Annotated in this window: 49 protein-coding genes and 2 rRNA genes (2 of these 51 cut by a window edge); 21 read left to right on the top strand and 30 right to left on the bottom strand. The window is 55.9% G+C overall.

Annotation, left to right across the window (positions count from 1 at the left end):
• A protein-coding gene (gene typA, locus ACWGKN_RS18980; RefSeq protein WP_035227108.1) for a translational GTPase TypA crosses the window boundary here: on the top strand, positions 1-1284 show its 3' portion. Its footprint begins 519 nt before the window's first position; the window shows 1284 of its 1803 coding nt (coding positions 520-1803); its start codon lies beyond the left edge, outside the window; the stop codon is at positions 1282-1284.
• 189 nt (positions 1285-1473) lie between these two features.
• Here the strand turns inward: typA and ACWGKN_RS18975 are convergent, their stop codons facing one another.
• The 6 genes from ACWGKN_RS18975 to glgX all read right to left on the bottom strand — a co-directional run bounded on the left by ACWGKN_RS18975 (position 1474) and on the right by glgX (position 7295).
• Positions 1474-1905 carry an NUDIX domain-containing protein gene (locus ACWGKN_RS18975; RefSeq protein WP_035227112.1) on the bottom strand — a complete coding sequence of 144 codons (432 nt, stop codon included), beginning with the start codon at positions 1903-1905 and terminating at the stop codon, positions 1474-1476.
• A 164-nt stretch (positions 1906-2069) separates the two neighbouring features.
• Positions 2070-2642 carry a 5' nucleotidase, NT5C type gene (locus tag ACWGKN_RS18970; protein WP_035227114.1) on the bottom strand — a complete coding sequence of 191 codons (573 nt, stop codon included), beginning with the start codon at positions 2640-2642 and terminating at the stop codon, positions 2070-2072.
• A 12-nt stretch (positions 2643-2654) separates the two neighbouring features.
• On the bottom strand, positions 2655-3596 hold the full coding sequence (locus ACWGKN_RS18965; protein WP_452095792.1) for a ketopantoate reductase family protein: 942 nt from the start codon (positions 3594-3596) through the stop codon (positions 2655-2657).
• Between the two features lie 17 nt (positions 3597-3613).
• Positions 3614-4429: a DNA-binding protein gene (locus tag ACWGKN_RS18960; protein WP_424252697.1), complete on the bottom strand. Its 816-nt coding sequence runs from the start codon at positions 4427-4429 to the stop codon at positions 3614-3616.
• Positions 4430-4469: 40 nt separating this feature from the next.
• Positions 4470-5024, bottom strand: coding sequence for a GDSL-type esterase/lipase family protein (locus tag ACWGKN_RS18955; RefSeq protein ID WP_035227116.1), 555 nt, complete (start codon positions 5022-5024; stop codon positions 4470-4472).
• Between the two features lie 153 nt (positions 5025-5177).
• Complete coding sequence (gene glgX, locus ACWGKN_RS18950) at positions 5178-7295, bottom strand: glycogen debranching protein GlgX (protein WP_035227119.1); 2118 nt, start codon at positions 7293-7295, stop codon at positions 5178-5180.
• Between the two features lie 149 nt (positions 7296-7444).
• Between glgX and ACWGKN_RS18945 the strand changes: the two genes are divergently transcribed.
• The 3 genes from ACWGKN_RS18945 to ACWGKN_RS18935 all read left to right on the top strand — a co-directional run bounded on the left by ACWGKN_RS18945 (position 7445) and on the right by ACWGKN_RS18935 (position 10065).
• On the top strand, positions 7445-8386 hold the full coding sequence (locus tag ACWGKN_RS18945; RefSeq protein WP_035227123.1) for an Lcl C-terminal domain-containing protein: 942 nt from the start codon (positions 7445-7447) through the stop codon (positions 8384-8386).
• A gap of 270 nt (positions 8387-8656) precedes the next feature.
• On the top strand, positions 8657-9052 hold the full coding sequence (locus ACWGKN_RS18940; RefSeq protein ID WP_035227125.1) for a response regulator: 396 nt from the start codon (positions 8657-8659) through the stop codon (positions 9050-9052).
• Positions 9053-9099: 47 nt separating this feature from the next.
• A complete protein-coding gene (locus ACWGKN_RS18935; RefSeq protein ID WP_035227129.1) occupies positions 9100-10065 on the top strand; it encodes a YbgA family protein in 966 nt (321 codons plus the stop codon).
• A gap of 304 nt (positions 10066-10369) precedes the next feature.
• Here the strand turns inward: ACWGKN_RS18935 and ACWGKN_RS18930 are convergent, their stop codons facing one another.
• Complete coding sequence (locus ACWGKN_RS18930) at positions 10370-11437, bottom strand: D-alanyl-D-alanine carboxypeptidase family protein (RefSeq protein WP_052159704.1); 1068 nt, start codon at positions 11435-11437, stop codon at positions 10370-10372.
• A 253-nt stretch (positions 11438-11690) separates the two neighbouring features.
• On the opposite strand from ACWGKN_RS18930, the gene ACWGKN_RS18925 reads away from it, so the two are divergent.
• Positions 11691-13388: an AMP-binding protein gene (locus ACWGKN_RS18925; RefSeq protein WP_052159705.1), complete on the top strand. Its 1698-nt coding sequence runs from the start codon at positions 11691-11693 to the stop codon at positions 13386-13388.
• An 8-nt stretch (positions 13389-13396) separates the two neighbouring features.
• Here the strand turns inward: ACWGKN_RS18925 and ACWGKN_RS18920 are convergent, their stop codons facing one another.
• From ACWGKN_RS18920 to ACWGKN_RS18900, 5 genes are all read right to left on the bottom strand, one after another.
• Positions 13397-14029: a site-2 protease family protein gene (locus tag ACWGKN_RS18920; protein ID WP_035227133.1), complete on the bottom strand. Its 633-nt coding sequence runs from the start codon at positions 14027-14029 to the stop codon at positions 13397-13399.
• Between the two features lie 63 nt (positions 14030-14092).
• Entirely contained in the window at positions 14093-16798 is a 2706-nt protein-coding gene (locus tag ACWGKN_RS18915; RefSeq protein ID WP_035227134.1) for a CBS domain-containing protein, read from the bottom strand.
• A gap of 91 nt (positions 16799-16889) precedes the next feature.
• Positions 16890-17741, bottom strand: a complete 852-nt coding sequence (gene xerD / locus ACWGKN_RS18910) for a site-specific tyrosine recombinase XerD (RefSeq protein WP_452095813.1) — start codon at positions 17739-17741, stop codon at positions 16890-16892.
• 144 nt (positions 17742-17885) lie between these two features.
• The gene (rpsU, locus tag ACWGKN_RS18905; protein ID WP_353740480.1) at positions 17886-18077 is read right to left on the bottom strand and encodes a 30S ribosomal protein S21; all 192 of its coding nucleotides are present in this window, start codon (positions 18075-18077) and stop codon (positions 17886-17888) included.
• Positions 18078-18284: 207 nt separating this feature from the next.
• Positions 18285-19670, bottom strand: a complete 1386-nt coding sequence (locus ACWGKN_RS18900) for an FAD-binding oxidoreductase (protein WP_424254014.1) — start codon at positions 19668-19670, stop codon at positions 18285-18287.
• Between the two features lie 138 nt (positions 19671-19808).
• Between ACWGKN_RS18900 and ACWGKN_RS18895 the strand changes: the two genes are divergently transcribed.
• Positions 19809-20747, top strand: coding sequence for a D-alanine--D-alanine ligase family protein (locus ACWGKN_RS18895; protein ID WP_424254016.1), 939 nt, complete (start codon positions 19809-19811; stop codon positions 20745-20747).
• 39 nt (positions 20748-20786) lie between these two features.
• Here the strand turns inward: ACWGKN_RS18895 and fdhD are convergent, their stop codons facing one another.
• Positions 20787-21554: a formate dehydrogenase accessory sulfurtransferase FdhD gene (fdhD, locus tag ACWGKN_RS18890; RefSeq protein WP_035227204.1), complete on the bottom strand. Its 768-nt coding sequence runs from the start codon at positions 21552-21554 to the stop codon at positions 20787-20789.
• Positions 21555-21820: 266 nt separating this feature from the next.
• Here fdhD and ACWGKN_RS18885 point away from each other — a divergent pair, with 266 nt between their 5' ends.
• The 4 genes from ACWGKN_RS18885 to mobB all read left to right on the top strand — a co-directional run bounded on the left by ACWGKN_RS18885 (position 21821) and on the right by mobB (position 27171).
• On the top strand, positions 21821-23005 hold the full coding sequence (locus ACWGKN_RS18885) for an ABC transporter substrate-binding protein (protein WP_424254018.1): 1185 nt from the start codon (positions 21821-21823) through the stop codon (positions 23003-23005).
• 55 nt (positions 23006-23060) lie between these two features.
• Positions 23061-25499: a cache domain-containing protein gene (locus ACWGKN_RS18880; RefSeq protein WP_424254020.1), complete on the top strand. Its 2439-nt coding sequence runs from the start codon at positions 23061-23063 to the stop codon at positions 25497-25499.
• A 104-nt stretch (positions 25500-25603) separates the two neighbouring features.
• The gene (locus ACWGKN_RS18875) at positions 25604-26296 is read left to right on the top strand and encodes a response regulator transcription factor (RefSeq protein WP_052159708.1); all 693 of its coding nucleotides are present in this window, start codon (positions 25604-25606) and stop codon (positions 26294-26296) included.
• A gap of 215 nt (positions 26297-26511) precedes the next feature.
• Positions 26512-27171 (top strand): molybdopterin-guanine dinucleotide biosynthesis protein B, encoded by a 660-nt coding sequence (gene mobB / locus ACWGKN_RS18870; RefSeq protein WP_035227149.1) that lies wholly within the window; start codon positions 26512-26514, stop codon positions 27169-27171.
• Between the two features lie 16 nt (positions 27172-27187).
• Here mobB and serS read toward each other — a convergent pair whose 3' ends face one another.
• Positions 27188-28465, bottom strand: a complete 1278-nt coding sequence (gene serS / locus ACWGKN_RS18865) for a serine--tRNA ligase (protein ID WP_452095791.1) — start codon at positions 28463-28465, stop codon at positions 27188-27190.
• A 42-nt stretch (positions 28466-28507) separates the two neighbouring features.
• Here serS and tatC point away from each other — a divergent pair, with 42 nt between their 5' ends.
• Both tatC and ACWGKN_RS18855 read left to right on the top strand, forming a co-directional pair.
• A complete protein-coding gene (gene tatC / locus ACWGKN_RS18860; protein WP_452095790.1) occupies positions 28508-29332 on the top strand; it encodes a twin-arginine translocase subunit TatC in 825 nt (274 codons plus the stop codon).
• A 294-nt stretch (positions 29333-29626) separates the two neighbouring features.
• Complete coding sequence (locus ACWGKN_RS18855) at positions 29627-29959, top strand: FtsB family cell division protein (protein WP_424254025.1); 333 nt, start codon at positions 29627-29629, stop codon at positions 29957-29959.
• A gap of 27 nt (positions 29960-29986) precedes the next feature.
• Here ACWGKN_RS18855 and ACWGKN_RS18850 read toward each other — a convergent pair whose 3' ends face one another.
• Together ACWGKN_RS18850 and ACWGKN_RS18845 are read right to left on the bottom strand one after the other, a co-directional pair.
• Positions 29987-30199, bottom strand: a complete 213-nt coding sequence (locus ACWGKN_RS18850; protein WP_424254027.1) for an FmdB family zinc ribbon protein — start codon at positions 30197-30199, stop codon at positions 29987-29989.
• A 174-nt stretch (positions 30200-30373) separates the two neighbouring features.
• The gene (locus tag ACWGKN_RS18845) at positions 30374-30745 is read right to left on the bottom strand and encodes a helix-turn-helix domain-containing protein (protein WP_035227155.1); all 372 of its coding nucleotides are present in this window, start codon (positions 30743-30745) and stop codon (positions 30374-30376) included.
• A gap of 300 nt (positions 30746-31045) precedes the next feature.
• On the opposite strand from ACWGKN_RS18845, the gene ACWGKN_RS18840 reads away from it, so the two are divergent.
• Entirely contained in the window at positions 31046-31852 is an 807-nt protein-coding gene (locus ACWGKN_RS18840; protein ID WP_452095789.1) for a uracil-DNA glycosylase, read from the top strand.
• A gap of 124 nt (positions 31853-31976) precedes the next feature.
• Here the strand turns inward: ACWGKN_RS18840 and ACWGKN_RS18835 are convergent, their stop codons facing one another.
• The gene (locus tag ACWGKN_RS18835; RefSeq protein WP_035227158.1) at positions 31977-32525 is read right to left on the bottom strand and encodes a hypothetical protein; all 549 of its coding nucleotides are present in this window, start codon (positions 32523-32525) and stop codon (positions 31977-31979) included.
• Between the two features lie 289 nt (positions 32526-32814).
• Between ACWGKN_RS18835 and ACWGKN_RS18830 the strand changes: the two genes are divergently transcribed.
• The 3 genes from ACWGKN_RS18830 (at position 32815) to ACWGKN_RS18820 (ending at position 37442) form a co-directional block, all read left to right on the top strand.
• The gene (locus ACWGKN_RS18830) at positions 32815-34536 is read left to right on the top strand and encodes an FG-GAP-like repeat-containing protein (protein WP_452095788.1); all 1722 of its coding nucleotides are present in this window, start codon (positions 32815-32817) and stop codon (positions 34534-34536) included.
• A 195-nt stretch (positions 34537-34731) separates the two neighbouring features.
• Complete coding sequence (locus ACWGKN_RS18825; protein WP_035227162.1) at positions 34732-35952, top strand: hypothetical protein; 1221 nt, start codon at positions 34732-34734, stop codon at positions 35950-35952.
• A gap of 86 nt (positions 35953-36038) precedes the next feature.
• Positions 36039-37442, top strand: a complete 1404-nt coding sequence (locus ACWGKN_RS18820) for an MFS transporter (RefSeq protein ID WP_452095787.1) — start codon at positions 36039-36041, stop codon at positions 37440-37442.
• Here the strand turns inward: ACWGKN_RS18820 and ACWGKN_RS18815 are convergent.
• Positions 37428-39275, bottom strand: coding sequence for a response regulator (locus ACWGKN_RS18815; protein ID WP_452095786.1), 1848 nt, complete (start codon positions 39273-39275; stop codon positions 37428-37430). The two genes, ACWGKN_RS18820 and ACWGKN_RS18815, sit on opposite strands and share 15 nt — an antisense overlap.
• 242 nt (positions 39276-39517) lie before the next feature.
• Between ACWGKN_RS18815 and ACWGKN_RS18810 the strand changes: the two genes are divergently transcribed.
• The 3 genes from ACWGKN_RS18810 to ACWGKN_RS18800 all read left to right on the top strand — a co-directional run bounded on the left by ACWGKN_RS18810 (position 39518) and on the right by ACWGKN_RS18800 (position 43655).
• Positions 39518-41485 (top strand): ATP-dependent DNA helicase, encoded by a 1968-nt coding sequence (locus ACWGKN_RS18810; protein ID WP_424254199.1) that lies wholly within the window; start codon positions 39518-39520, stop codon positions 41483-41485.
• 28 nt (positions 41486-41513) lie between these two features.
• Complete coding sequence (locus ACWGKN_RS18805) at positions 41514-42512, top strand: polyprenyl synthetase family protein (RefSeq protein ID WP_424254201.1); 999 nt, start codon at positions 41514-41516, stop codon at positions 42510-42512.
• 183 nt (positions 42513-42695) lie between these two features.
• Entirely contained in the window at positions 42696-43655 is a 960-nt protein-coding gene (locus tag ACWGKN_RS18800) for a Gfo/Idh/MocA family protein (protein ID WP_452095785.1), read from the top strand.
• On the opposite strand, the gene ACWGKN_RS18795 is transcribed toward ACWGKN_RS18800, so the two are convergent.
• The 3 genes from ACWGKN_RS18795 to ACWGKN_RS18785 all read right to left on the bottom strand — a co-directional run bounded on the left by ACWGKN_RS18795 (position 43649) and on the right by ACWGKN_RS18785 (position 45154).
• The gene (locus ACWGKN_RS18795; RefSeq protein WP_452095784.1) at positions 43649-44023 is read right to left on the bottom strand and encodes a diacylglycerol kinase; all 375 of its coding nucleotides are present in this window, start codon (positions 44021-44023) and stop codon (positions 43649-43651) included. The two genes, ACWGKN_RS18800 and ACWGKN_RS18795, sit on opposite strands and share 7 nt — an antisense overlap.
• Before the next feature lie 120 nt (positions 44024-44143).
• Positions 44144-44956, bottom strand: a complete 813-nt coding sequence (locus ACWGKN_RS18790; RefSeq protein WP_452095783.1) for a PEP-CTERM sorting domain-containing protein — start codon at positions 44954-44956, stop codon at positions 44144-44146.
• Positions 44957-44977: 21 nt separating this feature from the next.
• Positions 44978-45154, bottom strand: a complete 177-nt coding sequence (locus tag ACWGKN_RS18785) for a hypothetical protein (RefSeq protein WP_424254209.1) — start codon at positions 45152-45154, stop codon at positions 44978-44980.
• Positions 45155-46085: 931 nt separating this feature from the next.
• On the opposite strand from ACWGKN_RS18785, the gene ACWGKN_RS18780 reads away from it, so the two are divergent.
• Both ACWGKN_RS18780 and ACWGKN_RS18775 read left to right on the top strand, forming a co-directional pair.
• Positions 46086-46355: a hypothetical protein gene (locus ACWGKN_RS18780; protein WP_452095782.1), complete on the top strand. Its 270-nt coding sequence runs from the start codon at positions 46086-46088 to the stop codon at positions 46353-46355.
• Positions 46356-46407: 52 nt separating this feature from the next.
• A complete protein-coding gene (locus ACWGKN_RS18775; RefSeq protein ID WP_452095781.1) occupies positions 46408-48369 on the top strand; it encodes an asparagine synthase-related protein in 1962 nt (653 codons plus the stop codon).
• Here ACWGKN_RS18775 and ACWGKN_RS18770 read toward each other — a convergent pair.
• The 9 genes from ACWGKN_RS18770 to ACWGKN_RS18730 all read right to left on the bottom strand — a co-directional run.
• A complete protein-coding gene (locus tag ACWGKN_RS18770; protein ID WP_424254215.1) occupies positions 48358-48798 on the bottom strand; it encodes a lasso peptide biosynthesis B2 protein in 441 nt (146 codons plus the stop codon). The two genes, ACWGKN_RS18775 and ACWGKN_RS18770, sit on opposite strands and share 12 nt — an antisense overlap.
• Positions 48798-49088, bottom strand: a complete 291-nt coding sequence (locus ACWGKN_RS18765; RefSeq protein ID WP_424254217.1) for a lasso peptide biosynthesis PqqD family chaperone — start codon at positions 49086-49088, stop codon at positions 48798-48800. Before ACWGKN_RS18765 ends, ACWGKN_RS18770 begins: the two co-directional genes overlap by 1 nt.
• Positions 49089-49150: 62 nt before the next feature.
• Positions 49151-50440, bottom strand: a complete 1290-nt coding sequence (locus ACWGKN_RS18760) for an IMP cyclohydrolase (protein ID WP_452095780.1) — start codon at positions 50438-50440, stop codon at positions 49151-49153.
• A 102-nt stretch (positions 50441-50542) separates the two neighbouring features.
• Positions 50543-51586 carry a bifunctional UDP-N-acetylglucosamine diphosphorylase/glucosamine-1-phosphate N-acetyltransferase GlmU gene (locus ACWGKN_RS18755; RefSeq protein WP_452095779.1) on the bottom strand — a complete coding sequence of 348 codons (1044 nt, stop codon included), beginning with the start codon at positions 51584-51586 and terminating at the stop codon, positions 50543-50545.
• 69 nt (positions 51587-51655) lie between these two features.
• Positions 51656-53332 (bottom strand): ABC transporter ATP-binding protein, encoded by a 1677-nt coding sequence (locus ACWGKN_RS18750; protein ID WP_452095778.1) that lies wholly within the window; start codon positions 53330-53332, stop codon positions 51656-51658.
• A gap of 159 nt (positions 53333-53491) precedes the next feature.
• On the bottom strand, positions 53492-54139 hold the full coding sequence (locus ACWGKN_RS18745) for an L-fuculose-phosphate aldolase (protein WP_035233889.1): 648 nt from the start codon (positions 54137-54139) through the stop codon (positions 53492-53494).
• Between the two features lie 4 nt (positions 54140-54143).
• Entirely contained in the window at positions 54144-55295 is a 1152-nt protein-coding gene (mtnA, locus tag ACWGKN_RS18740; RefSeq protein ID WP_052160342.1) for an S-methyl-5-thioribose-1-phosphate isomerase, read from the bottom strand.
• A 212-nt stretch (positions 55296-55507) separates the two neighbouring features.
• Positions 55508-55624 (bottom strand): 5S ribosomal RNA (gene rrf / locus ACWGKN_RS18735).
• A 118-nt stretch (positions 55625-55742) separates the two neighbouring features.
• Positions 55743-57671, bottom strand: a 23S ribosomal RNA gene (locus ACWGKN_RS18730); it runs 1014 nt beyond the window's last position.

The following is a 57671-nucleotide window of genomic DNA, read 5'->3' as shown; positions in this document are numbered from 1 at the left end:
ATGCTCAGTCTCGAGGACGATATCGAGACGCATCGCAATATGGACAGTGTGTCGGAGATGATCGTCGAGCATATCCCGGCGCCGAAAGGGGCGAGCGATCAGCCCCTGCAGATGCAGGTCGGCACCATCGAATACTCGCCCTATCTCGGGCGCCTGGGTATCGGCAAGGTGGTAAACGGGACGATGTCGATCAACCAGCCGATCGTCGTCGCCCGACGCGACGGCTCGATCAAGCCGGTGCGGATCTCGAAGATCTTCCGTTTCCAGAGTTCGGAGAAGGTTGCGGTCGACACGGTCGGTGTGGGGGAGATTGTCGCCATTGCCGGCATGGAGGATGTCACCGTCGGGGTGACCTTCACCGATCCGCTCGATCCCCGGCCGCTGCCGCTGATCACGATCGATCCGCCGACCATCTCGATGAACTTCATTCCCAACGATTCGCCCTTTGCCGGCAAGGAGGGGAAGTTCGTCACCTCGCGGCATATCGAGGAGCGGCTGCTGCGGGAGACCCTGGCCGATGTCGCCCTCCGCTACGAGTCCCTGACCGATGCCGTCGGGTTCAAGGTCTCCGGCCGTGGTGAGCTGCACCTGTCGATCCTGATCGAGAAGATGCGGCGCGAGGGCTATGAATTCCAGGTCACCCGGCCGCAGGTCATCATGACGGAGGACGAGAACGGCCAGCTGTTGGAACCATACGAACGTCTGACCGTCGATGTCGATGAGCTCTATCAGGGGGCGGTGATCGAAAAGCTGGGCAAGCTCAAGGGACAGATGGAAGAGATGACCACCGCCAACGGCATGGTGCGATTGGTGTTCGTCATTCCGACCCGCGGCCTGCTCGGCTACCGGTCGCAATTCATGACCGACACCAAGGGCATGGGCATCATGAATTACGTCTTCCACGATTACGGCCCTTATGCCGGCGACATCATCAATCGCGTCAACGGGGTGCTGGTGGTCAAGGAACCGTGCACCGCCGTTGCCTATGCCCTGTTCAACCTCCAGGAGCGGGGGCGGCTGTTCATCAATCCCGGGGCTGCCCTGTATCAGGGGCAGATCATCGGTGAGCATTGCCGGTCGGTCGATCTCGTCGTCAACCCGGCCAAAGGCAAGAAGCTCACCAACATGCGGGCCTCCGGTTCGGACGAGGCGGTCATTCTCACCCCGCCGGTGCTGATGAGCCTGGAGGACTGTATCGCCTATATCAACGACGACGAACTCGTCGAGGTGACGCCGGAATCGATCCGGCTGCGCAAGAAGAGCGGGGTCAAACTCAAGGCCTGAGGTGCGCCATGGAGCTGTTGCTCATCCTCCTCATTTCGGTGGCGATCGGGATCGCCACCTTCGCCGTCATCGCCAGGAAGTACGGCAGCGACTGCATCCCCTGACTGCTGTTGTATGGATCCGTAGGCACGGGTCTGCTTGCGTTCTGGCTGCTGCAGATGATCTTTTAGGCGGTCTCTGTTTCGTTCCTCACCTTCCTGCCGCTTTTGCCGCATAGTAGTCGGCAAGGATCCGGGCATGGTCGAAGGCCAGCCGCGGCAGGTTGCTGCCGTCAAAGAGGGCAGCCTGGCCGGCATCGTCGCCGGCGGTCGGTTCACCCTCCGCCCTGCCGATGAACACGGTCGAGGCGGTGTGCTGGCGGGGATCGCGACCCGGGTCGGAGTAGGTGTGGAACTGCCTGAGATCGGTGACGGTCAGTCCAGTCTCTTCCATGGCCTCACGCCGGGCCGCCTGTTCGTAGGATTCTCCGTAATCGACAAAACCTCCGGGCAGGGCCCAGCCATACGGCGGATTGTTGCGCTCGATAAGGACGATCCTGTCGCCGATCTCGATGATGATATCGACCGTCGGGGTCGGATTGCGATGGAGGGTGATAGGTTGGTTGCAGTGGGGGCAGTGCATTGCGGCGTTCCTTCTTCGGTTCCGAATCAAGCGTTGCCTCTCATCCTTTCAGATGAGGGGGATGCGACCCGTTCGCGTGGTGCCGGCCGGCACCGCCCGAATTTGTCCAGTCTCGTCAGCGCATCCGATTGTCGCCTGCATTTACATCTGCACGGGGAATGGGTTTACAGGGTGATTAATTGACGAATTTCCTGCCAGCTGGTCACTGATCGCATGTCCTGCCGGTCCTGATTCCAGGGTTGAGAAAAAACCAGCGGGGTGATGTTTTCAACCGCCAGCTGCCGGCAGGTCTCGGCTCGGTCGTCGACGAAGTAACGGAGCTTGTGCTCATGGATATACCGTGCCTTGTCGTTATGGTCGCCCATGGCGATGAGGTTGATGGAACGACTCGCCTCTCCGGGAAAGTGTGCGTCAATCCAGTCCCTGGCCGGCTGCAGCAGCGGGCGGGCGGTAATGATCGTTACCGGAGCGGCAGCCGCGAGTTCGGTCATGACCTCGACCGCCCCTGGCATTGGCATCAACCCGGTGCCGAGTGAATCCTCGAGGATGTCGGTGAAGATCTGTTCCACCAGAGGCATCGGTATATCCAGACAATCTTCGACATGAAAGGAGGTAATGTCGGCCAGGGTGAACGAGCAGTAGTCGTGTTGCTCGCAGGCCAGACGGATGAAGGTGGCGGCGGTATCGGCGATGACGCCGTCCAGGTCGAAACCAATCTCGTGTGGAAAGATCTTCATGGCAGTTAATTTTCAATTGGCTGCGTCATAGCCCGCCTCCATATCCTTGATCTGCTGGACCAGGCGGAGGTTTTCCGGGGATTCCAGGCCTAGGGCTCTCCCCTCTCTGACGATGGCGCCGTTGATGGCGTCGATTTCCGTCCGACGTTGCCGCCGCACATCCTGCAGCATCGATGAGATGTTGGCCGCCGTTTTTCTGCAGACCTCAACAGTGGCCATGAAAGGATCGCCGGAGACGGTGATGCCCTTGGCGCGAGCGACCTGCTCGGCCTCATTCACGGCGGCCCGCATTCGTTCGGCGATGCCGGGGAGAGTCAGGAGGTCGCCGTTGGCACAGCCATGGATGGCGGTCAGGGCATTGATGCCGACATTGACGAACAGTTTGGCCCACAATCGATGAAGGATGCCGTCGGTGATGGCCGTGCTCATCCCGCCGCGGTCGAAGATCGTGGCCGTCTGGTCGAGGAGCAGGGCACTATGGGCATCCGTCCGGGAGGGAAATCCGAGAAACGTGGTCCCATGGCCGGCGTGGCGAACATGGCCGGGATTCATAAGCGTCGCCCCTTCCGTCGTCGTGCCATAGGCTATGGCCGCCTTACCGGCTGCTGCACCGCAGTCGAGGTGGGCGACCCCGTTTTGCAGAAAGAGCAGTACCGTCCCCTCAACCAAAAGAGGGAGACAGGATGCAAGGCTTGTCGGGACATCGTAGGACTTGACGCAGAGGATGATGACATCGGTCGGGCCGACGGAGAGCGGATCTGCGGTCACGGCAAGAGGAAAAGTGCGGCGTTCTCCATCCAGTTCATAGACGATTCCCTGGCTGTTGAGGAGGTCGGCGCGCCTCTGATCGTGGTCAAGCACAGACAGCCGGGATTCAGTTCCTGCCATTCCTCGGCTGATGGCTACTGCAACAAGGCAGCCAAGGGCGCCTGGTCCGACGACAAGGATATGCATGCCCGTGAAATTTCCTGTCAGGGGAGGAATTTTGCATCCTCGATGATGGCGGCATAGGCGTAGCCGGCACCGAAGTCCTTATCGGCAACCATTTTGCCTTCGGCTGTGATTGTCGCCCCCTCGGTCGGAGTTTCGGCGGTGGTGACGACCAGGTCGTGGGTGTTGGTCAGCGGATCGCCGGTACCATCCTGCAGGTGGATCCAATTACGACCCATGATGTTCATGTTGATCTTCATCACCTTGCCGCGCACACGGACGGTCTTCCCGTTCAGCTCTTTGGATTTCTTGAATATTTCATCTACCGTGTATCCATTCGGGCCACTGGCCTTGTCAACCGAGATTTCGGCGAAGGGGACGACGGCTCCCCCGCTGCCTCCGGAAGTCGACGCCGGCGGCGTTTCGGCGGATTTTTCGGCCGCGATGGCCGATGTGAATGTATCGTTGCCGCCGGATGGTGATGGCGCCGCTTTGGCTGTATTGTCACCGGATGTGTTCTTCTCGAGCCCCGGCGAGAAAATGAGAGTGGCAAAGGTTCGATCCAGGGTTTTGCTGTGGAAATCCTTCATCGTCATCCCCGGCTGGTACCGCACGGATTCGCCTGCCTTGACACTGGTTTCGGGGATTGCCACCCAGGTCCTGTCCGTGCCGGATTCGACCAGGAGATAGGTGTAGCCGCCCGAGTTCATCGTTTCGATCACCTTGCCTTCGCCGGCGGTACCGCTGCCGGTGTCGGGAGGGGGAGTCGCCGCTGTGGCAATGCTGGCGAGGGCGAGGGTTATGAGGAGGAAAAAGGTGCACACCGAATGACGTCTGCCGTGGAAAGGTTGTCTCATCGCGTTCATCGTGGAAAAAGAAAGGAAGAATAATTTTGCCTTACTCATCATCATTTTCGATGAGGAAGGCGACATGTTCGAGCAGGGTCCTGGTCCAGATTTCATACGCCTTGGGGGTCAGATGGACTCCGTCTGCCTGAAACAGGTCTGCATCCGACTGGGTGAACTTGGTGCAGACGTCGAGATAGCAGCTGCCCGTCTGCATGGTCATCGTTTTGATGCCTTCGTTGATTCTGGCAATCTCCGCCATCCCTGGAAAAGAGAGACGCATCGGCAGGAGGCTGGTGACGATGATCTCCGCGGTCGGAAATTCCCTGCTGAGCTGAATGACTATGCGACGCAGGCCGTCGACGAAATCGAACTGCCCATCGAGGGCATCGTTGGTGCCGATCATGATCAAAATGGCGGCCGGTGAATCCACCCGAATGCTCAGGTCTGGCAGGGCGGCAAGGAGATCGTCGACGGTGGCCCCGGGTACGCCATAGTTAAGCACTTTGCAATAGGGTATCCGACTTTGCCAGTTATTGTCGGCGACGAGAGAGTCACCGAGGAAGAGGAAACTGTCGATTGCGGCCTGACTGGTTCGGATGAACATGTTCGTTTGAGCAATATGTTATTTTTATTGAAAAAAATAATCATTGACGAGAAAAAATCCACTCCACCATATTACCATGCTCATCTGTTTCCTCCAAAGGTTTTCTTGCGGACATCATCGGAGGGAGGGTGGCAATACGGTCATGAAAAAAAGTTATTTCAAGGCATTGGATCGCAATACCACGATAGACTGGGGGAGTACGGCGAGACAGTCGCCGCCATCGAGCGGAGGGTGGGCACCGTTGTCGACAAAGTCATCCGGTGCGGCAGCGGCGGTATCGATGATCTGGAACCAGACACGCTTGACGGTATCTCCCGGGACGTCGGGGAGGGTGAAACGCAGGGTTTCCCCGCGACTGCCGTTGATCATGATGAAGAAATCATCATCCCGGATCATGTCCGGCCGTCGGCCATGGAGAAGGAAGGCGAGCCCATGGCAGTCCGGCGCCCAGTCCGGTTGCCCGGGTTCGAGATACTGCCAGGTAATTTCCGGGGCATGGCCGGTTTCAGGGCCTGATTCGTGGTGGCGGAAAAACTCCTCCCGTCTGAAGACCGGGTGCTTCTTGCGCAGATCGATGCAGAGCCGGAAAAACCGGAGCAGGTCCTTGTTCTTGCGGGCCAGGGTCCAGTCGATCCAACTCACCTGGTTGTCCTGACACCAGGCGTTGTTGTTCCCCTGCTGGCTGCGGCCGAACTCGTCACCGGCGGTGATCATCGGGATCCCCTGGGCGAGGAGGAGGATGGTTGCCATGCTCCGCATCCGCCGGAAACGGAGTTTTCTGACGGCACTCGGAGCCGGATCACCCTCGCAGCCGCTGTTCCAGCTGAGGTTGTGATTTTCCCCATCACGATTATTCTCGCCGTTGGCCCGATTCCGCTTTTCCTCATAGCTCACCAGATCGTACAAGGTGAAGCCGTCATGGCTGGTGATGAAGTTGATCGAACTCAGGGGGCTGCGACAGCTGGTCTGATAGAGATCGGAACTGCCGGCGATGCGGGTGGCAAGTCGAGTGACCGTGTCGTCAAAACCGGACATGAAGGCCCGGACGTCATCGCGGAAGCGGCCATTCCACTCGGCCCAGCGTCTGTCGGTGGAAAAGGAGCCGACCTGGTACAGACCGGCGGCGTCCCAGGCCTCGGCGATGATCTTGGTGTCTCTCAGCACTGGATCTTCGGCGATCATCTCGATGACCGGTGGGTTGGCGAGGACCTGGCCGGTGCTGTCCCGGCCGAGGATCGAAGCGAGATCGAAACGGAACCCGTCCACATGCATTTCGATGACCCAGAAGCGCAGGGCGTCACGGATCAGGCTCCGAACCACCGGATGATTGCAGTTGAGGGTGTTGCCGCAGCCGGAGAAGTTCAGATAGGCTCGGGTTTCCTGGTCGAGAAGGTAGTAGATACGGTTGTCGATGCCGCGGAAGCTGCTCGTCGGGCCATCGTATCCTCCCTCGCCGGTATGGTTGAAAACGATATCGAGGATGACCTCGATTCCGGCCTGGTGGAGGCTTTTGACCATCGCTTTGAACTCGTTGACATGATTGCGGCAATCGGCGGCGTACCCTGATTTGAGTGCGAAGAAGGAGACAGGGTTGTAGCCCCAGAAGTTTTTCAGCGGTTCGGAGCTGTCCGGATCGCGGAAGACGATATCGTTCTCGTCGAATTCCGTGACCGGCATCAGTTCGACGGCGGTGATTCCAAGGGCCTTCAGATAGGGAATCTTGTCGACGATCCCGAGATAGGTTCCGGGGTGGCGGGCGCCGGCGCTGGGGTGTCGGGTGAAACCCCGAGGGTGGAGTTCGTAGATCACCGTGTCCGGCAGGGGGGTATTCAGGGGGCGATCTTCTTCCCAGTCGAAATCCTGCTTGACCGGTGTACAGGACGGGGCCTTGCCGTACCTGCATTTCTCCCCCCATTTCCTCGGCAGGAGGCGAGGACAGTACGGATCAATGAGGATTGTGTCGGGGTCGTAGATGAGTCCGTTATGCGCCGGTGAGAAGGGACCATCCATGCGATACCCGTAGGTGAAGTGATCCAGTCCGGTTTCGAGCCGGACATGCCAGATGTCCCCGGTCCGGTTTTCATCGGGATGCAGCGGGATTTCATGGCGAACCTCTGTGCCTTCGGTCGCTGTAAAATCGATGATGAGGATGACCCCGGCGGCATGTCGGCTGAACACGGCGAAATTGTATCCTCCTTCTGGAGAAGGCGAAACACCAAGTGGCACCGGGCTGCCTCTTTTTTTGCGAAAAGGAGGAGGAATGCTGGACATAAATAATAATTATTCCTATCGTTAAAAAACAGAAGGGCCGGAGACGTGCGCGATGGAAGTGCTTCTGCAGCATACACTACAACATGCCTTGGAATAAAGTATTTCAGAAGGACGGCACGCCAGAGGAAAACTTACAGTGGAGAAAGAACATGGCAACGTTTCACCGAATCCAGTTCGGTCAGCGAACGATCAGCTCCATCGACTGGGAGATGAACCCGGACCTCAGTTTCGGTACCTACGAGTCCTGGGGTGGACGGGAGAGGGTACGCAATAACAACGAATTCGTTTATTATTTCTTCATCGACAACTGGGGAGAAGAGCCCAAGTTGTGCCTGATGGAGCGGGCCGTCAAGCATGCCAGAGTTATCGCCGAAATCAAGGCCCCGCCTGAGTTGGTGAGGCGATGCGTGGAAAGCCAGGGGCTATCGTCGCGCTTTGAGCAGAGTTATGCCATCAATGACCAGGTCAGACAGTGGCTGATCGACAATGTCCTTGAAGGCGGGGATGGTTCGCTCGTTGTCCCGGTCGAGGAAAAAATCGATATTGAAGACATGGGCCCGGCCCTGCCGTCCCGCTCAGCAGTCGACGGGCCCCGGAATATAACCCTGCTGCCCGCTGTCGCAAGGGATATCAGGGATGAAGAGGCTGCCGGCATCGTCAGGCATTGGAAATTTTATGATGCCGATCGCAATGTTCGGGGTCGGTTCGACAATCTGCTCGTCGGAGTTGATGACAGCCGGGTGGCGATCGATCTTCGGACCTCATTGATGTGGCAGAGGGGAGGGTTCGACATCTCCTCCCACCGGATGATGCAGAAGAGAGTGGACGAGACCAATGAACCGGGGCTTGCCGGTTTCAATAATTGGCGTCTGCCTACCCTCGAAGAGGCGATGTCGCTGATGGAACCGCAACTGAATGGCAAGGGGCTGCATCTCCACCCCTGTTTTTCGCGGGAGCAACCGTTCATCTTCGTCGCAGCCCGGAGACGGCCGAGCGGGCACTGGTTTGTCGATTACAAACAGGGGCGCTGTTTCTGGTCATCCGCGACCATTCCCGGCGGGTTTGGCAGGCTGGTCCGATCACTGGATTGATGGCTTGCAGATTTGGGGGTGATGGGTCACTGGGGGTGGCCGGGACATCATCGTTCCGCACTGCGAAGAGTGTGGGCAGCGCTTTTGCCCAATCGTGGCGGGGAATTGACACCGCGCTCGCGATTGTTTTCATCCCCCGGAATGAAGATGAATAACGGAGGAATGGAAAAGAATCCTCTATGGGTGTTTTTGTTTCATGATTTTTGCGAGATGCCGTATAATCTTTGGTGGCAGGTTCAGAGGTGCGGTTCTTTACTCGAATGGTAAGTCATGCAACGAATATTGATTATCGATGATGAAGAAACATCCCTTGATATCCTCCGGCAGATTCTGGAAATCGAGGGTTATGAAGTCGTCGAAGCCAGAAATGGCCAGGAAGGGATCGAGATATTTAGAAAACAATCGTTCGATCTGGTCATTACCGATCTGGTCATGCCGGTGAAGGACGGATTGAAAACCATTCTGGAACTGCGTCAGACCGATCCGGATATACCAGTGATCGCCATCTCCGGCGGTGGCGTCATCGACAAGGAGAGGTATCTCAGTGTGGCCGGATATATCGATCGTGTAACAACCCTGGCGAAACCGTTCAACCGCCTTGACCTGGTGGATTCTGTCCACAGGCTGATCAGGCCGGTTTCCCCTTCAAATACCATACCTGCCTGAATATGTCCGGGGTGCCGGACTCTGCTGGCCTGCCCGGATACCGAACCATGGAGCCGAAACAGGGAGAGAGAGGAAAACTGAGGATCGGTGTCAGCGCCTGTCTTCTCGGCCATAAGGTCCGGTATGACGGCGGACACCAACTCAATCACTTCATCCGGGATATCCTGGGACAACACATGGAGATTGTGCCGGTGTGCCCGGAGGTGGAGTGCGGCATGCCTGTTCCGAGAGAGGCGATGCGTCTCATCGGCGACACGGATAACCCCAGGCTCATTACCCGCCGGACCGGCATCGATCATACCGAACAAATGTCGATCTGGGCGGAGACCAAGGTTCGACAGTTGGAGGGAGAGGGCCTGTGCGGCTTTATCTTCAAGAAAGGGTCACCGAGCAGCGGTCTTTTCCGGGTCAAGGTCTACTCGCAGGATGGAGTGCCCCATGGAGCCGGTGTCGGCATGTTCGCCGGAGCCTTCGTGCGCCATTTCCCCCTCCTGCCGGTGGAGGAGGATGGTCGGCTCAACGATGACCGGTTGCGAGAGAACTTCATCGAGAGCGTCTTCGTTCACCGGCACTTCCGCGACCTTATCGCCGTTTCGTCCGGGAGGGGGGTACTTGTCGATTTTCATGCCCGTCATAAAATGCTCCTTCTTGCTCACAGCCAGGAACATTATCGCCGGATGGGCCGATTCGTGGCCAACCTGCCGGCGGAACTCGAAGAGGCGTATCAAGGATATGGCCTCCTCCTGGCCGAGACATTGCGGGTGCTGACCACGCCCAAAAAACATTGCAATGTCCTGCTGCATGCACTTGGCTATTTCAAATATGATCTGTCGGCAGATGAGAAGCAGGAGATGCTGGAGATCATCGATGCCTACCGCAACGGTGATGTCCCGTTGATCGTCCCGATCACCCTGCTCAATCATTTCGTCCGCAAATACAACCAGCCCTATCTGCGGCAACAGTACTATCTCCACCCCCATCCCCTTGATCTCCGCCTTCGCAGTTACATTTAGGGCCTGTTACGAAAAAAAATTACATATTCACCCATTGTGTCACGGCCCCTGATGCCGGTAACGACGCTCCGCTGATACGGGTATATGTATACAACGGCTTAGTCGTTTTATCTACCACTTCGATATGCCGGACATTCTGGAATGAACGCCGATCGGGAGATCAGGACCGGGTGTAAGAGGAAGGCCGGTCTGGGAGGGATCGGGCCCCAATGAGGCAATAAAATCTGTGCCCCGTGTTCTCCGGATCACCGGCAGATTGGGAATGAGCAACTGCTTTGAGGATGGATGAAACCGATAAAGCGAATCAGGGAGTCGACTGGGCAACAATCTCATGCACGGCAATTGTCGATGAGGGGGCGGCGGCGGTAAGACGATCCTGCAGGGAAAATCCATGCTGGACCAGTTTCTTGACATCGGCCCACATCGTTTCACAGCCCATGACGGCGATGACGATCTCCTGGTCACCACGTTTGAACTTGCCGACATAGGTCTGGCGGGCGGCGTTGGTGAAACCGGTTTTGCCGCCCTGCGTGCCTTCAACCTGCCATAATGCTTTATTGTGATTGCGGAGCAGGCTGCCGTAGCTGGTTTTCACTTTGACCTGTTTCATCCGGGAGGCGAAGGCCGGGTCCTGCATGAAATGCCGGAACATCACGGCGAGGTCACGGGCGGTGGAGGCCTGCCCCTTGGCGGTGAGGCCGCTGGCGGTCTTGCAGACCGTGTTCTTTGCCCCCCACTCCCGGGCTTTTTCAGTCATCATTCTGGCGAAGGAGGGTTCGCTGCCGGCGATTTTTTCGGCCAGGGCGACGCTGGCATCATTGGCGGAGGCCAAGAGCACGGCATTGATCAGATCGTTGGCCTGGTAATGCTTTTTCGGATTGAGATCGACTTTCGAGCGCGGCTGGTCGGCGGCCCAGCGGCTGACGGCGACCTGCTCGCTGCCGCTCAGGGACTTCAGCGCGATCATGCCGGTCAGGATTTTGATGGTGCTGGCGGGTTGACGCGGGTTGTCGGCATTTTTGGCGTAGAGGGTCCTGCCGCTCCTCCCATCGAGGATGATGGCGCTTCGTGCCGATATGAGTTTGCCGATCCTGCTGTTGTCGACAAGGGACGTGTTCGATTTTTTCCGAGGGCCGGACACTGCCTGGACCTTTGCGGGGGCAGGATATTCGGTCGATCGCAGTACCCGTTTCACCTTGCTGATATCGTTGAATTTACCCAGCACAACCACCTTCGATGTGCTGGTTGTACGTTTTTTGCTGTATTTTTTCTTGGTTGCGGCATCTGCATGACTGGCGAGACTGAACAGGGATATGACGGTGAAGAGGAAAAATGTAAGCAGGGTTGTGCCGAGAATGGTCAATCTGTTCATAATCTCTTAAGCGTTGGGGGTTTATACCTGGGAAATAATGATGCACGCCTGATAATTTGTAGCTGGACGATATGGCAAAGTCAAGTATTTTAAAGACTTCAGGGCAAAGTACATTCTCAGACAGGACGGTAGCGGGCGTTTGACCGGAATATGCGGTTTGTGTGGAATCCGGATACGGTTGTGGGATGACAGCTGCGATGTCCATTTGGATGAGATATGGAATACCATGCATACAATATATTGAGGTGAACCGATGACGGTTGCAACGGAAGTGCGGATGACGCTGAACTATGTCCTGGATTCGAGCTGCGGCAAGTATGGCGATACCTCGGCCATCGGTATGGCCCTCGAAGAGCCGATCAGCTACAACGAAGTCCATGATCGTGTTCTCGCCCTTGCCTTCCGGATGCAGCGGGAGGGGGTTGGAAAAGGTGATCGGATCGCCATTCTCGCAGAGAATTCGCATCACTGGGGAATTGCCTACTTCGCCGCGGTCCGGCTTGGTGGTGTGGTGGTCCCGGTGCTGCCGGACCTGCCGGAGAGTGACGTTCGCCATATCCTTGGCGAGATGCAGGTGAAGATTCTATTCATGACGCAGCGGCAGGTCGACAAGATCGTCGAAATGAAGGGTGGGGTGCATGGCCGGGTGATCACCCTCGACGATCATGTTCCTGATCCGGAACTGGTGCCGGTGGTGACATATACCGACTACCTTGCCGGGGCGCGGACAATCCTGGCCGAAGCGGGCGGGCCTCCGGTCTTTCCCGATGTCGACCAGGACGACCTGGCCGCGATACTCTATACCTCGGGCACCTCCGGCCACTCAAAGGCGGTAATGCTCAGTCACAAGAATCTCACCTCCAACGCGTATGCCGCATCAGGCCTGCTGCCCATCCCGCCGGGGTCGGTTTTTCTCTCCATCCTGCCGATGTCGCATACCTATGAATTCACCTGCGGTTTCATCGTGCCGCTGATCACCGGCAGCCGAATCGCCTATGCCGGCAAGAGCCCGACCCCGGCCATCCTGCAGAAATTCTGTCACCATGAGAAACCACTGGTCATTTTCGCCGTCCCTCTCGTCCTCGAGAAGATCTACAAGAAACGGGTCCTGCCCCAGATCGAGAAGAGCCGGCTGCTGACCTTGCTGTGCAAGACCACCTTCGCGCGTCGGTTTGTCTATCGTAAAATCGGGCGCAAACTCCTCGATTTCTTCGGCGGCAACCTCAAACTGATGGGGATCGGCGGCGCCGCCATCAATCCCGAGGTCGAGACGTTCCTGGCGGAGGCAAAATTTCCATATCTGGTCGGTTATGGTCTGACCGAGACCTCGCCGTTGCTGGCAGGAGGACCGGCTGGAGATGCCACCATCACGATCGGTTCAACCGGGAAACCGATTCCGGGGGTCAAGATCAGGATCGCCAACCCGGCAGCAGATACCGGTATCGGTGAAATCTGCGCCTGCGGTCCGAATATCATGATCGGGTACCACAACGACAAGGAGGCCACCGCCGAGGTTCTGTCCCCCGATGGCTGGCTGGCGACCGGCGATCTCGGCTTCATCGACGATGCCGGCAACCTCCACATCTGCGGCCGTTCGAAGAACGTGATTGTCCTGCCCAACGGAGAAAATGTCTATCCAGAGGCAATCGAGCACAAGATCAACAGTTACGGGTGGGTTGTCGAAGGGCTGGTGCTGGAAAACAACGGCAGGCTGGAGGCGTGGGTCCACCCGGATTACGAGGTGATCGACGAACAGACGGCAGGGCGGTCGAGGATCGAGCGGCGCGAGCATATTGACGGACTGCTCGAACAGATGCGGCGTGAATTGAACGAGCAGCTGCCGCTGGCGTCACGGATCACGAAAATTTTCGAACGGCGGGAACAGTTCGTCAAGACGGCGACGCACAAGATCAAGCGCTACCTCTACGACAGCCACAACTCCCACGGTTGATCCTGCGGTCAGGAGAGGAGGAGGCTATGGGCGAAGTCGATGATCGGCACGATGATCCTTGACAGTATTCCGGTGAAGGCCAGGACCAGGATAAGGATGAAGCCGAGGTGTTCGAAACGGGAATATGCCGCCGCCAGGTTGGGCGGCAGCAGGCCGCTGAGGATCCGGCTGCCGTCGAGCGGCGGAATCGGCAGGAAGTTGAAGATGCAGAGCACCAGGTTGATCCAGACGCTGGCGATCAGCATGGCCTGGAATGGGACCAGGATGGCCGCGACGATCTGAGCCGAGGGCACCACCTCCATCAGCAGCCAGAGTGCCCTGGTGGCGATGGCGCTGATGACGGCCACGATCAGATTGGTCGCCGGACCGGCCAGGGCCACCCACAGCATGTCCTGGCGCGGGTTCCGGAAATAGGCGGCATTGACCGGAATGGGCCTGGCCCAGCCGATTTTGATCAGAAAAAAGGCGATGGTGCCTATGGGGTCAAGGTGTTTGAGCGGATTCAACGTCAGCCTGCCGGCCAGCCTGGCCGTCGGGTCGCCGAGGCGGTATGCCACGTAGCCATGGGCGAACTCGTGGAGGGTGAGGGCCAACAGCAGGGGTGGGGCGATGATGATCAGCTCGGTAAAGAAATTGTTCATGAGATATCCGGAAAAAATGAATGAAACTATCGATGCAGAAAGACCTTCTGCCAGGCAGTCATTCTAAGCACGCGGGCCGGCGGCGGCAAGGGACTCCGGAGGAAAGGTCCGGCGCAGGAGGGCGATTTCCTCCTCGCGGTTGTGGACCCGGTCGTCCAGCCGGGCGTCGAGGAGGTCGTTGAGGATCATCTTGAATTCCGGACCCGGTCGGTAGCCGAGGGCCATCAGATCGTCCCCGGTCAGATCGGCACGGGTGTAGCGCAGTTTGGTGACGTAGTTCGATACGGCCTTCTTCACCTGGTTCTTGCGGGCCAAGGCCATCAGGTAGAGCAGTCCCTCGATGCTCAGTTCCTTCAGGAGCCAGTAAATCTCGCTGTTGGCGATGATGGCTCGTCTCGACAGCAGGTTGGCCGTCTTTTCGGCATGGGTTTTCTGCCAGAGGAGACGGTCGGCAATTTTCTGGGGAACCTGGAACCGGCTGCAGAACGCGGTCAACACCTCTTCCGGTGATCTGCTCATGATGGCGAGGAGGTAGACCATCCAGTTGTGGTAGGGTTCGTCGAGGTAGAGCAGGCGAAACCAGGAGATGGCCCTCTGTGTTTGGTGCAGGATATGGAGGAAGCGGCGGTCGATCTTGAGGTGGGGTTTGAGTTCCGGCCAGAGGAAGGGGAAGAGATTGAATTCGGCCAGCCGCTGGATGGCCGGGACGGGGTCCTCCTCGGAGAGAATCTGTTTGAGCTCGGAGAAGAATCGCGGATCGTCGGTCTTGCCGAAGAGCTGCATGCTCACCGCATTATGCATCAACCGCCGGGTATGGGGGGCAATTTCGAAGGCCATGCGCGCCTCGAAGCGGATGGCCCTGAATATCCGGCTGGGATCCTCGACGAAGCTGAGATTATGCAGGACCTTGATCGATCGGTGGTTGAGGTCGTTCTGGCAGTTGAAAAAATCGATCAGGGTGCCGAAATGTTCGGGGTTGAGCTGGATGGCCATCGCGTTGATGGTGAAATCGCGGCGGTAGAGATCGAGTTTGATCGACGACAGTTCGACGGTCGGCAGCGCTGCCGGGTATTCGTAATACTCGAGCCGGGCGGTAGCGACATCGATCTTGGTTCCGTTCGGCAGCATGACCATGGCGGTCCCGAAGCGTTCATGGGTCTTGATCCGTCCCTGCAGAATTCCGGCAAGCTTTTTGGCGAACCGGATACCATCCCCTTCGATGACGATATCGAGATCGAGGTTGCTCTTCTTCAGCAGCAGATCCCGGACGAAGCCGCCGACGGCGAAGGCGTTGAACTGCAGTTCGTCGGCGACCGCACCGATCTTCTGCAGCAGTTCGATCATCGGTTTGTTGAGGCATTCGACAATGATCGAGTTCAGGTTGCGTTTGCGCTCGAGAGACGGGTGCTCCGATTCGTGGAGCAGGTCCTTGGGCAGGTGAGCGGGGTCGTTGACCAGGCGGTTGAGCAGATCGGTACGGGTAATGATGCCCTGGAGGACACCGTTGTCGACGATCGGGATCAGCCGCTGGCGATGCTCGATGATCAGCTCCTGGATATCGGCGAGGGTCGCGTCGGCCGTCAGGGTGGCGATATCCGAGGTCATGTAGGCGCTGACCGGCAGGCCGCCGAGATCATGGTGGATGGCCTTTTCCACCACCATGCGCGAGATGATGCCGAGTATGGCCCGGGGGGGTGGGGTTTGGCCTGGTTCGGCAACGGCGAGCGGCGACAGGACCGGCATGGCGGTGATGCTGTAGCGGGTCAGGATCTCGTTGGCCTTGGCGATCGTCGTGTCGGCGGGGATGGTGATGGCCGGCTTCGACATCATCTCCCGGGCGATCGGCTGGGGCAGGACGTGGCGGTGGAGGGTGTGGATGAGTTTTTCCTGGGCCTCGGTCAGGGTCATGTCGCGCAGGGTGGCCGAGGCGGCCGTGGCATGGCCGCCGCCGCCGAGATCGCGGGCGATGATGCCGACATTGACCTCGGCGATGCGGCTGCGGGCGATCAGGTAGATGCGGTCGGCCATCGAGATCAGGGCGAACAGGGTGTCGAGGTTCTCCATGTGCATGAATCGCCTTGCGATCATGGCAAAATCATCGACATAGGCTGGTAGCGACAGGGTGACGACGACGATCGGGATCCCCTGGATGGTGTACTGGATCGCCGTCTTCATCAGGCTGTGGAGCAGCTCGACCTGGCTGGAGGTCAGGTCGTAGGTGATGAACTGGGCGATGATATCGAGCTTGGCTCCTTTTTCCAGCAGCCAGGCGGCGGCGATGAGATCGTCGGGAGTGGTGGTGAGATGGGTCAGGGAACCGGTATCCTCGTAGATACCGAGGCCGAGAATGGTCGCCTCTTCCACCGAGATGTCAATGTCCCGCTTTTTCAACTCTTCGATGAGGATGGTCGTGGTCGATCCGACATCGCGTATGATCTCGATCTCACCCCGCAGGTCGCCGGAGGCCGCCGGGTGATGGTCGTACAGGTGCACCTTGATGCCGGGGTTGGCGAGGCAGGCGGCGAGGTGGCCGATCCGCTCGGACGACCGGGTGTCGACGACAATCAGGGTATCGACCCTGGCCAGGTCGATATTTTTGGTCTTCTGAAATTCATAGCGGTAAAGCAGGGTCTGCGAGATGAATTCCCTGACGTTTTTTTCCTGCGATCCGGGAAAGGTCAGCAGGGCGTCGGGATAGAGCTTCTGGGCGGCAATCATCGAGGCCAGGCTGTCGAAATCAGCGTTCAGGTGAGAGGTGATGATGCGCATCGCAGAAGGAGTCAGGCTGGTTGTTGACGGTCGGTTGTAGCGGAATATCCTGCTATTGTATACCAATGCAGACGGGAATAGCCATCGGAAATCAGCCCCGGGGATGGTATTTGCGATGAATCGATTTCAGCCGATCCTGGTCGATATGGGTATAGATCTGGGTCGTGGTGATGTCGGAGTGGCCAAGCATCATCTGCACCGAGCGCAGGTCGGCGCCGTGGGCCAGGAGATGGGTGGCGAAGGAGTGGCGGATCATGTGCGGCGAGATATCCTTGGTGATCCCGGCGGCGATCGCCGTTTTCCTGAGGATCTGCCAGAACCGTAATCGGGTCATGGCCGTACCTCTGGCGGTGACAAAGAGAAAATTGCTGCGTCGACCGCCCAGGATCAGGGCCCGACCCTGTCGAAGGTAGGTCTCGATCTGTTCCCTCGCCTGGATGCCGAAGGGGATGAGTCGTTCCTTGCCGCCCTTGCCGAAGACCCGGACAAAGCCGGAGGCGAGATTACAGGCGGCAAGCGGCAGGCTGACCAGTTCCGAGACGCGAAGGCCGGTGGAGTAGAGGAGAAAGAGCATGGCTCGATCGCGGCAGGCAAGCGGCGAGGTGACCGCCGGTGGCGCCAGCAGTTTGTTGACCTCGGCCAGGGAAAGGGCCTTGGGCAGGATCTGCCCGCTTTTCGGCAGATCGATGATTGCAAAAGGGTTGCGGTGGACCTGGTCGACCCGGACCAGGAAGGAGAAGAAATGTCTGAGGGCGGAGATGCGCCGGGCGTTGCTGCGATGGCCGATACCGTGCACCCGTGCCTGTTCGAGAAATTGATGGATGACCGGGATGTCGACCAGTTCGAGATCGGCTATCGATGCGCGCCAGATAAAGTTCAGGAAGAAATCGACGTCAGCGGCGTAAGCCTTGACGGTGTTTTCGGCAAGACGCCGCTCGGAGATGAGATAGTGGAGAAATGATTCGGCGACGGAGGAAAGATGTTCGGGGAGGCGTGAAGGTTCGATAATCTCGTGAAATGCGCTGCCGAAGGTTTGATACGGATTATGAGGTCCGGCGCGGGGCCGGACCTCATAATCCGGCGAGAATCAGAGCGATTTTCTGATGCGATTGAACTTGCGGAGCTTTCGGCGGGCTTCCGCCTCTTTGCGACGTTTTTTGACGCTTGGCTTTTCGTAATACTCCCGGCGTTTCAGTTCTCGTTTGATGCCGTCAATCTGCAGTTTTTTCTTCAGCTGTCGTATGGCGTACTCGAGATCGCCGCGAACTTCCACTTCAATCATCTGGGGGCTCCGTTGAACGAATTGGTTTCCTGGAACTGACGGTAAGAACCGCAAGAGCGAGTCAGACCAGACATAATTTCATGACATGAAACCTGTTATATAAAAACCAGAGCATTTTCTGTCAATGCATTTCTTGGCCGAAGGTCACCAATCGTCCAGGCGAACCTGCCCTGTATTTCGAGCGGATAGCACGGAAAGCGTCGATTATGCGTTTTTTTGGGGAAATATCTTGCCGGGATTGAGGATGTTCTGCGGATCGAGGAGATGTTTCAGGTCTTGCATCAGCTTGATGGTGGCCTCATTGAGTTCGAGTGACAGGAAGGGGGCCTTGCTGAGACCGATGCCGTGCTCGCCGGAGAGGGTGCCGCCCAGGGCGATCGCCTGGCGAAACAATCGGTCTTTGGCGGATTCCCCGCGTCGCAGCTGTTCCGGGTCGTCCTTGTCGAGCATGATATTGACATGGATGTTGCCGTCACCGGCGTGGCCGAAGGTCAGGATCGTCAGACCAAGCTCTGCCGAGAGCTGCTCGGTGAAGGCGACCAGGTCGGGGATACGGGTCCGCGGCACGGCCACGTCTTCGCTGATTTTGTGCGGACTGAGATTGAAGGTGGCGGGCGAAATCGAACGCCGTGCCTGCCACAACTCATCGACCTCGGCCTGGCTGGCGGCATGGTGGCAGCGGCAGTCCGGTTCGGCCGCGAGCAGGGTCTTGAGACGGACCGTCTGGTGGTCGACGGTCTGGCGGTCGCCGTCCAGTTCGATGAGCAGCAGGGCCTCGGTGCCCGGCGGCGGAGGCGCCGACAACCTGTCGGTGACGACCCGGATGGCGGTTCGGTCCATGTACTCAAGGGTGCAGGGGCGGATGTTGCTGTTGAGGATTTTGGCCACCAGGGCGGTGGTGCGGGCCAGTGACGTCGAGGTGACGAGGAATGTCTCCTTGTGCTCCGGCAGGGGGAGGAGGCGGAGGATGAGCCTGGTGATGATCCCCAGGGTCCCCTCGGACCCGATGAACAGCCGGGTCAGGTCGTACCCTGTCACCCCTTTTTCGGTGCGGGTTCCGGCGGTCACAATGTCCCCTGAGGCGAGCACCGCCTCCAGGCCGATGACGAAGTCCTTGGTGACCCCGTATTTGACGGCCGAGGGGCCTCCGGCGCATTCGGCGGCATTGCCCCCGATCGTGCAGAATTTCAGGCTGGCGGGATCCGGGGGGTAGAAGAGTCCGAATTGCCGGACCGCCTTCTGCAGGTCGCCGGTTATGACCCCGGGTTCGACGATGGCGATCTGATTGGCGGCATCGATCTCGACGATCCGGTTCATCCGGCTGAGGGCGAGGACGAGGCCGCCGCGGGCCGGGACCGACCCGCCGGTCATGCCGGTGCCGGCGCCCCGCGGCACCACCGGAAACCCGTATTCGGAGGCCAGGCGCATGATGGCGGCGACCTCGGTGGTTGCCGCCGGAAAGGCTACGGCCTCGGGCAGAAAGATTTTTCCTGCACCGTCGAAGGAATAGCAGTGCAGATCTTCCCGTCGCGTCGTACAGAAGCCGGGGCCGACAATAGCTGCAATTTTTTTAATGATAATCGGGTTCATCGGGGTAATATACAGAGGGTCCGGTCGTGACGTGCAGCCGGCGGGGAGCACCGGGACGTGGTCGGTCCGGTGATACGGATCGTGGTTGAGAATTGATACCGATTAACATAAGGATTGTCGGCAATGCAAGGACAAAAGATGCGAATCGCCCTCCTCGCCGGAGGGACTTCGGGGGAGCGGGCGGTATCATTGAATGGGGCGGCGGAAGTGGAAAGGGCCCTCGATCCAGGGCGGTTCCAGGTCAGAAGATACGATCCCGCCTGTGATCTGGCGAAACTGGTGGGCGATGCCGGCGAGATCGATTTCGCCTTCATTTTGCTCCATGGCCTCAACGGCGAAGACGGGACGGTGCAGGGGATGCTCGATCTGCTCGGCATCCCTTATCAGGGTTCAGGAGTGCTCGGTAGCGCCATCGCCATGGACAAGTACCTGTCCAAGGAACTGTATCGGCTCCACGGCCTGCCGGTCGCCGACTGTGTGATCATCCGGCCGGGGGAGGGCGGCAGCCTCCAGGGGATTGTCGACCGGCTCGGCCTGCCCGTGATCGTCAAGCCGGTCCGCGAGGGCTCGAGCCTGGGGTTGACCATCGCCGGGTCGGTCGAAGAGCTGCAAGCCGGGATCGAGACGGCGAAAAAACATGACCGGCAGGTCATGGTCGAGCAGTTTATCAAGGGTCGTGAGATCACCGCCGCCGTCCTCGGCAACGACGACCCGACGGCCCTGCCGCTGATCGAGATCATCCCCGGCGAAGGGTTCGCCTTCTTCGACTATACGGCCAAATACCAGCCGGGCGCCTCACGGGAGATCTGTCCCGCCCCGCTCAGTCCCGAGCTGACGGCAGAGGCGCAGCAGTATGCCCTGGCCGCCCATGCGGCCCTGCGTCTGCGGGGATATTCCCGGACCGACATGATCCTCGACGAAGCCGGACGGTACTTTCTCCTCGAGACCAACACCATCCCGGGAATGACCGCCACCAGCCTGATGCCGCAGGCAGCGGCGAAGCATGGGCTCGATTTCCCGCAGTTCCTCGAGCGGTTGATCGAACTGGCTGTCGAGGACCGGAAGACGCAACGGTAGGCCGCCGGTCGAGACAGGGGACGGCCGTGTCCGCAGCCGTCAGACGACGATCCGTTCCGGGGCGTTGAAGACGTTGAGGCGGTCGGGTCGGGCATAGGCCCCCAGGGTCAGTCCGGCCTGTCGGGCGATGGCCAGGCCGAGCGAGGAGGGGGCTGTGCGCGACAGCACGATCGGGATCCCCATCCGGGCGCACTTCAGCACCATATCCGAGGTCAACCGGCCGGTCGTATAGATGGCCCCCCGGATCGGCGCCTTGCCGAGGAGAATCGCTCCCAGGACCTTGTCGACGGCGTTGTGACGGCCGACGTCTTCATAGTAGACCAGGATTTCACCATCGGCCCAGAGCCCGCAGCCATGGACGCAATGGGTCTCCTGGCCGAGGGTCGAGATCCGGGGGGCCTGGGTGATGAAGTCGCGCAACTCCTCGAAGGGGAGGGTGTATTCCTGCAGCGGCTCGAAGGCCCCCTCCAGCATTTCCCGCGGTATCTTGCCGGTGCCACCGCAGCCGGAGGTGATGATGACCTCTTTCGGGCGGGTCGATACAACATCGGCATACACGGATATTCTGCCTTCCGGGCAGACGATCACCTCCTTCACCTCCTCCGGCGTCCGGATATACCCCTGGCCGAAGAGAAAGCCGACCCCGAATTCGGCCAGGCCGACAGGCAGGACCATCGAGGCGCCGATGGTTTCGTCGTTCAACGCCACGGTATACGGTGTTTCAATGGCCAGTTGCTCTTCCTGCCGGTGGCTTCCCTGGGGGGTGACTACCGTCGTCAGGTGGGTCAGGGTGACGTTGTTTTTCATGGTATTGCAGTCAATGGCTTGAATGATCACGGGCTGAATCAAGAAGGTGCTCTCATCGAAAAGAGAGTACATCCTATAGAGACTCGGTGTCGATTTCAACTGTTTAGGACGATGCGCCCGTCTTTCGGCGGCTTTTTCTTGGTAGTTGTGCCTCTCCGATGGATATTGTACTCTTGAAAATGGTGCGGCGGCTCTTGCGCATCAAGCGGTAAAATTTCCGGGGTGGAGGGATTCGGGGCGATGCGGGGACAGTCGGGGGAGTCGAAATGTTTCTAGCTGGTGTCATCAGGACGGTGGTCAGGACACGAGCGATGATGGTTGCCATCCTCGCGTTTGCGTCTGCCCTCCCTGCCGGGGTGCGGGCGCAGGCCGTGCATACGGAACAGGTCCCCATTGTCCTGGGACAGTCGTGCGCCCTGACCGGCCCGTCCAAGAATCTCGGCCTTGAATTGCGGGCGGGCCTGCTGGCCGCTTTTTCCAAGGTCAATGATGATGGGGGCATAGGCGGCAGGGATATTCTGCTTGTCAGCCGCGATGACGGGTACGAGCCTGATCGCGCGGTCCGCAACACCAGGACCTTTATCCAGGATGAGTCGATATTCATGTTGATCGGCGAGGTCGGGACCCCGACCTCGAATGCCGTTCTCCCGTTGATCGAGGAGTACAAGATCCCGTTTTTCGCGCCGTTCACCGGAGCCGAGGTCCTGCGGCAGCCGTTCCGCCAGTATGTCATCAATGTTCGCGCCAGCTATTATCAGGAGATGGAGAGGCTCGCCTCCTATCTCATCGAAAAGAAAAAAATTACAAAAATCGCCTGCTTTTACCAGGATGACAGCTATGGTCTTGATGGTCTGAAAGGAATCGAACTGGCCCTGGCACGACGCGGCCTGCGTCTGGTATCGAAGGGGAGCTATGAACGGAATACCGTTGCCGTTCTGCGCGGTCTGACCGATGTCCTCCAGGCCGACCCGGAGGCGGTGGTCCTGGCCGGGACCTACTCGGCATGTGCCGAATTCATCAAACTCAGCAAGACCAGGACGTCCAAACGGCTGCTGTACTGCAACATCTCCTTTGTCGGTACCGAGAGCCTGAAGGACGCCCTCGGCCGTTACGGCAGCGATGTCATCGTCTCCCAGGTCGTCCCTTATCCGCTCGACACCGAAGTTCCCCTGATCCACGAATATACCGACGCGATGGAAAAGTACCAGCACGACGCCCCGATCAGTTTTATCTCGCTCGAGGGATATATGGCCGGCAAGCTGTTCGCGCAGATCGCGACCATGGTGCCGGGCGAGTTGACTCGGGAAAAATTCATCTCGACGATGGAACAGGTGGGCACCTTCGATCTGGGAGGGGTGACCCTGCAGTTCGGACCGAAGGACCACCAGGGCATGGATACTATCTATCTGACCGAGATAAATCCTGATCTGAAGAAGGTGGTAAAGGAGTGAGAGCGGCGATGTTGATGGACCAGCCCCGTTGGGAGGCATCCAGCCGGGTGATTCGATGACTGCCAGGTCGCGACGTATTTCCCTGTCTTCGGCGCCGTTTTACGCCTCCCTGGTCGTTATTTTCTCGCTTGGCCTGTTCACCGGCACGTTCTGGGCCTTCAACGAGTATCAGGCCTACCAGGAGAGCATCAGCTATATCCGCAACAACTACCAGAAACAGTACCGGGACCGGTTGCAGGAAGAAATCGGCGGGGTGATGGACTTCATCCAGTACAAGCGCTCCCAGACCGATATCCTGATCGAGAACGAGATTCGCCAGAAGGTCCAGACCGCGTATACGACGGCATCCCATATCTACAGCCAGTACAAGGATGAGAAGAGTATCGATGATCTCCGGGTGATGGTGCTGGAAATCCTCCGTCCCATCCGGTGGAACAACGAGCGCGGGTACTATTTCGCCGGCAGGGTCGAGGATCAGGTCATCGATCTCTTCGCCGACGACCCCTACTTCGAAGGCAAGAGCAGGGCTCGGTTCGAGAAAGAGACAGGGATCGATGTCATCGGCGATATTATCAAGATTATCGAAGAAAAAGGCGCCGGGTTGTATCGCTATAACTGGGCGAAGCCGGAATACATTGGTTCAAGCTACCAAAAGGTGTCTTTCGTTAAATATTTCAAGCCGTTCGACTGGTTCATCGGTGCCGGGATCTATATCGATGACATGGAGAAGCTGATCCAGGAGGACGTCCTGGCCCAGGTGCAGAAGATGCATTTCGGACGGGATGGGGAGGTCTTCGGTTTTCGCAACGACGGAACCATCATCTGCAACCGTGACGAACGATTGATCGGCCGCTCGATCAAGGACCTGACAGGGGACAAGGGAGAGCCTTTCGGTGAGCAGATGTGGAAGGCCGGCATCAGCAGCGACCACGAGGATTACGTCAGTTATGCCGTACTGCGGCCGGCTGAGGGGAAGGTGTACCAAAAAATGAGCTATGTAAAGGCGTTCAAGGAATGGGGCTGGGTCTTTGTGGCCAGTATGAACATGGATGAGATGGAGAAGGCCATCATCGATGAAACCAGGACCTATATCCGCATCGCCTTCAAGAATGCCTTTCTCTTTGTCCTGCTGTTCATTGTGGCGGTTTCGCTCTTGTTGCTGATCGCCTATTTTTATTCGCTGAAGATCAAGCAGGGTATCAGCCTTTTTACCAATTTTTTTCGGGAGGCGGCGGATTCGAAGGTGAAGATCGAAAAAACCGATCTGGCCTTCGCCGAATTTGAAGATCTCGGCAACCTGGCGAATCGGATGATCGATGATCGCATCCAGAAGGAATTCCTCCTCCATCGTGACGAACTCCGGCTCGATACCCTGCTGCGCCTGGGGATGATGGAAAAATATTCCCTGCAGGAGAAATATGATTTCATCATGCAGCGGATCGTCCAGATCACCCGGAGCGAGGCAGGCTACATGGCGCTGGTCAATACCGGCCAGACCCAGCTGTCCCTGTGCAGTTTCTTCTCGAAAAACCCGCAGCGGCCGGAGGCAGCGGGATCTTGCCGGCTCAATGAATCGAGGCGGGTTGAAGATGGCGGCCTGCCCGGCGATGCGGTGATGCAGAAGAAGGCGATTATCAACAATGCCTTCGTGGAGGGCGACAATGGAGTGATCTACCCCTATCAGCTGCAGGTCCGGCGCCATCTCGATGTGCCGATATACAACAGTGGCAAGATTGTCATAGTCGCCGGGGTCTGCAACAACAGTTCGGATTACGACAATTCGGACCTCAGGCAGATGGCGATGCTGCTGGAGGGCATGTGGCTGCACGTCCTGAAGACTTCCTCGGAGATCGAGATGGCTCGGCTGGAACGGCAGATCATGGCCGTCAGTCTCGAGGAGAGAAGCAAGGTCGGGCGGGATCTGCATGACGATCTGGGCTCCCATCTCAGCGGCGTCGAGATGCTGGCCAAGGTTCTGCAGAAGAAGCTCGAGGCCGACGCGCCGGACAAGGCCAGGCAACTCCAGCGCATCCGCAACCTGATCCAGGAGGCGATCGAGAAAACCCGGCGCCTGGCCCGTGGTCTGTATCCGGTTCATATCATCGAGCAGGGGCTTGAGGCGGCGATCGAGGAGTTGATTGTCGAGGTCGAAGGTCTGTTCTATGTCGAGTGCACGCTGTCGTTCAACAGCGTGAAAGAGGCAATCGACAACAACGAGGCGACCCATATCTATTACATCATTCGCGAGGCGGTATTCAACGCCGCCCGGCATGGCAAGGCCAAGAATATCATGATTACGATTTCCAAGGGTGCCAGTCACCTGGACGTAACCATCACCGACGATGGAGACGGGATAGCCGAGGCCGTCCAGCACCAGGGGATGGGCCTGCATACGATGAAGTACCGGGCAAAGGCTATCGGTGCCTCGCTGTCGATCACCCCTGGCGAACATGGCGGGACCATTGTGGCCCTGTCCGGTGAGACCCAGGGATAAAAGAATTTCTGGCGAAGTCGACTGCGGATGATATTCGTATGGCGGCCGAGTGAACTTGAAGGGTATCGGCTACCGCCGATGGACCGTGTGTATGAGGGCTACGAATGGCTAAGATATTGATTGTCGACGATCATCCGGTTTTTCGAATGGGGATGGAGGAATTGTTGAACCAGGAGGAGGACTTTACCGTCTGCGGGGTGGCCGAGGATATCCGGTCGGCAAGAAGGGAACTGATCGAAAAGAAACCGGATCTGGCAATCATCGATATCTCGCTGGCGCAGGAAAATGGCCTCGATCTGGTCAAGGAGATCGCCAGCGGGCACCATTGCGTACTGGTCCTCGTTCTCTCCATGCACGATGAGTCGGTCTGGGCCGAACGGGCCATTCGCGCCGGGGCCCGAGGCTATGTCATGAAAAAGGAGGCCTCGGAGTCGATCATTGTCGCGATCCGTAATATTCTCAAAGGGAAAATACACGTCAGTGCCAACATGATGTCGCATCTGCTTGACAAATTCCAGGTCAATCCCGATTTCCAGAGCGGTCAGTCGGAAGAGGTGCTCACCGACAGGGAACTCGAGGTGTTCCGGCTCATCGGCCATGGTCTGTCGACCCGGGCCATTGCCGACCAGATGAAACTCAGCATCAAGACCATCGGGACGTACCGAGACCGGATCAAACAGAAGCTGTGCCTGAAGAGTGCCGTGGAATTGACAAGGCGAGCGGTGCTGTGGACGGAAAAGGAGAATTTCAGTAAGAACTCTCTCGATAACGTAAGAGAAACACCTACAGAAACGTAATTTTTTGACCTACGGCAAAATAGGGTCTTCCCTGATTCATTTCATTTACAATTCAAGTACAATAGTCTCGGTTCAACAGGAAGCCGTCTCCACCCGTCTGCCAGGGGGCGGCTTCCTTTTTTTTTGCCTGGAGGTGAAAAAAGTGTGTTCCTCTCGGTGGCAGAAAAAAATGATCAATCGCATGAAACAGCTTCAGTTCGTTGAAAAGGGGAGATATGACGCCAATCGTCACCTTTATCGGCTGGCATGACAGCGGCAAAACCACGCTGGCAAGTCAGGTTGTCAGTCATTTGAAAACGATGGGATATCGTGTCGCGGTCATCAAATCCAGCAAGGAATCAGGCGTCGTTTTCGATACCCCGGGGACGGACACAGCCAAGCATACGATGGCCGGGGCCGACTCGGTGATGTTCGTCGGACCGGACAAGATGGTGCTGCAGGCCGCAAACGATAACCTTCCTCTGCTGGCGCTGGCATACCGGTATTTTCCCGATGTTGATATCGTTATCGGCGAAGGATTCAAGGATGCACGAAAGGTTGCCAAGATAGAGGTGCTGCGGGACCGCGAGCGGATGCTGCGCAAAAAGGTGAATGGTGTTGTCGCGGTCGCCACGGACCTGGAAGATGTGGAGGGAGAAAACGTCTTCCGTTTGGATCAGAGCCTGGAACTGGCGCAGTTCCTTGAGAAGCGGTTTCTCCTGGGACATCGCAACGGTCAGGAAAGGACAATTCTCTTCATCAATGGCAGAAGGATACCGTTGAAGAATTTCGTCCAGGAAGTCCTGGCCAGCACTGTCCACGGCTTTGTCGGATCGCTGAAATGCGCCGACCAGATCGAAGAGATTGATATCCGGATCCGCCTGCCGAAGGCTTGAATCGCTGCTGTCTCCATCAAAATCGATTTTCGAAATACGGCTTCAGGACTTCGGGCAGGGTAATGCTGCCGTTCTCCTGCTGATAACTCTCAAGAATTGCCAGCAGCGTCCTGCCGATAGCCAGGCCTGATCCGTTCAGTGTATGTACCAGCCCGCTCTTCTTCTGCCCGTCCGGGCGATAGCGGATTGATCCCCGCCGCGCCTGGAAGTCGAGAAAGTTCGAGCATGACGAGATCTCCCGGTACGTCTGCTGGCCCGGCAACCAGACCTCGATGTCGTAGGTCTTGGCTGAAGAAAATCCAAGATCGCCGGAACACAGGCTGACCACCCGGTAATGGAGCCCGAGCAGTTGCAGGACTTCCTCGGCATCGTTGAGAAGCTTTTCCAGTTCCGGCATCGATGTGTCGGGGGTGGTGAACTTCACCAGCTCGACCTTGTCGAACTGATGCTGGCGGATCAGGCCGCGGGTATCACGGCCGTAGGAGCCGGCCTCGGAGCGGAAGCATGGGGTGTAGGCGGTGTAGCAGAGCGGCAGGTCCCGTTCCTCGAGCGTTTCATCCCGGTGGATGTTGGTGACCGGCACCTCCGCCGTCGGGATCAGATAGAGATCCCAGTTGTCGATCTTGAACAGGTCCTCGGCGAATTTCGGCAGCTGCCCGGTCGCCGTCAGCGAGGCGGTGTTGGCCATGAAGGGCGGAAGGACCTCGGTATATCCATGCCGTTGGGTGTGGAGGTCGAGCATGAAGTTGATCAGCGCCCGCTCGAGACGTGAGGCGAAACCGGTCAGCAGGGCGAAGCGGGCCCCGGCCAGTTTGGCCGCCCGGTCGAAATCGAGAATCCCCAGTTGTTCGCCAAGTTCCCAGTGCGGTTTCGGAGTGAAGCAGAAGGCGGGTTTCGTTCCCCAGGTCCTGATCTCGACATTGTCGCTCTCGTTGCGGCCGATCGGCACACTGTCGTCACAGAGGTTGGGGATCGCCATCACGATGTTCTGCAACTGCTCTTCGATCAGGGCCAGTTCCTGGTCGAGATCCTTGATTCGCTGGTTGGCGTCGCGCATTTCCACGATGAGGGCGTCGGCCTGCGCCGCGCCGTCTCCCTGCTCCCTTTTCAGCACCGAGATTTCTTTGGAGACCGTGTTGCGGCGGTTTTTCAGCCCTTCGACCTCGGCCAGGAATGTCAGTCGACGCTGATCGAGGTCGGCGAATTGCTCCAGCATATCGGGCGCCTGTCCGCGACGCGCCGTCTTCTCCTTGACCAGATCGAGATTTTCCCGTATGAATCGCAATTCGAGCATGGCTGTATATTTGGGTATGGGTAAATGGTTCGGAGTAGAGGGTTGTTTTTCCCTCCCTGTTTATCATGGCCGGGTGCTGAACGCAACCTCTATCAAATTGCATTTCCGATCTGTATTTGCTATCCTATAAGGCTCAGCGCCCATTTTTTCTTTCTGAAGAGCCGCACATTCATGGCCCATACAAGCCCTCTCGTCATCATTCTGCTCGAACTCCGTCGGACGATCAGGACACTCATTCTGACGACCTTCGGGCTGACGCTGGCTATTTTCATCCTGTCGCCTCGTCTGCTTGATATAGTCCAGTCCCACCTAGCCGAGAAGTTGTATTTTTTTTCGGTCGTCGAGCCATTTCTTTCCCATGTCAAACTGTCTCTGTTTGCCGCGATCTATGTTTTGTTGCCATGGGCTGCAAGCCTTTTCTGGATGGCGATAGGCAAGCCATTCAGCGTACGTAGACGAGATACCGTCTTGTTCGTGGTCTTTACCTGCCTGTTGTTTTATGCCGGGACCCTGTTCTGCTATTTCGTCACCCTGCCGTTAGGGATCAAGTTCCTGCTGGGATTTGGCTCGGCGGAATTGCAGCCGGTCATATCGATCAGCAGATTCATCAATTTCACCACCATATTTATCCTGGCCTTCGGTGGGATATTTGAACTCCCTCTCCTGATGATATTCTTTGCTCGCGTCGGAGTGTGCACAAGGCAGTTTTTTGAACGGCACCGGAGGGTAGCCGTGCTTGTCATCGCCATCGTTGCGGCAATGCTTACCCCGACACCCGACATTGTCAACATGCTGATGATGGGGGGCCCTCTTTATCTCCTCTATGAAGCCGGGATCGTTGCCCTGATGCTGATGCGGGTCAGGTAGGAGGACAGGTTCAGGATACCCCTGCCGTGGGGAAATCTCGATCACGTGGTCACCGGGATGTGAGAGAGAAGGTACCAACGGCGATACCTCTGGACCTCCGGCATATCGTCGACCTTGACGAGATCTGTCGCATGCCGGGGAACGCCTCCCGTGATCAAATCTTCTCGACGTTTTCAGTGATATCTGGTCTCTTAGACCAAGGATCCGCGAAGACAGCGAATCGGCACGGCAGACACTGCCGAGGGCAGCTTTTTGCCCAGGGATCAGGTTCGGTATGGATATGAGGTTGATTCAATGAAGAGAAATCTGAGACTGCACTTATCCCCATTGCAGGAAAAGTTGTTTGTCAGGATTACGGTCGTCCTGCTCGTAGTCGCTCTCGCCTGGATTATCTTTTCCCCGCGGTCCGGAGCTCTCGCGTATCTGCAGCAGCGTTCAAAATTGCACAATCTTCGGGAAAGGACGGTCAAGCTTGAACAAAGCAACGAGGAACTTGAAAAAGAGACAGAGAAGTTGCGTAACGACCCTGGCTATCTTGAGGAGGTTGCACGGCGTGAACATGGTTTGTTGAAAAAAAACGAATATATATACGATTTTTCACAACAGCGGGGAAAAGAATCAAAATAAACCCGACCGGGTCATGATTTATTTTGCTCAGGAAAATCCGCCACTTGGTTTGCATCCGCATTGACCGCCTGTCGGTGCCGAAGATACTGATCGGGGTTTGAAACCACTGCTGGAGAGGATCTTCCTGACATTTGCACTGTTGCAGTGACTGCAGACAACCTTGTCACTGCCCGTGGCAGATGTTACCAGGATCTCAAATATGGTATTGCAGTCATTACATTGATATTCATAAATGGGCATTCGTCTACCTTCCTTATTGATTTCATTATATTAAAGTTATTGCTCAACATTTGAGTGAACATTCAATAGCTGATATTATAGTTAATGCTTAAATAGAAGGCAATGCTTCAGCAGAAAATCTTTACAGATGTCCGGCTGGTACCTGGCGAACATCTTCCGGTGCGAAGATATGAGTTATTCCATGAGCGAGAGAAAGATCGGGCAGGCTTTGCAGACTTCGAGTTTGTTCGTGCTATTGGATTGCTGGGTGCACTGGCACAGTGTACCATTGAGGAACCAGCAGAGATGACCGCTTTGAAATTCCCATGCGGGGCAATGTTCTCGCTCGGAGCATTGTTTTTTCTCCCAGCACGGAATACGATTGGTATTTCTCCCGCGCTGGTTGATGAGGAGAAAGAAGAGCTGGCGTTCAATATGGGCGGGAACGGTTCGCCACCCCTGTTCATAGCTGTGAATGGTCTTGAGTGACATGCCCAGCAGTTCCGCCAGCTGTTTCTGGGTCTTGCCGAGTTTTTTCCTGAATAATCCGAATTCTTCCTTGTTCAAGGCAATAAGTCCTTACGTAATGTGATTGCAGACAGATATGTAGCCGGATTGTCGGATATATCAAGCAAAACAATTATAGAATAGATTGTATAACCAGTGTTTATCGTACCATATGGCCCGGTCATTGGTCTCTCATTTTTTCAAAACCAAATCGAGAAAATGTTCTGTAATTCATTCATAACCAGAACCGCACCATTTCGGCCTGCCGGGCTGCAGCAGGTCATTTTCGTGTGTCTTGTCTTCAGGTCTTCCGGGCAGTGCTCCAGAGGAATGGATGAGTTGACGGTAGCGGAGAGATAAATGCGCGAATCCGGATACTTGCAAGAATTGATTACACTTCTGCAGTATCATCGCAGTTCCGGGATACTCTATTATCCCGGCGATGAAACGACAGAACGATTTCTACGATCGGTGAAAAGACAGAAATCGCAACTGCCTCCATTCGATGGCGGGGCAGATGTTCCAGGGGAATCGTCCTCCCGGCCTTCGGCTTCGGGAGAGATGAACGAGGGCTTGATGGATGTCGATGCAGTCCTTTCCGCTCTCGTTGATGAAGTCGCGGTATGCCGGGCATGCAACCTGAGTCACCAGCGCCTGGCTGTTCGGGCCGGGGAGGGTGGCAGGTCCGGGCTGCGCTTGATGATTGTCGGTGACTGGCTCAGATGCGGAATCGATACCAATCTCCCGGATTCAGTACTGTTCGGCATTGAAGAAGATCGAATGGTTGCCCGGATGCTCCAGGCAATTCACCTTTCGATGGAGAACGTCTATATCTCCAATGTTATAAAATGTGTGGTTCCAGAAACGTACCAACCCGCAGCCGACCACATACGAACCTGTCTGTCGTATCTTCAGCGACAGATCGAGTTGCTGGAACCTGAATGTATCTGTGCGATGGGACTGGTCGCAGCAAGGGCCCTTGTGGGAGGTTCATTGCCGCTTTCGCAACTGAGGGGACGTCTTCACTCACTTGTCATTGGGGAAGGACGGCAAATTCCGGTGATAGCAACCTATCACCCATCGTTTCTGTTGAGGAATCCGGAAATGAAAAAGGCGGCCTGGGTGGATCTCCAGGCGATAGGAAAACGGCTGAAACTTCTGCAATAATGCGGCGGATATGAATCGGCTCTCAGCTGGTGGAAGTGGGATCCGTTATGAATATGGGCATTGACAATAAAAAGCCGCTCTTTTCAGGGAGAGGCTCGTAATGACAGTCGTGGCTGCGGCCTGCTCAGAAACTCATTGTCAGTTGATTGCTGATCATGATGATGCTTTCAACATCGGTATAGGCGTTCCGTTCCTTGAAAATATCACCGGTATCCATATAACCGAAATGCATTTCATATTGCAGATTGCCGAACATCCTGTAGATCACGCCGAGATTTGCTTCCCAACTGGATTTGTTATCCGAGGTACTCGTCTCCCAGCTGTTTTTCGTGACACCCACGACACCCTGGATGGCAAGTTTTGACAGAGGCGAGAATTCGGCGGCGATTGCAAAGCCATTGGCTGAGCCCCTTTCGTCGGATGTCCCAAGAGTCACATCTCTGAACTGGTCGGCGCCGAGAACATCATCCTTGGTACTGGATATAAGAAGTGGTCGATATCTGGTTGAATTTATAGGCGAAAAATCCTGAAAGTCGGCCGCCGACCCAAGGTTGTAGGTTGTAACCTTATACAAACTGTGGGTGGGCGACTCTTCCGCCTGTAGATATGGCGCTACCAACATCAGAAAGGCAAGAGTGCAGAGCACCTGGAACGAAAATTTCATCTTCTTCATATTTAGCAGGTCAACATAGTCCGCTCATGGGACCGCATGGTACAAATTATTATACTCTGAATATGCGTTGTTTAGCGATGAAAGTCAAGGTTAAATTATGGCTGGCTTCGTTTGCTGAGGGTTGTTTCGAAAAATGGCCAATAACAGCTGGATGTGGATGATCTGTAGGATTTGCCGAGTTGATGACCTGTTGCGGGAGACTGGAAAGTGCGATATAGGTAGCCTGTCACATAACAAAAGGTGTGAGGCGAGGTTAGCGACGAATGAACAACGAAAACAGGTGATTTGTATGCTGAATAGATTGTTGGGAATTGTGGTTTGTGTGCTGATCCTTATTGGCGGTGGTTCGGCGGCTCTTGGTGAAGAACGGGTCGGAATTTCCCGGTTTCTATTTCTTCCCTTCGACAGCAGTTCCGCTGGAAAATATGCATACCTGGCCGATGGCGTTCATTCCATGCTGGCAAGCCGATTGGCAGCCAAGAGCGGGGTGAAGTTGGTTGATTCATCCGTTCATGAAATGGATCTGAAGCAACTGGAGGCGGCCGGGGTCGATAAGCAGAAGGCCGCCGCTGTGTTTACCAGGCTGCAGACAGATTTTCTCGTGTCCGGAGCCGTGTATGCTACCGATTCCCGCTTGAAGGTCCAGGTGGTAGTCACTTCGGCCGAGTCGACGGCAGAACCTCAGAGTTTCACGGCTGTGGCTGAAGGTGAAGATCATATCATCTCGGCAATCGGATCGCTTGCCGACAATATTGTCGACAAAGTGATCAATAGGCGACACCCCGAAACTATAAAGACGGTGGATGCGGAAGTTGAGGGGATGGCTGGATTCCAGACCGAGCATCCGGAGAAACAATACAAGAAAGGATTGTATGGCGGGGGAGCGATCGTCAGCAGCGAGGGGAGCGGTGTCAAGGTTACGGCGAAAGGGGTGAAGAGGAGTTCCACTATTCCAGTGGTCATTGTGGCCATGGATACCGGTGATCTAGATGGTGATGGTGAAGCCGAAATTGTCTTTGTTTCCAGTACCGAATTGCAGGTATTCAGATACAGCGGGGGGAAATTCCAGAAGATTGGGAGTCATACCTTCAAGCCCACCTTCAAAATACATGCTGTCAATACCGCAGATCTCGATCGGGATGGAAAGGCTGAGATTTATATCAGTGCGAACGAGCAATTCAGGGTCGCCTCGATGATTCTGCGATGGTCGGCTGCCGACGGTTTGACAGTACAGCAGGATAATATCGCCTGGTTCCTCAGGCCGCTTGATCTGCCTGGAGAAGGTTTGATCCTGGCGGGGCAGATGTCGAGCAACGATCCGGCACGGGGTTTTGTTGGGACGGGCATTTACAGACTCGAGAAAAAAGCGGACGGCAAAATTCATCGTGGCGCCAAATTGCCTGTTCCCGATCGGGTTAACCTGTTCGATTTCGTCTGGGCCGATATCGATGGCGACCGGACCAGCGAAATTGTGGCGATCGATCGGAATGAGAAGCTGTTGGTCTACGATGACCAGGGCAACCTGACCTGGGTCAGTGAAGGTAATTATGGCGGCAGCAGGAATTATTTCGGTCCGTCGAGAGCCGAAGGAGAGCGAGGCGGCGCAAACAGCGTCGCATCGGTATCCGCTGATGACAGGGATCTCGCCTTCATCCCGACAAGGCCGGTGGCCGGAGATATCGACGGCGATGGCCAGCAGGAGATAATCATCGGCAGGAACAAGAGAATGACGCCATTATTTTTTCGCAATTTCCGGGAATACGACGGGGGGAGCATCGCCTGCCTCGGCTGGCGCGACTCGGCTCTGAGCGAGATCTGGACTACCAATACCATCCCGGGATATATCAGTGATTACAGTTTTATCCTCGCCAAAGATGTCGGAGCGAGGACCGTAACCGAGGCGAATGCGCAACTGTTTGTCGGCCAAGTGCCGGACAGCACATTCCTTGGATTCCTTGCCGCACGAGAGAGCAAGATCTTGGTGTATGAAATCGAACTGCCGAAAAAGTGACCCGGGATGGGTATAAATTTTTAAACTTGTGGTAAAAAATACTTGACATGGAGAGGGATCAAGTATACAAAGAGATGAAGCTTTTTTCTCTTTCTGTTGGCGCAAAACGTGGCTGTTGTGCCGGTTCGAATGAGAAGGATTTTTCGTCAGCCCCAAATCAATGGGGGAAATACAAGAGATTAAGGAGAAAATGAGATGAAGAAATTGATTGTTGCCGCAGCCGGCCTGATGCTGGTAGGTGCCATGGTTTCAAACGCCTCGGCAGAGGCCGGTATGAGTTTCAAGGGCGACGCTCGTGCCCGTGGTCTGTACCGGGATAATTATTATTTTGGCGAACTGACTGATGCTGCCGGTAACAAATTGGACGATGATAAAAGTCAGTGGCAGTCCCGTGTCCGCGTGATCTTCCAGGGCGAGTCCAAGGGCGGCGCCTACGCCAACGCCCGGGTCCGCTTTGCCGATTCCTCGTGGGATGGGACCCAGAAGACCCGCGCCCTGGGCGAAGGTTCCAATATCTACACCGACTGGGCCTATGTCGGCACCCCGATGGGACCGCTCGCCGTCGAGGCCGGTCTCCTGCCCTGGAACCTCACTAAGTGGTCCCAGTGGGACCAGCGCGTTGATGGCCTCAACGTCAAGTATGTCAACGACATGACCACCGTCATGGCCTTCTATCAGAAGATGGACGAGTTTGACAACTCGGCCACCGATCCAGTGTATCGTAATGGTAAACAGATCGGAACGATGGATCTCGTGGACGACGATGACATGGATCGTTACGGTGTCTATGTCAATCAGAAGTTCGATGGCGGCTGGGGTGTGGTCGGTGCCGTCATGATGATGAATGACGACCAGGGTAAGGATGCCAGCGACCGTGACGGCGTTGCTGCTCTCGCCGAGGTCACCGGCACGATCGGCAACGTCGCCGTCCTCGCCGATGCCCATTGGCAGGAAGCTGACGTCGATCCATTGCTTTTTTCAAATGGTGACGATCCTTACGGCGGTTATCTCCAGGCCGTTGTCCCGGTCGGCGCCGTCAACCTGCTGGGCGGCGTTGGTACGACCCAGAACGGTTTCGTCGTTGACGGCGATTTTCAACAGTTCATCATGCTGAGTGATGACAGCAGCATCGCCACCGCATACGGTGTCGGTGCGTTTGGTGACACCAACTTCGTTCTCCTGTCGCCGAGCATGAAGGTTACCGAGCAGTTGACCCTGACCGGTGTTGCCTCGTATCTCGATATCGATGCTAATGACAGCTTTTCTGAAGCCGATTCCGCCTTTGAGCTTTCCGGTCGCGCTGCCTATGCGGTAACCGACGGTGCTACCCTGTCGGCTGAAGCCGGTTATCTTGACGTTGACGGTTTTGAAGAGCCGGCCATCGGTGCAGGTCTGATCCTCGTTATCGGTTTCTAATAACGATTTCAAGAGCCTGAAGTAGAACGTCCGAAGCGGACCTCCTTGCGGGGTCCGCTTTTTTATTGTCTGACTGGCAGGGAGTGATGGCAACGGTGAATCCCAGGCGATGGCCGTATTTTTTCATGGTGGCTGCCGGCGTCCTGATGTCGACGATGGACAGCAGCATGATCAATGTCGCCCTGCCCAGCATCATGCGTTCTTTCTCGACCTCGCTTCCGGCCACGCAACTGGTCGTTCTCGTCTATCTTTCGACTATCACCATCACCCTCGTCGTATGGGGACATCTCGCTGATATCTACGGCAGAGGAAAAACCTTTCTTGTCGGCATCCTGGTCTTTGCCGGTGCCGCTCTCGGTTGTTCATGTGCCGGTTCCCTCGCCCAACTGGTGGCCATGCGCAGTATTCAGGGCGCCGGGGCGGCGATGATGATGTCGTCGGGACCGGCAATCATCAAGATGGTATTCCCGCCCGATCAACTTGGCCGTGGCCTGGGACTCGTCGGTCTTGCCACGTCGTGTGGACTGATGAGCGGACCAGTGGTAAGCGGCTTGCTGATTCAATATTTTTCGTGGAGAGGAATATTCCTGGTGACATTGCCGCTGAGCCTGTCGATGTTCGTTGTCGGCAGATTTCAATTACGGCTCAATCAGGAGTCGCTGGTTGCAAGGCTCAACCGCAGTTACGATTGGAAAGGATTTTTTCTGTGGGCGGTGTCGATTCTGCTGTTTGTCAATTTGATCAGCTTTTATGAGATCATGTCGATCCGGATAATCGCACTCATGATTATCTGCCTTCTGCTCGTCTCGATCGCATTTGTCCTGGTGGAACGACGCGTTCAAGACCCGCTGATGCCCTGTATCCTTTTTCGGCGAAGGTACTTTTCAACTGCCTCGATTACAGCGGCTCTGTCGTTTACCGTGCTGTTCATCGTCATTCTCATCATACCCTTTTATCTCGATACCATCCTTCAACTGCCGGCGAATCGTATAGGCCTCGTCATGCTTGCCCTGCCATCCAGCCTTGTCATCGTTTCACCTCTGGCGGGGTGGCTCTATGATCACATCGGGGCGAGGATACTGACAACATCAGGATTGGCCGTATGCAGCCTGGCAATATTCTCAATGACACGATTCGATACACAAACACCGATCATCGAAATTCTCGTTAAATTGTCATTTCTTGGAGCAGGGCAGGCAATCTTTTTATCTCCGAACAGCGCTTCGATTCTCTCCAAGGTCGAGGAGCGATATACCGGCATTGCCTCGGGGATTCTCGCCACCGCCAGAAACCTCGGTATGCTGGTCGGGGTGGGATTGTCAGGGACCGTATTTTCGCTGGTTTTTGCGCGATACAGCGGCGGAGGTGATCTGCATGCCTTCCAGGCAGAGTACATCCCGCATTTCCTGGTCGCTCTTCAATGGACATTCTACCTGGCAGCGTCACTGTCAGCTGCCGGTTGCTTCCTTTCCAGCTTAAGGAATGGTTGACGAAATTAAAGGAAGGGTAACAACCGCGATCATCCCTCCGTCAGTGTTCGGCCTCAGTTGAAGGCTGCCCCTGTGCATGGTCAGGATTCGTTGGACGAGCGTCAACCCCATTCCGGTTCCGTATACCTTGGTGGTATAAAATGGATCGGTCGCATGCTGGAGTGCTGCCTCTGAGATGCCGAGGCCGGTATCGGTGATTGTGATCCGGCAAAATTCACCTTCTTCCACGGCCTTGACCGTCAGGGTTCCACCTTCAGGCATGGCCTCGATGGCATTGCGGATAAGGTGCAGCAGGGCCAGTTTGATGCGGGTGGCGTCGATTTGAACGGCGATGTTCTGGTCGGGGAGATCGAGTTCGAAGGTGATGTTGGCCTTTCTCATCATCAGGTAGAAGGCCATGAGACAACGACGGATCAACGGGTTGATCGGTTGACTGGCAAGCTCAAGCTTTTGGTCCTGGGCGAAACTCAATAGATCTTCAAGTATGGTCTCAATCTTCGAGGCTTCTTTAGTTATGATATTGAGAAAGTTAATCGTGTAGGGATCTTCACTCTTTCTGGCAAGAAGACGGGCAGTACCACCGATTGATGTGATTGGATTACGAATGGCATGGGCGAGTTGCGCCGACATATGGCCGATTGCCGAATATTTTTCCGCCTCGACCAGAAGATCCTTGCTGTGTTCGAGTTCCTGGCTGACGAGTTCCAGTTCGTCGATCTTCTGGAGCATGTCCTTGTAGAGGTGACTGTGTTCGATAGCCAAGCTTGCTTGGCTCGCGAATATTTCGAGTGAACTGATATCATCGCTGGTAATGGGTTTACCGGTAATGAAATTATCGACGATGATGACGCCGAGTGAGCGGCTGGGAGAATACAGGGGTATTATGACAAAGGTGTTTTCCTGGAGAAGGTCCAAGAGCTCCTCGGGGACTTGTGCTTCTTCAGCCTTCGCGGCGGTGACGAGAATGCTCTTGCGCAACCTGGCGGCCTTGATCAGAACGTGTTCATGCTCGGAGGATGGTATCTGTAATGAATGTACGATTCGGTTGACTTCGATATCCCTTTCTTGATATTCACTTCGCAAATGAGCTATGATGTCGGGTAGATGCAGGTCATGTTCCCTGATCGAGGTCCATACCCTGTCTGCGTCTTCACGATTGGAAGGACCGATGGCGATGCGTCCCTGGAGGAGATCGCCGCTTTCATTGAACAGAGCGAGGAAGGCGCGGTTGAACTGAAGTCCTTCCTCGGAAGTGATGCCGACCAGGATGGCCTGGAGGATTCCGGTGAGTTCGACCGTTCCGAGGTAGGCCGAGTTCATCTTCTGGTTGAGTTGGTGGAGGAATTGCATTCTGAAATTGGTCGCTTCGAGTTCCCGCTGGAAAATCCGGTTATCGATGGCCAATCGTCTTTTTTTCAGCGTGTTGTTGACGGTATAGTTGATTTGGTCCATGGTCACGGGTTTGGTCAGATAGTCGTCGGCTCCGCGTCGAAGGCAGTCCAGCGCTGTCTGCAGATCGAAAGACCCTGTTACCATGATTATACCCAGGTCGTGATGATTGGCGACGAGATCGTCGAGAATCACATTGCCGTCACTATCGGGGAGGCCGATATCAAGGAGAACCAGAGCTACCTTTTTGTGCTCGAGATGGGTATACAGTTCATGTGCTGAACTGGCCTGATACACGGTGAGACCCTGTTTTGTGAGGTAATGGTTGAGGAGGAGGATAATTTCCGGCGAATCATCGACAATGACGACACACTCGTCGGGATCGAGGAGGGCGGCAGTCGGTAATGAGGTGCGTGTGTCTTGGTGTGAAAGCAGCTCAACCATGGATGGGTGTGGGTGCCGAATTCAATGCCGTGGATTCAGGGACCGGTTCGAGTTCCTGCCGGGCAATTTTTCAAAAATATCCGTTCAAACAGAGGTCACATATCTCTTTTATGACAGGTCTATCTGAAAATGAAAAGAAAAAATGAAACCCGTGAGACCCGCGGTACTCTAAAGGATTTATTCGGAATCCGGAAGGGGTGGATAGCCGTTGTTTTTTTGATTGGCGTTGACAGAGGCGATGAATGAGGGACATATTCGCAGAGAATGGTGTGCTGGCGAGTCAGTTGGCACATTTCGAGGCCCGTTCAGGCCAACTTTCCATGGCCGAGGCGGTGGCCGACCTGCTCCAAGGCGACCAGGAGGATATTTCTCTTCATCCGGCCAGGGTGCTGGTTGTCGAGGCCGAAACCGGGATCGGCAAGACCCTGGCCTACCTGATTCCTGCGATCCTGTCCAGCAGGAAGATTGTTATCTCGACTGCAACCTTGAATCTTCAGGATCAGATCCTCAACAAGGAGATACCGCTGATAGAAAAGGTGCTGGACCAGCAGGTCCCGGTCCTGTGCGTCAAGGGCCGGCAGAATTACCTCTGTCATTATCGCTGGTTCCAGTATCGAGCTGCAATGCAGATGTCGCTGCTTGACGATCCGGATGGAGACAGGATCGAGAAATGGCTGGAGGACACCACGACCGGTGACCGGTCCGAGCTGGCCTGGCTTCCCGACCGGTCGGCGTTGTGGCCGAAGATCTCGGCCCAGTCGAGTCAGTGCCTGGGGGGGGATTGCCCGGAATCGGCATTTTGTTTCATCAACCGGTTGCGGAGAAAAGCGGGATCGGTTCGTTTGCTCATCGTCAACCATCATCTGTTTTTCTCCGATCTGGCCCTGCGCAGTTCCGGATTCGGCGAGGTACTGCCACGCTATGAAGGGGTGATCTTCGATGAGGCCCACCATATCGAAAATGTGGCAACACAGTTTTTCGGACGGACTTTCAGTCAGTATCAACTCCTCGACCTGTTTGCCGACCTCGAGCGACAGGCCGAACTGGATCTTGACCCGGCTGCGGTCGATGTCCTGCGTGGAATGGTGCAGGGCCTGTCTCAGCGGTTGGATCATTTCCTCCGTCTTTTCCCCGAAGATCGGGGCCGGTTTCATCTCGACGCCCTGGTTGAGCGGATCTCGGATGCCGCCTGGCGAAGCGAGATTGATCAGTTGTCGCTGGCCCTCGAGCGCCTGCAGGCGCTGGTCGCAGCCCATGACGGCCGCGGCGAGGGTTGGGGCAGTTTCGACAAACGGGTTTCGGAACTGAAGGAGAACCTGCAGCAGATCGCCCTGCCGGCAGAGACAGGGTCGGTCAGGTATGTGCATTGGTATGAACGCCGGGAGCGGACGATCAGCCTTTCGGCAACCCCTGTCGAAATCGCCGGCCATCTTCGCGACCATCTGTATGGGGCGGTCCGATTCTGCGTCATGACCTCCGCCACCCTTTCTTCCGGAGGATCGTTTGCTTATGTCAAAGACCGGCTCGGGCTCGATGACCAGGCTGAATTTTTACGATTCAATTCTCCTTTCGATTATCGGGAACGAACCCTGCTCTACATTCCTGAAACGAGCTTTCCTGAACCGACCTTCCGCGAATATCAGGAAAGGACCTGCGAACGAGTACTCGATATCCTCCGGATCAGTCGCGGCAGGGCTCTGGTCCTCTTCACCAGTTTGAAGGCGATGGACTTGGTGGCGGATTTCCTTGACGGCCGTCTGAGCTATCCTGTACTTGTACAGGGCAGGGCTTCCAGGCAGAATCTGCTCGACACCTTTCGCAATACGACCGATTCGGTCCTCCTGGCTGTCGCCAGCTTCTGGGAGGGAGTCGATGTCGCCGGTGAGTCATTGAGCTGCGTGATCATCGACAAACTGCCGTTCGAGGTTCCATCCGATCCGGTTCTTCAGGCCAGGATACGGACTATCAGTGATAATGGCGGCAACCCATTCTTTGATCTTCAGGTGCCTCGGGCCATCCTCAGCCTGCGGCAGGGGGCGGGCCGGTTAATGCGATCGGCAACCGACCGGGGAGTGATCGCTATCCTCGATGTTCGTCTCTTCTCCAAAGGATATGGTCGAATATTTCTCAAAAGTCTCCCGCCTTCCCCGGTAGTACGGACCCTGCAGGAGTTGTCGAGGTTTTTCGGTACTGAAGGCCGGGTTGTATGATCAATGCTGCAATTGGAGTGATATGACGATGTCGGCGACTGAAATGGTGATGGAAACGATCCGCAGCGAATCACGGCTGGTGGATGTGGCCATGCGGGACGATCTGGAACGGTTGGCGCCGGAGGTTGACGGTCTTCTGCTCGAGATTCTCCAGTACTGTCTGTTCAATGGCGGCAAACGGATTCGCCCCTTGCTCGTGGTGCTTGCGGCGCGTATCTGCGGCCGATGCGGTCCCGAGATCTACCGGCTGGCCCGGGCCTTCGAATACCTGCATGCGGCGACCTTGATGCATGACGATGTGATCGACGATGCCGATACCCGGAGGGGAAAGCCGGCGGTACATATCCGATTCGGTACGGTCGCGGCCATCCTCACCGGCGACTTTCTCCATGCCAGATCGATGGCCATCATCGGCTCCCTGGCGGGAACCGAGTCCCTGAACGTCTTTTCCGGGGCAGCCGGGAAGATGGTTGACGGTGAGTTTCTGCAGATGCGCAATGCCGCCTGCTTCAATCTTTCGGAAGAGGACTACCAGCAGGCTATCCTGGGAAAAACCGGCATCCTCATTTCAGCAGCCTGTGAAGTGGGTGCCTTATGGGCTGAGGCGGGCAACAAAGAGCGGGCGGCCCTGCGGGATTACGGCATCTATCTCGGCTGCGCCTTCCAGATGATCGATGACCTGCTGGATTACCAGGGAGACCGGGGAAAGACCGGCAAAAAAGTGGGGAACGATCTTGCCGAGGGAAAAATGACTCTGCCGCTGATCCTTACGGTGCAGCACGCTGACAGGCAGGATCGCGATCGCCTGCAGGCAATCGTCGGCGATGAAACCGGGCGGCGGCAGGGACTGGAAGAGGTCTGCGGGCTGATCGCGAAATACGATGGATTCACGATGACCCGGACCAGGGCGGAACAGATGGGGGCATTGGCCCTGGCGCAGCTCGATATCTTTCCGGACGAGACCTGTGCGCAGGAGAAGGCCGTACTGCAAGGCCTGGTAAACTTTGTTCTCAAGAGGGAAAAATGAGAATGAAGATGGTGTTTACGGAAAGACGGAAAACCTCGGTGGCCTGGAGATGGCTGCCAGGCTGCCCGGAATATGCTCTGTTAGGTGTGCAGGGCGCGATGGCATGTCGGTGGTAACCGGGCATAACCCCGGATTGGGATAAGAGCGGGCGTGAAGTAAGCAAGACCGCCGGATGAGGGATGGATGAAGAATATCGCCATACTTGGAACGGGGCGGCACGGCAGCCGATATGCCGGACATATCGTTCGCGATATCGAGGGGATGGAACTGGCCGGGATATGGCGGCGTTCCGAGGAAGGAAAAAACCAGGCACGGCAATGGTCGACCACCTACTACCCGGATTGGCGGGAGATGATCGCCTCATCCGGTGTCGATGCGGTCGTCGGGATCGTTCCACCGGCTCTGAATCCAGCCATCGCCGCCGCCTGCGCCCGTGCCGGCAAGCCGCTGCTGCTCGAAAAACCGCTGGCCCGCAACGTGGTCGAGGCCCGGGCCATCGTCGCTTCGCTTGCCGCGGCCGGCGTCCCGCTGACCGTCGGCCAGACCCTGCGCTATAATCCGGTGATCGGGGAGTTGCAGCGGCAGCTGCCGGAGTTGGGGCCGCTGCATTCGTTTGCGGTCAACCAGCGGCTGGAGCCGTCGACGCTGGACTGGCATGATGACCGGGAAACGGCCGGGTCCGGAGTGCTCTTCCACACGGCGGTCCATGTGTTCGATGCCCTGCGGCTGATCACCGGCCTGAAGGTCCGGCGGGTCATGGCCCACGGCCGGCTGGTCCATGCGGCGGTCCTCGAGGATCTGGTACTGATCGTCGCCGAACTGGAGGATGGGGTGATCGGGACGGTCGATGTCAGCAAGGTCGGCCGGGCCAGGACCGGCCGCTACGAGTTCATCTGCCAGGACGGTCAGCTGCATGGCGAGCAGATCCATGCCGCTGTCGAGGTGATCCGGGGCAACGTCGTGCAGACAAGGCGGGAGTTCATTCAGACACCCACCGTGCTGCACCTGTTGCGGGATTGGCTGACCTTCCTGGAGGGAAACGGCGTCAACCCGGTGACCGGGGAAGAAGGGCTCTACGCCGTCCAGGTCTGCGAGGCGTGCCTCGTCTCGATGCAGGAAGGGCGATGGATCGAGGTTCAGTAGGGGAAGAAGATGTCGGCGAATGCCGTCAGCCAGAGGACCAGGGCGAGAAGGAGCGAGAACAGGACGGCGGCGCTGCCCATGTCCTTGGCCCTCTTGGCATAGATGTTGTAATCCGGGGAGACCAGATCGACCACCGACTCGATGGCCGAGTTGAGCAGCTCGACGATCAGCACCATGGTGTTGACGGCCAGCAACAGGCATTTGAACACCAGGGTGAAGGGGAGGAAATAGAGCAGCGGCAGGAGCAGGACATAGAGCAGCGACTCCTGGCGGAAGGCCGCCTCATGCCTGAAGGCGGCGCCAATGCCGTCGGCGGAGTAGGAGAAGGCGGCGAAGATGCGGGCGATTCCGGTTTTGTTGGCTTTCATGTCTCGGGCAGATCGTTGGGTTGGCGGTTCCGGCTCCAATCCGGATGTTGTTGAAGGGGCAAAAAAAAAGGTTGGAGACCGAATCTCCAACCTTTTACCCGCTTTGCGGCAATTACGCATTTATTTTCTTTTTCTTCGACCGATGCCGGCCAATCCGCCAAGACCGGTACCGAAGAGCAGCATGGTGGCCGGTTCGGGGACTGGGGTGCTCCCCTCGATGATATCGTTGGCGCAGGTCATCGCCCATCTCAAGCCGAGGTCATCGGTACCGAGATTCAAAAGGCTTGTCCCGATGGTGAAATGAAGACCGGTACCAGAGCCATCGCTGAATACGGACCAGCTGCCGGTTGCCAATGGAGTTTTTGCCAATAGAGTTTCAGATTGAGTATCATAGTAGAAGGTATTGAACTGAACCTCCTGTCCGGCTCGGTATACACTCGACCCGGTATTCTCCGCCAAAATATACTCAGATGTACTGGTTATGGCATACAGGCTGGCTATCCCTTCAGTGGCGGTCCCGCTGTGGTTGGCGAGGACCAGGGCGAACTCCCAGAATTCACCGTTGCCATAGTAATCCTCTGTGGTGTCGCCGTACGGGTTCCAACCGTTGTTGCTCAGAAACAGGTCGCCGTATTCGATATTCTCATCGAAAGCCACCTTATTTACATAATTGGTGTAGACGTCTATCGTCGTGATGGTGGTCCCGATGTTTACCACCATCTTCTGGATATCATAAGGGGCGCCGCCACTGATGATATCTCGTGATTCAGAGTAAAGTGTCGGAATGTCATCATATGGAGGTTGAGGTTCATCTATTAGTGTGTAAATACCGCCTATATAGTTGTCATCGATGGTAGTTCCCCATCCAGTGCCGGCCGACGCCAATCCACAAGCACCTGCGAATAAACAGATGATGATATGCGATCTCTTCATTTCTCTTTCCTCCTTCTGCAATCAGCTGACCTTGGGTCGTGCGGTGTACGGTGCATCGCCATCACCCTGGGGGGCGCCGGGGGCGCCGTTGGTCTCTGAAATGTTCAACATCCGTAAAGTGGGTGTTGTCCAAACCTGTTTTCTTGATTCAAGTTCGGATGAATCGGTCGCTTTCTGGGATATCTGAATATCAGTCATGCTGACCTCCGGATAAAAAATAGTTGGTGTTGTGCTGGCTTATGTTAAGCAATATCGATGCCGAAAATTTAAAAATCCTCATATTTTCCTGCTATGATCGATTTTGACAGGATCTTCTCAACTTAACATAAATGAAATACAATAATAGTATTATGTTTTGTGCATGAATGGATTAAAATCAATAATAAGTTACCTGATATATTGGTAATCTGATACATCGTCCCCAGGCCGAGCGTTGAATCGCATCGTGATGACTTTTTTCCCCTGTGCGAGAATGACAACCGAAAAAAATACCTACTGTTACAGCTGTTATGGGTTGAATATCCGGTCGTATTTCCGTTTGCCCGAATTGCCGGAAAAAAAGTTCGAAAACCCGGATGTCGTCATTGCCCCTGGCCAGGCCAAGGATAAATATACTGCTGAACATGTTCCGGAAGGATTGCATTTTGATGCAATCGACTGTTTTGTTTTCAAGATGGATTCCGGTACGTTATTTCAGGTATCGGGTGGGAGGTTCATCACCGTCCAGTTTCCGAACCATTCCCGGGTCGGATTTCCGGATCTCCGTTTATACATGCTCAGCCCGGTATTCAATGCCCTTCTCCACCAGCGTGGAATCCTGTTGTTACATGCAGGCGTTCTCTGCCGGAATGCACGGTCCATCGCAATCGCCGGGGAATCCGGCATTGGGAAGTCGACCATCGGTGCCGAACTCTGTCTGGGAAGAGGATACTCATTTGTTTCAGACGATGTCTGTGCCATCGATGATATCGATGGATCCCGGATACGGGTCCTGCCTTCAGTACCGCGACTGAAAATGCTTCCCGACACGATGCTCAGGTTGGGCCTGGATAGTCGGGAATGTGAGTCGATTGATGAGAGCAAGGGGAAATTTTCCGTTCCGGTAAAAGATCGTCTCGCAACTGGAGATGTGTATCTGGAGGCGGTTTTTGTTCTCTCCGTCAATGACCATCACCATATCGAGGTAACCTCCCTGAAGGGTGTCGAGAAGGTGGAGGCGTTGCTCAAGAACCTGATCTGGATTGAATATCTTCGATGGATGGGAAATCAGGAAGCTCTGTTCGCCAGGTGCAACGCCATCTGCAGCGATATCGAGATCTATCGACTGAGTTTCGATAAGAGAATTCATTCCCCCCGACTACTCGCTGATGAGATCGAAAAATCCTGGAATCTGGCCTGATGGTTCGACAGGCTGATCAAATCCTACGTGTTATCAATCTATTCGCAGCATTGTGAAAAATTACCGAGGTATCAAATCGTTTGATAATTTTTCCCTCTCCGCCGAGAGAGTCGACGGATGGCTTTCGTTAACCGATCCGCGATATCCGGGCGGCGATGCCTTCGAAATTGTTGATTGCCTGGCGGTCTCGTTATCGGCAACCTGTAATGAAAAAACTGGGAAAGTGGGGAGAACGGGCATATCCAGGCGACAGGGGTATTTCCTCTGCGGTTCAGCTCAACTGTTCAATCGTGAAGCTTTATGTCAAGCCCTCCAGATTGAGCGGGCAAAAGCGGTCCAGCTTTGCGATATCGATCTGGTGCTGGAAAGCTTTGTTCAATGGGGGGTTGATTCTTTTCGCCGTCTGGCCGGCAATTTTTCCTGTGCGATATGGGATAAAAGAGAGAAGGTTCTTTTCGCGGTTGTTGATCACCTTGGTGTGTATTCATTCTACTACCGCATCATCAAAGGAGAATATTTTGGTTTTTCGAATCGGCTCCGGAATGTAACACGGTTGGATAAAGTCCGTATTGACGATGAGTATTTGCTCGCATATCTGCTCAACTGCTACCAGGATAGCGGCAAAACGGTTTATCGGGATATTTCGGCGCTCCCTCCCGGTTGCTATTTGACGTTACGGAAAGAGTCGATTGAGGTTCAGCGATACTGGCAACCGGCGGTTAACGACGCCTCGCTGCCTAAGAGGGCTGTTGGAGAATCGGGTGATGCGGCGAGAGATCTCATCATCGAGGCCGTCGCCGATCGGGTGTCGCCGAACCAGACAAACGGCATCCTCCTTAGCGGCGGCCTCGATTCATCGGCAATCGGTTGTATCGCCAATTCTATTTTGAAGCAATCAGGCTCCAGGCTGGTTGCTTTTTCGAAGGTTCACGGAGCGGGATCGAATGGCAAGGAGCGAGACGAGCGGGATTTTATCCGCACGGTCGCAGAGTGGGAAGAGATCCTCGTTGAATTTGTCTCGGAAGTTGCTTTCACAGGAAAGAAACTATTGCATGAATATTTTCGTTCCCAATCCTGTTTTCCCCTCAACCCTTTTATATTCCTCAGCCGTCCTCTCTATCAAAGGGCGGCGGAGGGATGTACAACTCTTTTTACCGGTTTTGGGGGGGACGAGACGTTATCAACCGAGGGATTGAATAGTCTGCCGTTATTGTTGAAGCAATTTTGCTGGCGAGATTTTCTTGAAAACCTCGGCGGGGTGGCAAAACGATATAATCTTCCTCCGGTCCAGATTTTCAAGCGATTTGTCTTGAGACCGATGTTGCCGGATGTCTGTCTCCGATTCCACCGGAGAATACGGGGACTGGACGAAGATCGATCTCTGGGAAATGGCTTCATACACAAACAGATCCTCTCCAGCCCGTTCGCATCTCATCTGCTCACCAGCAAATACGGATATATATCCGATGATTTTCTCGATCCGAGACAGGAGTTGTGCAGCAGGTTGTCGGCGAGTTATTTCCGGCCGTTTTTTGATCTCAGTGAATACCTCGACGATATCTTCGGGGTTACACAGGTTTTCCCTTTTCTGGATATACGAATAATCGAGTTCATGCTCTCGGTGCATCCTCGAGAATTTTTGAAGGAAGGGATGACGCGATCGGTCCTGAGACGGTCTATTGCCGGATTTGTCCCGGATGAAATCCGACTCAGAAAGGACAAGATCCCTTTCAATGTTGGGGTGCCGTTTGCCCGATGCCTGGTCGAAAGTCGACCCCTGTTCGAGGAAATCTTCCACAGTACACAATCGTCGGTCTGGCAATTGATCGATCGAGATCTCTTGGGGAAAAAATTCGCGGAACTTCAGCGGAACGATGGGACAACGGATGCTGGAAGGGACAACAGGATGGCGCTGGAGATCGGCAGATGCATGAATGTGGCCGCATTCTGTCAGTGGCACGAGGTCAGATCTTTCCGGCCGGCCGGTGCTGATGAGGATGGGTCAGAGGTATGACACAATTTCACGATAATTATCCTGACCGTTCCGTCCGGTGACGATGATACTGCCACTTCTGAGCCAGGCATGCGCCAACAGGCCGTTTCCTTCAATTGCCGCCCCGATCGAAAGCAGACATTCCTGGTGGTTTTGATGCAGCAGTATCCTGGCAGTCAAGGCCTGGGCGAAGCATCGAGGCTGAATGGCCTGCGGCAACGGGGGGGATTTGCTGATGACCCAGGCGACTGTCTGGGCATATGCCGACTCGGAATCTGTCGGAGATTTCAGCAGTTCCCTTTTGCTGGGGCGAAGTTTAAATATGTGTAAGAGATACTTGAAAGGAATCAATTGTACACTGCATTGGCAGATGGGAAGAAGTAGCAATGCCTTGAAATAGATCTTCTGAACTGAAAACGGTAATCTGATGAATGTGATGATTCTTCTCATTATTTTACATCGATCAGATGCTCCGACAAGAGTTCAGCCAGAAATGATACTACTTCAGCCATGCATTGTTCTCGTTCAATATCATATTCCTGCACCAGAATGTCGATGATCCGACCGATCGAAATGGGTGAACTCAGCAAATCCCATATACGACTTCCGGTTGATACCATTCCATAGTACCTGCTTTTTTCCATGCCAAGGAGGATGGTCTCGCTGTCTACCTTGCTTGAAAGTATGCCGGCAGAACGTACAATTATACTAGTGGTGGATAAAGATTCTTGTGTATTCATCTTTGATTACACTTTGAAGCGGAAGCATGGGATCTGTCCTCTTCAGCGAAGCTGATTTGATGTCAGTGTTTGAACGACCTCTGGCCGGTAAACATCATCGCCACCTGCGGCTCTGCCTCGTTGCAGGCCTCGATGGTCTCGAAGTCCCGCATCGAGCCGCCGGCCTGCAGGATCGCCGACACCCCCTGCCTGATGCCGACATCGGCGCCATCACGGAAGGGGAAGAAGGCGTCGGAGATCATCACCGAGCCGGGGATGCCCCCCTTGTCCCGCTGCACCTGGATATCGATCGCCTCTTTCTCCGCCTTGTTCCGTTTCCCCCTGCTGACGGCCAGTTCCAGATCGGCATAGGGGATGCCGTAGGTATCGAAACAAAGGATGTCGGCATACTTGATATAGGCCTTGTGGACGGCGATCTCGGCTACGCCGACTCGATCCTGCTCCCCGGTGCCGATCCCGACGGTACAACCGTCCTTGACATAGAGGACGGAGTTGGAGGTGACTCCGTGCTCCACCGCCCAGCCGAAGAGCATATCGTTGATCTCCCTCTCGGTCGGCTGCCGGTCGCAACGGTATTCCCGGCCCTGCCAAGTGGCGACGGCCGGTTTCAGATCGGCCGGGGTGCGGATGGAGTTGACCGCCGACTGCTGGACGATGATGCCGCCATCGATCAGGCTCTTGAAATCGACAAAGCGGAATCGCTCAAAGGCGGCGAGGCGATCGATCGCCGCTATCCGGATGATGCGCAGGTTCTTGCTTTTTTTGAGGATATCCAGGGTTCCCGCCTCGAAATCCGGGGCGCAGACCACCTCGAGATAATTGGCAGCCAGCAGTTCCGCAGTGTCTTTGTCGCAGGCCCGGCTCATGACCACAGCCCCGCCGAAGGCCGCGATCCGGTCGCAACGGTTGGCCCGGTCGAAGGCATGGGCCAGCGTTTCGCCGTAGGCGGCGCCGCAGGGATTGTTGTGTTTGAGGATGACGGCGGCCGGCCGGTCCATCAGGTACTTCAGGATGTTGAGGCCGTTGTCGATATCGGTCAGGTTGATCTTGCCCGGGTGCTTGCCCACCTGGAGCATGTCCTCGACCGTGATCGCCGAGACGAGGCCGTTGCCCGGTTCGATGAAGGAGCAGTCCCCGAGAACCAGATTGCCGTTGACCAGTTCGTACAGGGCTGCCTGCTGATCGGGGTTTTCTCCATAGCGCACCCCTCTCTCGTCGACTGAGCCATCCTCTTGCCGAATTTTCCAGGTCTTCTTGCGGTAGACCAGGGTCTGGCCGTCGAAGGAGATGGTCATCTCCATCGGGAAATGATCGCCGAGTATCGTTGAATACATCGATTTCAGGTTGCTCATATCTCATTCTCCGCTATCGATTATCAGGTAGTGTGGGATGTGCCTCCGATCAGCACCAGGGGAACCTCGTGTCGGGGGCTGCAGTCGTATCAAAGACAGGTTTCACGTGCATGGTGTGGGTTCTTCCGGTCCCGATATCGTCGTATGCGGGGCGATAACGGCCCGTGTCGCTTGTCTGCAATCGGATAGGCAACTGTAGGCGCCGACCCGCACCTCGTCTTCCAGCAGGCAGTTGTCGAGAATGACGCCTGTGTCGATGCGGCAGTATCTGCCGATCCGGGTTGCGCCACGGATCTGCGTGCCGGCCTGCAGGACGGTGTCCTCGCCGATGACGGCCTCGAACGAGACAAAGGTCGTTTCCGGGCTCAGCATCGTCACTCCCTGCAGCATGAGATCCCGATTGCGTCTCGACTGTAGTTCCCGATGGGCTTCGGCAAGCTCGACCCGAGAATTGACGCCCAGCACATCACCCGGGTGAGGGGCGGTGAATCCATGGACACTGTGGCCGTCAGCGACAGCATGGGAGATTATATCGGTAAGGTATACCTCTCCCTGGCTGTTGTCGGTTCCGACCCGATGCAGGGCGTGGAACAGGAACCGACTGTCGGCGAGGTAGATGCCGGCATTGATTTCCCGGATCGCCCTCTGCTCGGCCGTCGCGTCCTTTTCCTCGACGATGCCGATGATCGTGCCGTCGGCTCCATGGAGAATCCGCCCATAGTTGGTCGGGTCGTCGAGGATCGTGGTCATCAGGGTGACGGTGGCCCCGTTGCCCTGGTGGGCGTTGTACATGTCGACCAGGGTCCGCGGCCGGATCAGCGGGGTGTCGCCGCAGAGAATCAGCACGGTCCAGTTCCCGCCGGCCAGCGATTGTTCAGCGGCCAGAACCGCATCTCCTGTCCCCCGCTGCTGTTGCTGTACAACGCAATCGACTTTGAAGCCGGTCAATGTTGCCTCGACCGCCTCTCGCTGGTGGCCGACTATCACCAGTGTCCGATCCGGCTGCAGCGGGGCGATAGCCTGGAGGACGTGGTGGAGCATCGGCACCGCCATGACTTCATGGAGCACTTTGGCCCGATTTGATTTCATCCGGGTGCCTTTGCCGGCAGCCAGGACAATTGCGACAAGTGGGTTTGCTCGAACCATCGGCACTCAGTCGTCCTTGGAAATTCCCTGCGAATGGAATTGAATCAATTATTTTTTGAACATACAACTTTACCTGATAGGTTCGAGAGGCGTCAAGCGGCCATTTTCCAGGTGCAGGATGCGATCGGCCAGTTCAAGGCTGGCGGGACGATGGGTGATCAGGATGACTGTGCGGTTGGCGAAGAGTTCCCGGTTGTCTTTGACGAAGCTCTCTTCACCTTCAGGATCGAACATGGCTGTGGCCTCGTCGAGGATGAGGATCGCCGGGTCCTTGATGAGGGCGCGGGCGAGGGAGAGCCGTTGTTTCTGTCCCCCCGATAATTTGACACCCTGGTCGCCTATCAGGGTATCGAACCCGTGGGGCAGCGCTTCGATGAAAGAGAGGGCATGCGACGCCCGCGCCGCGCGAATGACGGAAGCGTCATCTGCCTGATAGCGGCCGAAAAGGATATTGTCCATGACACTGCTGTTGACCAGCAGCACCTGCTGCTGGACCAGGCCAATCTGCGAACGCAGACTGTCAAGGCGGACATCCGCGATATCATGGCCATCGATCGAGATCGCTCCCTTGTCAGGGGCGGCGAATCGCATCAGGAGATGGGCGATGGTGCTTTTTCCCGCTCCGTTGGCACCGGTTATCGCGACAGTTTCGCCAGCATTGATCGTGAAATCGAGATGTGTGAACAGCTCTGTATTGCCGGGGTAGGAAAAGGCGACTCCGGCAAAGCGGATTTCTCCACGAACCGGCGGCAACGGTTTTCCTCCGGCATACTGTTCAGCTTCGGCAGAGAAAACTGAGACCAGTCGTTCAGCGGCAGTCAAGGCCCGCTGTGTTTGACCATACATATCGGCCAGCCGGCTGACCGGTTGCGTAAGCAGCATGCCGTAGAGTATGAGACTGACGATGTCGCCCGTACGCAGTTGTCCTGAGGCGATATCGTCGCTGACGATCCACAGGATGAAGAGGATGATCGCCATAGAAATCAGTTTGACGAGCGGAGTGAGTCGGGCCTGATGCTGCAGATATCTGGCTGAAAGACGGGCCAGTTCAGTGTTGCTGTCCTGAAACCGTCGGGATTCGACATCTTCTCGGGTAAAGGATTTGATGATCGGGAGCGTGGTGAGATTTTCCTGGGCGATCGAAAAGGTATCGGCATACTGGGTAATATATTGCCGAGTGAGTGGTCGGATGCCCCGGCCAAGGATTTTAGTTGTCAGATAGAAGATCGGGATGAGCAGGCCGGCGAGTGCGGCGATCTGTGGGCTGATCAGAAGGATGCAGCCCAGGCTCGATAAGGCGATGACGATATGGGGAACCAGGGGAACCAGGCTGACTGTGAGAAAACTGCTGAGAATGGCGGCATCGTTGGAGAGCAGTGACAGGATTTCGCCCTGCTTGCGACCATGATAAAAAGCGAGCGGCAGCGACTGCAGGTGATCGTAGAGCCGTGTCCGCAAGCGGGCAAGCATTCGTTCGGTTGTTGCCCCGGCCAGAGAGCGGTTGAGATAGACGAACAGACCCTGGACCGTCAGCAGGACGAACCAGACGAGTAATATCTGTTGGTAGGAAAAGGGTGGAGGGGCCGTGGGGCGATCGAGGAGCAACTTTGTGAATTGGCCGGCAAGCCATGGGATAACCAGGGCCACGGCGTTTTCAATCAGCAACAGCACTGCAAGCAGCAACAAAGCCTTTTTGGGCGGCGTCAGTATGGCAAAGATCTGCCTGTATTGATGAAGCGCCTTCATGCTCTGGTTCGCCCCCCGTTCAGGAGTGTAATGTAATGCTGGATTTCCGGAGAGTTCCGGTTACAACGGAGGCAGGTCGTCGTCAAATGCTGGAGAAGATACAAGGATGGAAACGGTGGAATCTCAGCCCCAGGAGGTGTCATGCCGATTGTCGCCAGGCTACTTCTGGCCATAGGATTTGAACAGGATCGCCATCTTCTCCATCTCGGTATGATCGAGGATATTCGGCTGGCCGACACACCGGCTGCGCCAGTAGAGTTCGGCACAAAATTCGGTTTCGGCGGCGGTGGCGTAGGCGGCGGCCAGATCCGGACCAGCCGCGACGAGTCCATGGTTGGCCAGCAGGACGGCATGTCGATCCGTCATCGCCTCAAGAGCGTTTTCCGCTAAGGCGGCGCTACCGAACGTTGCATAACGACTGCAGCGGACATTCTCACCAGCCGGGGTCAGCATATAATGCACCGCCGGCAGGTCCCAACCAAGACAGCTGAGGACGGTGGAGAACGTTGAATGGGTATGGACGACGGCGGCGATATCGGCCCTGTTCTGATAGAGAACCCGATGAAGGGGTAGCTCGGATGAGGGTTTCCTCGTACCATCCTGCACTCGACCGTCGAGGTCGACGACGACTATGTCGTCGGGGGTCATCTTCAGGTAGTCCAGTCCACTGGGGCTGATGGCGACCAGTCCCGTTAAGCGGTCAAGCAGGCTCAGATTGCCGCTGGTTCCCCGAATCAGTCGGTCTTCGATCAATTTTCTGCCGAAGCGGCAGATTAATCGGCGTTCTTGTTCCAGCAGAAGGGTCATGAGATCAAAATCGAAAGTGGTTGGAACTGTGGGGCACAGTCGCGCGATGCTCCGGAAAAAGGGACAATATGCCATCCTCGGAGGCCGGGCAGATTCCTCGCTCGGTGATCAAGCCGGTGACAAGTCTCGCCGGAGTGACGTCAAAGGCGTAATTGGCGGCTGTGCTTTTCTCCGGAGTAATCAGAACCGAGATGATTTCGTTCTCTGCCAACCCTTCAATATACCGGACTTCATCCCCGTCCCGTTGTTCAATGGGAATATCTTTCACTCCATCGCGTACCGTCCAGTCGAAGGTTGAAGAGGGAAGGGCGACGTAGAAGGGGATGTCGTTGTCCTTTGCGGCAAGGGCCTTGAGGTAGGTCCCGATCTTGTTGGCGACGTCTCCAGTGAAGGTGGTGCGGTCGGATCCGGTAATCACCATGTCGACCTTTCCATGCTGCATGAGATGGCCGCCGGCGTTATCGACGATAATCGTGTGTGGGATTCCCTGTTGTCCGAGTTCCCAGGCAGTCAGGCTGGCACCCTGGTTTCGCGGTCGGGTCTCGTCGACCCAGACGTGAACATCAACTCCCTGCTCGAAAGCCGCATAGATCGGAGAGGTTGCGGTACCATAGTCGACAAAGGCGAGCCAACCGGCATTGCAATGGGTGAGAATGTTGACTGTTGCTCCAGCCTTCCTTTCGCTGATCTCAGCAATGATTTCAGCCCCATGGTGACCGATGCGGCGGCAGAAATCGGCATCCTCATCGGCGATGGCGCGGGCGGAATCCAGGCATATCCTGATCTTGTCCTCGACTGTAGTGCCGGATGCCGCAATGGCGGCGAGAACTCGATGTACGGCCCAACTCAGATTGACGGCGGTTGGTCGGGTGGAAATCAACATTTCGGCCGAACTGGCCATATCACCCAAGAAAGAATCGAGCGAGCTTTGATGTGCCGTAAGACTGGAAAGATACATTCCGAAGCCGGCCGCCGCCCCGATCAGACCGGCGCCACGGACATGCATCTCGGCAATCGCTCTGGCCATCTGTTCCGGTTCGGATAGGGATTCGACAATGAAGCGGTGGGGGAGATGGCGTTGGTCGATGATGTTGACTCTGCGCGTGTCTTCCTGATCCAGCCAGATTGTACGGTACGGTTTTCCTGCAACGTTCATGAGCGGATGCAATGGGAGCAAGTTGAGTATGTTGATATGACTGAAATCAGCTTGGAACCCATAAAGTTATACTGCACATTGATGTGTCGAGCACCAGAAAAGGTGCGAAGAAAAGGGGGAGGGCGGACCGGGGGGAGAGAACGAAGTGAAGGGATCGGGGGAAAAAAGAAGGGGCCCTGACGTCATCAACGTCAGGGCCCCCCGGGGCAAGGATTCGGCGGCGACCTACTCTCCCACATAGTCTCCCATGCAGTACCATCGGCGCTGAAGAGCTTAACTTCCGTGTTCGGAATGGGAACGGGTGGAACCTCTTCGCTATGACCACCGAAAATCTCGGTGGAGTCCGGTACCGTCCGCTAGCCCGGGGCAGGGGAGACGGAGCCGTCCTCTATGATAAAATCGATAATTGAATAGTAGATCAGTCAGTAGCGTTGCAATCAGAAAAATATGGATAAGCCGCACGGCCGATTAGTATCGGTAAGCTCCATGTGTTGCCACACTTCCACACCCGACCTATCAACGTTGTAGTCTCCAACGAGCCTTCAGATGGTTTACACCATGGGATATCTCATCTTGGAGTGGGTTTCCCGCTTAGATGCTTTCAGCGGTTATCCCTTCCGAACTTAGCTACCCAGCGATGCCCCTGGCGGAACAACTGGTACACCATAGGTTCGTCCATCCCGGTCCTCTCGTACTAGGGAAAGATCTCCTCAAATATCCTGCGCCCGCAACAGATAAGGACCAAACTGTCTCACGACGTTTTAAACCCAGCTCACGTACCACTTTAATTGGCGAACAGCCAAACCCTTGGGACCTGCTCCAGCCCCAGGATGTGATGAGCCGACATCGAGGTGCCAAACCTCCCCGTCGATATGGACTCTTGGGGGAGATAAGCCTGTTATCCCCGGAGTACCTTTTATCCGTTGAGCGACGACCCTTCCATGCGGAATCGCCGGATCACTAAGACCTACTTTCGTACCTGCTCGAGATGTCTCTCTCGCAGTCAAGCTCCCTTATGCCTTTACACTCTACGGCTGGTTTCCAATCAGCCTGAGGGAACCATCGCGCGCCTCCGTTACTCTTTGGGAGGCGACCGCCCCAGTCAAACTACCCACCAGACAATGTCCTGGATCCGGATAACGGACCGCAGTTAGATTCCTAAGGCAACAAGGGTGGTATTTCAAGGGTGGCTCCATGAACACTGGCGTGCCCACTTCAAAGCCTCCCACCTATCCTACACATGTTGCCTCAAAAACCAATGCCAAGCTATAGTAAAGGTTCACGGGGTCTTTCTGTCTTGTTGCGGGTAACCGGCATCTTCACCGGTGCTACAGTTTCGCTGAGTCTCTGGTTGAGACAGTGGGGAAATCGTTACGCCATTCGTGCAGGTCGGAACTTACCCGACAAGGAATTTCGCTACCTTAGGACCGTTATAGTTACGGCCGCCGTTTACCGGGGCTTCGGTTCGATGCTTCGCTTGCGCTGACATGTCCCCTTAACCTTCCGGCACCGGGCAGGCGTCAGACCCTATACTTCGTCTTTCGACTTCGCAGAGTCCTGTGTTTTTAGTAAACAGTCGCTCCCCCCATTTCACTGCAACCTGCTTAGGCTTCGTTAGTAAATAACTACACCCCGCAGGCACACCTTCTCCCGAAGTTACGGTGCTATTTTGCCGAGTTCCTTAACCAGAGTTCTCTCAAGCGCCTTGGTATTCTCTACCAGCCCACCTGTGTCGGTTTACGGTACGGTCGCACGTACAACTAGATACGAGGCTTTTCCTGGAAGCATGGACCCAGCCACTTTATTGTCTGAAAGACATCGTCGTCACGCCTCGGTGTTATCAAGGACCCGGATTTGCCAAAGTCCTCCACCTACACGCTTGAACCGGGACAACCAACGCCCGGATGGCCTTACCTTCTTCGTCCCCCCTTACCATAACATTGTACACACGGTACAGGAATATTAACCTGTTTCCCATCGACTACGCTTCTCAGCCTCGCCTTAGGGGCCGACTAACCCTGAGCAGATTAACTTGACTACAGGAAACCTTAGGCTTTCGGCGACAAGGTTTCTCACCTTGTTTATCGCTACTCGTGTCAACATAAGCTCTTGTGGAACCTCCAGCACTCCTTTCGGTGTACCTTCTCAGGCGGCCACAATATTCTCCTACCATCGAAATAAATTTCGATCCGTAGCTTCGGTACTATGCTTAGCCCCGTTGAATTTTAGGCGCGGTATCACTAGACCAGTGAGCTATTACGCTATCTTTGAAGGGTTGCTGCTTCTAAGCCAACCTCCTGGTTGTATCCGCAATTCCACATCCTTTCCCACTTAGCATAGATTTCGGGACCTTAGCTGACGGTCTGGGCTCTTTCC

Source organism: Desulfoprunum sp., from assembly GCF_053613775.1.
Note: the sequence above shows the minus strand (reverse complement) of the source record. Positions and strands in the feature narration are given on the sequence as shown.

What these genes read in the sequence shown, in the direction of transcription:
- ACWGKN_RS18975 (WP_035227112.1), bottom strand. Translation starts at nt 1,905, where the DNA reads ATGCACTGCCCCCACTGCAACCAACCTATCACCCTCCATCGCAATCCG.
- ACWGKN_RS18810 (WP_424254199.1), top strand. Translation starts at nt 39,518, where the DNA reads ATGAGGGACATATTCGCAGAGAATGGTGTGCTGGCGAGTCAGTTGGCA.
- ACWGKN_RS18790 (WP_452095783.1), bottom strand. Translation starts at nt 44,956, where the DNA reads ATGAAGAGATCGCATATCATCATCTGTTTATTCGCAGGTGCTTGTGGA.
- ACWGKN_RS18965 (WP_452095792.1), bottom strand. Translation starts at nt 3,596, where the DNA reads ATGCATATCCTTGTCGTCGGACCAGGCGCCCTTGGCTGCCTTGTTGCA.
- ACWGKN_RS18770 (WP_424254215.1), bottom strand. Translation starts at nt 48,798, where the DNA reads ATGAGAAGAATCATCACATTCATCAGATTACCGTTTTCAGTTCAGAAG.
- ACWGKN_RS18920 (WP_035227133.1), bottom strand. Translation starts at nt 14,029, where the DNA reads ATGAACAATTTCTTTACCGAGCTGATCATCATCGCCCCACCCCTGCTG.
- serS (WP_452095791.1), bottom strand. Translation starts at nt 28,465, where the DNA reads ATGCTCGAATTGCGATTCATACGGGAAAATCTCGATCTGGTCAAGGAG.
- ACWGKN_RS18970 (WP_035227114.1), bottom strand. Translation starts at nt 2,642, where the DNA reads ATGAAGATCTTTCCACACGAGATTGGTTTCGACCTGGACGGCGTCATC.
- ACWGKN_RS18895 (WP_424254016.1), top strand. Translation starts at nt 19,809, where the DNA reads ATGCGAATCGCCCTCCTCGCCGGAGGGACTTCGGGGGAGCGGGCGGTA.
- ACWGKN_RS18800 (WP_452095785.1), top strand. Translation starts at nt 42,696, where the DNA reads ATGAAGAATATCGCCATACTTGGAACGGGGCGGCACGGCAGCCGATAT.
- mtnA (WP_052160342.1), bottom strand. Translation starts at nt 55,295, where the DNA reads ATGAACGTTGCAGGAAAACCGTACCGTACAATCTGGCTGGATCAGGAA.
- ACWGKN_RS18915 (WP_035227134.1), bottom strand. Translation starts at nt 16,798, where the DNA reads ATGCGCATCATCACCTCTCACCTGAACGCTGATTTCGACAGCCTGGCC.
- ACWGKN_RS18930 (WP_052159704.1), bottom strand. Translation starts at nt 11,437, where the DNA reads ATGAACAGATTGACCATTCTCGGCACAACCCTGCTTACATTTTTCCTC.
- ACWGKN_RS18840 (WP_452095789.1), top strand. Translation starts at nt 31,046, where the DNA reads ATGCGCGAATCCGGATACTTGCAAGAATTGATTACACTTCTGCAGTAT.
- ACWGKN_RS18815 (WP_452095786.1), bottom strand. Translation starts at nt 39,275, where the DNA reads ATGGTTGAGCTGCTTTCACACCAAGACACACGCACCTCATTACCGACT.
- ACWGKN_RS18960 (WP_424252697.1), bottom strand. Translation starts at nt 4,429, where the DNA reads ATGAGACAACCTTTCCACGGCAGACGTCATTCGGTGTGCACCTTTTTC.
- ACWGKN_RS18945 (WP_035227123.1), top strand. Translation starts at nt 7,445, where the DNA reads ATGGCAACGTTTCACCGAATCCAGTTCGGTCAGCGAACGATCAGCTCC.
- glgX (WP_035227119.1), bottom strand. Translation starts at nt 7,295, where the DNA reads ATGTCCAGCATTCCTCCTCCTTTTCGCAAAAAAAGAGGCAGCCCGGTG.
- ACWGKN_RS18830 (WP_452095788.1), top strand. Translation starts at nt 32,815, where the DNA reads ATGCTGAATAGATTGTTGGGAATTGTGGTTTGTGTGCTGATCCTTATT.
- ACWGKN_RS18825 (WP_035227162.1), top strand. Translation starts at nt 34,732, where the DNA reads ATGAAGAAATTGATTGTTGCCGCAGCCGGCCTGATGCTGGTAGGTGCC.
- ACWGKN_RS18925 (WP_052159705.1), top strand. Translation starts at nt 11,691, where the DNA reads ATGACGGTTGCAACGGAAGTGCGGATGACGCTGAACTATGTCCTGGAT.
- ACWGKN_RS18795 (WP_452095784.1), bottom strand. Translation starts at nt 44,023, where the DNA reads ATGAAAGCCAACAAAACCGGAATCGCCCGCATCTTCGCCGCCTTCTCC.
- ACWGKN_RS18755 (WP_452095779.1), bottom strand. Translation starts at nt 51,586, where the DNA reads ATGGTTCGAGCAAACCCACTTGTCGCAATTGTCCTGGCTGCCGGCAAA.
- ACWGKN_RS18875 (WP_052159708.1), top strand. Translation starts at nt 25,604, where the DNA reads ATGGCTAAGATATTGATTGTCGACGATCATCCGGTTTTTCGAATGGGG.
- ACWGKN_RS18885 (WP_424254018.1), top strand. Translation starts at nt 21,821, where the DNA reads ATGTTTCTAGCTGGTGTCATCAGGACGGTGGTCAGGACACGAGCGATG.
- ACWGKN_RS18820 (WP_452095787.1), top strand. Translation starts at nt 36,039, where the DNA reads ATGGCAACGGTGAATCCCAGGCGATGGCCGTATTTTTTCATGGTGGCT.
- ACWGKN_RS18900 (WP_424254014.1), bottom strand. Translation starts at nt 19,670, where the DNA reads ATGAACCCGATTATCATTAAAAAAATTGCAGCTATTGTCGGCCCCGGC.
- ACWGKN_RS18750 (WP_452095778.1), bottom strand. Translation starts at nt 53,332, where the DNA reads ATGAAGGCGCTTCATCAATACAGGCAGATCTTTGCCATACTGACGCCG.
- ACWGKN_RS18785 (WP_424254209.1), bottom strand. Translation starts at nt 45,154, where the DNA reads ATGACTGATATTCAGATATCCCAGAAAGCGACCGATTCATCCGAACTT.
- mobB (WP_035227149.1), top strand. Translation starts at nt 26,512, where the DNA reads ATGACGCCAATCGTCACCTTTATCGGCTGGCATGACAGCGGCAAAACC.
- ACWGKN_RS18940 (WP_035227125.1), top strand. Translation starts at nt 8,657, where the DNA reads ATGCAACGAATATTGATTATCGATGATGAAGAAACATCCCTTGATATC.
- ACWGKN_RS18935 (WP_035227129.1), top strand. Translation starts at nt 9,100, where the DNA reads ATGGAGCCGAAACAGGGAGAGAGAGGAAAACTGAGGATCGGTGTCAGC.
- ACWGKN_RS18805 (WP_424254201.1), top strand. Translation starts at nt 41,514, where the DNA reads ATGTCGGCGACTGAAATGGTGATGGAAACGATCCGCAGCGAATCACGG.
- ACWGKN_RS18955 (WP_035227116.1), bottom strand. Translation starts at nt 5,024, where the DNA reads ATGTTCATCCGAACCAGTCAGGCCGCAATCGACAGTTTCCTCTTCCTC.
- ACWGKN_RS18835 (WP_035227158.1), bottom strand. Translation starts at nt 32,525, where the DNA reads ATGAAGAAGATGAAATTTTCGTTCCAGGTGCTCTGCACTCTTGCCTTT.
- ACWGKN_RS18855 (WP_424254025.1), top strand. Translation starts at nt 29,627, where the DNA reads ATGAAGAGAAATCTGAGACTGCACTTATCCCCATTGCAGGAAAAGTTG.
- ACWGKN_RS18850 (WP_424254027.1), bottom strand. Translation starts at nt 30,199, where the DNA reads ATGCCCATTTATGAATATCAATGTAATGACTGCAATACCATATTTGAG.
- ACWGKN_RS18880 (WP_424254020.1), top strand. Translation starts at nt 23,061, where the DNA reads ATGACTGCCAGGTCGCGACGTATTTCCCTGTCTTCGGCGCCGTTTTAC.
- fdhD (WP_035227204.1), bottom strand. Translation starts at nt 21,554, where the DNA reads ATGAAAAACAACGTCACCCTGACCCACCTGACGACGGTAGTCACCCCC.
- ACWGKN_RS18760 (WP_452095780.1), bottom strand. Translation starts at nt 50,440, where the DNA reads ATGAGCAACCTGAAATCGATGTATTCAACGATACTCGGCGATCATTTC.
- ACWGKN_RS18765 (WP_424254217.1), bottom strand. Translation starts at nt 49,088, where the DNA reads ATGAATACACAAGAATCTTTATCCACCACTAGTATAATTGTACGTTCT.
- ACWGKN_RS18745 (WP_035233889.1), bottom strand. Translation starts at nt 54,139, where the DNA reads ATGACCCTTCTGCTGGAACAAGAACGCCGATTAATCTGCCGCTTCGGC.